General features: G+C 69.5%; 56 protein-coding genes, 1 tRNA gene and 2 pseudogenes (1 of these 59 only partly in view). 25 read left to right on the forward strand and 34 right to left on the reverse strand.

The annotated features are described in order from the left end of the window. The 12 genes from trpD to CEK66_RS08565 all read right to left on the reverse strand — a co-directional run. On the reverse strand, nt 1–1,104 hold a 1,104-nt coding region (gene trpD / locus CEK66_RS08510; RefSeq protein ID WP_226978542.1), incomplete at its 3' end, for an anthranilate phosphoribosyltransferase. Then, nucleotides 1,101–1,619: a DUF3304 domain-containing protein gene (locus CEK66_RS08515; RefSeq protein ID WP_152236617.1), complete on the reverse strand. Its 519-nt coding sequence runs from the start codon at nt 1,617–1,619 to the stop codon at nt 1,101–1,103. The genes trpD and CEK66_RS08515, both read right to left, overlap by 4 nt. A 9-nt stretch (nt 1,620–1,628) precedes the next feature. Then, a complete protein-coding gene (locus CEK66_RS08520) occupies nt 1,629–2,267 on the reverse strand; it encodes a flavin reductase family protein (protein WP_152236619.1) in 639 nt (212 codons plus the stop codon). 49 nt (nt 2,268–2,316) lie between these two features. Next, complete coding sequence (locus CEK66_RS08525) at nt 2,317–2,895, reverse strand: aminodeoxychorismate/anthranilate synthase component II (RefSeq protein WP_152236621.1); 579 nt, start codon at nt 2,893–2,895, stop codon at nt 2,317–2,319. A 10-nt stretch (nt 2,896–2,905) separates the two neighbouring features. Continuing rightward, nucleotides 2,906–3,679 carry an SIMPL domain-containing protein gene (locus tag CEK66_RS08530; RefSeq protein WP_152236622.1) on the reverse strand — a complete coding sequence of 258 codons (774 nt, stop codon included), beginning with the start codon at nt 3,677–3,679 and terminating at the stop codon, nt 2,906–2,908. A gap of 21 nt (nt 3,680–3,700) precedes the next feature. Continuing rightward, nucleotides 3,701–4,753: an aminotransferase class I/II-fold pyridoxal phosphate-dependent enzyme gene (locus CEK66_RS08535; protein ID WP_152236623.1), complete on the reverse strand. Its 1,053-nt coding sequence runs from the start codon at nt 4,751–4,753 to the stop codon at nt 3,701–3,703. Next, nucleotides 4,750–5,169 (reverse strand): hypothetical protein, encoded by a 420-nt coding sequence (locus CEK66_RS08540; RefSeq protein ID WP_152236624.1) that lies wholly within the window; start codon nt 5,167–5,169, stop codon nt 4,750–4,752. Before CEK66_RS08540 ends, CEK66_RS08535 begins: the two co-directional genes overlap by 4 nt. Before the next feature lie 35 nt (nt 5,170–5,204). Next, complete coding sequence (trpE, locus tag CEK66_RS08545; RefSeq protein ID WP_026144605.1) at nt 5,205–6,680, reverse strand: anthranilate synthase component I; 1,476 nt, start codon at nt 6,678–6,680, stop codon at nt 5,205–5,207. Between the two features lie 406 nt (nt 6,681–7,086). Then, a complete protein-coding gene (yegS, locus tag CEK66_RS08550) occupies nt 7,087–8,025 on the reverse strand; it encodes a lipid kinase YegS (RefSeq protein WP_152236625.1) in 939 nt (312 codons plus the stop codon). A 217-nt stretch (nt 8,026–8,242) separates the two neighbouring features. Next, the gene (locus CEK66_RS08555) at nt 8,243–8,725 is read right to left on the reverse strand and encodes a GNAT family N-acetyltransferase (protein WP_017910180.1); all 483 of its coding nucleotides are present in this window, start codon (nt 8,723–8,725) and stop codon (nt 8,243–8,245) included. Nucleotide 8,726: 1 nt separating this feature from the next. Beyond that, nucleotides 8,727–9,395 (reverse strand): ribulose-phosphate 3-epimerase, encoded by a 669-nt coding sequence (gene rpe, locus CEK66_RS08560; RefSeq protein WP_152236626.1) that lies wholly within the window; start codon nt 9,393–9,395, stop codon nt 8,727–8,729. 9 nt (nt 9,396–9,404) lie between these two features. Next, nucleotides 9,405–9,737: a DnaJ domain-containing protein gene (locus CEK66_RS08565; RefSeq protein ID WP_010341396.1), complete on the reverse strand. Its 333-nt coding sequence runs from the start codon at nt 9,735–9,737 to the stop codon at nt 9,405–9,407. Nucleotides 9,738–9,879: 142 nt separating this feature from the next. On the opposite strand from CEK66_RS08565, the gene CEK66_RS08570 reads away from it, so the two are divergent. The 5 genes from CEK66_RS08570 to CEK66_RS08595 all read left to right on the forward strand — a co-directional run bounded on the left by CEK66_RS08570 (nt 9,880) and on the right by CEK66_RS08595 (nt 15,059). Continuing rightward, nucleotides 9,880–10,806, forward strand: coding sequence for a phosphoribosylaminoimidazolesuccinocarboxamide synthase (locus CEK66_RS08570; RefSeq protein ID WP_191091472.1), 927 nt, complete (start codon nt 9,880–9,882; stop codon nt 10,804–10,806). 329 nt (nt 10,807–11,135) lie between these two features. Continuing rightward, nucleotides 11,136–11,603 carry a hypothetical protein gene (locus CEK66_RS08575; RefSeq protein ID WP_150410974.1) on the forward strand — a complete coding sequence of 156 codons (468 nt, stop codon included), beginning with the start codon at nt 11,136–11,138 and terminating at the stop codon, nt 11,601–11,603. Between the two features lie 229 nt (nt 11,604–11,832). Beyond that, entirely contained in the window at nt 11,833–12,399 is a 567-nt protein-coding gene (locus CEK66_RS08580; protein WP_319019675.1) for a hypothetical protein, read from the forward strand. Nucleotides 12,400–12,450: 51 nt separating this feature from the next. Beyond that, nucleotides 12,451–14,316, forward strand: coding sequence for a peptidoglycan-binding protein (locus CEK66_RS20340; RefSeq protein WP_193312604.1), 1,866 nt, complete (start codon nt 12,451–12,453; stop codon nt 14,314–14,316). Nucleotides 14,317–14,576: 260 nt separating this feature from the next. Further along, nucleotides 14,577–15,059: an Mpo1-like protein gene (locus CEK66_RS08595; protein ID WP_152236627.1), complete on the forward strand. Its 483-nt coding sequence runs from the start codon at nt 14,577–14,579 to the stop codon at nt 15,057–15,059. 93 nt (nt 15,060–15,152) lie between these two features. On the opposite strand, the gene CEK66_RS08600 is transcribed toward CEK66_RS08595, so the two are convergent. Then, nucleotides 15,153–16,088, reverse strand: a complete 936-nt coding sequence (locus tag CEK66_RS08600; protein ID WP_152236628.1) for an NAD-dependent epimerase/dehydratase family protein — start codon at nt 16,086–16,088, stop codon at nt 15,153–15,155. 447 nt (nt 16,089–16,535) lie between these two features. Here CEK66_RS08600 and CEK66_RS08605 point away from each other — a divergent pair, with 447 nt between their 5' ends. From CEK66_RS08605 to CEK66_RS08630, 6 genes are read left to right on the forward strand one after another with little or no spacing between them, the layout of a single operon-like run. Further along, the gene (locus CEK66_RS08605) at nt 16,536–19,367 is read left to right on the forward strand and encodes a monovalent cation/H+ antiporter subunit A (RefSeq protein ID WP_152236629.1); all 2,832 of its coding nucleotides are present in this window, start codon (nt 16,536–16,538) and stop codon (nt 19,365–19,367) included. Next, complete coding sequence (locus tag CEK66_RS08610; RefSeq protein WP_152236631.1) at nt 19,367–19,732, forward strand: Na+/H+ antiporter subunit C; 366 nt, start codon at nt 19,367–19,369, stop codon at nt 19,730–19,732. Before CEK66_RS08605 ends, CEK66_RS08610 begins: the two co-directional genes overlap by 1 nt. Next, a complete protein-coding gene (locus CEK66_RS08615; protein WP_152236632.1) occupies nt 19,729–21,291 on the forward strand; it encodes a monovalent cation/H+ antiporter subunit D in 1,563 nt (520 codons plus the stop codon). The genes CEK66_RS08610 and CEK66_RS08615 overlap by 4 nt, the downstream gene beginning before the upstream one ends. A 1-nt stretch (nt 21,292) precedes the next feature. Next, the gene (locus CEK66_RS08620) at nt 21,293–21,796 is read left to right on the forward strand and encodes a Na+/H+ antiporter subunit E (RefSeq protein ID WP_010341382.1); all 504 of its coding nucleotides are present in this window, start codon (nt 21,293–21,295) and stop codon (nt 21,794–21,796) included. Further along, nucleotides 21,793–22,077, forward strand: a complete 285-nt coding sequence (locus CEK66_RS08625; RefSeq protein ID WP_017908201.1) for a K+/H+ antiporter subunit F — start codon at nt 21,793–21,795, stop codon at nt 22,075–22,077. Before CEK66_RS08620 ends, CEK66_RS08625 begins: the two co-directional genes overlap by 4 nt. Next, nucleotides 22,074–22,445: a Na+/H+ antiporter subunit G gene (locus CEK66_RS08630; RefSeq protein WP_017908202.1), complete on the forward strand. Its 372-nt coding sequence runs from the start codon at nt 22,074–22,076 to the stop codon at nt 22,443–22,445. The genes CEK66_RS08625 and CEK66_RS08630 overlap by 4 nt, the downstream gene beginning before the upstream one ends. 57 nt (nt 22,446–22,502) lie before the next feature. On the opposite strand, the gene CEK66_RS08635 is transcribed toward CEK66_RS08630, so the two are convergent. Beyond that, the gene (locus tag CEK66_RS08635; protein WP_152236633.1) at nt 22,503–23,453 is read right to left on the reverse strand and encodes a calcium/sodium antiporter; all 951 of its coding nucleotides are present in this window, start codon (nt 23,451–23,453) and stop codon (nt 22,503–22,505) included. A gap of 212 nt (nt 23,454–23,665) precedes the next feature. Between CEK66_RS08635 and CEK66_RS08640 the strand changes: the two genes are divergently transcribed. The 3 genes and pseudogenes from CEK66_RS08640 to CEK66_RS08650 all read left to right on the forward strand — a co-directional run. Continuing rightward, nucleotides 23,666–24,763: a catalase family peroxidase gene (locus CEK66_RS08640; RefSeq protein ID WP_152236634.1), complete on the forward strand. Its 1,098-nt coding sequence runs from the start codon at nt 23,666–23,668 to the stop codon at nt 24,761–24,763. Continuing rightward, nucleotides 24,760–25,329: a cytochrome b gene (locus CEK66_RS08645; RefSeq protein ID WP_152236635.1), complete on the forward strand. Its 570-nt coding sequence runs from the start codon at nt 24,760–24,762 to the stop codon at nt 25,327–25,329. Before CEK66_RS08640 ends, CEK66_RS08645 begins: the two co-directional genes overlap by 4 nt. Nucleotides 25,330–25,512: 183 nt before the next feature. Then, nucleotides 25,513–25,674, forward strand: a pseudogene (locus CEK66_RS08650) (TonB-dependent receptor); the annotation flags it as partial. Nucleotides 25,675–25,763: 89 nt separating this feature from the next. Here CEK66_RS08650 and CEK66_RS08655 read toward each other — a convergent pair. From CEK66_RS08655 to CEK66_RS08675, 5 genes are all read right to left on the reverse strand, one after another. Next, entirely contained in the window at nt 25,764–27,455 is a 1,692-nt protein-coding gene (locus CEK66_RS08655) for a diguanylate cyclase (RefSeq protein WP_152236636.1), read from the reverse strand. 103 nt (nt 27,456–27,558) lie between these two features. Next, on the reverse strand, nt 27,559–28,161 hold the full coding sequence (locus CEK66_RS08660; protein WP_152236637.1) for a response regulator transcription factor: 603 nt from the start codon (nt 28,159–28,161) through the stop codon (nt 27,559–27,561). Between the two features lie 52 nt (nt 28,162–28,213). Beyond that, complete coding sequence (locus tag CEK66_RS08665; protein WP_152236638.1) at nt 28,214–29,413, reverse strand: sensor histidine kinase; 1,200 nt, start codon at nt 29,411–29,413, stop codon at nt 28,214–28,216. A gap of 100 nt (nt 29,414–29,513) precedes the next feature. Continuing rightward, the gene (locus CEK66_RS08670) at nt 29,514–30,299 is read right to left on the reverse strand and encodes an ABC transporter permease (RefSeq protein ID WP_152236639.1); all 786 of its coding nucleotides are present in this window, start codon (nt 30,297–30,299) and stop codon (nt 29,514–29,516) included. Next, nucleotides 30,296–31,198 carry an ABC transporter ATP-binding protein gene (locus tag CEK66_RS08675; protein ID WP_152236640.1) on the reverse strand — a complete coding sequence of 301 codons (903 nt, stop codon included), beginning with the start codon at nt 31,196–31,198 and terminating at the stop codon, nt 30,296–30,298. The genes CEK66_RS08670 and CEK66_RS08675 overlap by 4 nt, the downstream gene beginning before the upstream one ends. 250 nt (nt 31,199–31,448) lie before the next feature. On the opposite strand from CEK66_RS08675, the gene CEK66_RS08680 reads away from it, so the two are divergent. From CEK66_RS08680 to CEK66_RS08710, 5 genes are all read left to right on the forward strand, one after another. Then, complete coding sequence (locus tag CEK66_RS08680; RefSeq protein ID WP_152236641.1) at nt 31,449–32,696, forward strand: efflux RND transporter periplasmic adaptor subunit; 1,248 nt, start codon at nt 31,449–31,451, stop codon at nt 32,694–32,696. Between the two features lie 903 nt (nt 32,697–33,599). After that, nucleotides 33,600–34,289 carry an ABC transporter ATP-binding protein gene (locus CEK66_RS08695; protein ID WP_017908954.1) on the forward strand — a complete coding sequence of 230 codons (690 nt, stop codon included), beginning with the start codon at nt 33,600–33,602 and terminating at the stop codon, nt 34,287–34,289. A 13-nt stretch (nt 34,290–34,302) separates the two neighbouring features. Beyond that, nucleotides 34,303–35,460 carry an FtsX-like permease family protein gene (locus tag CEK66_RS08700; protein ID WP_152236643.1) on the forward strand — a complete coding sequence of 386 codons (1,158 nt, stop codon included), beginning with the start codon at nt 34,303–34,305 and terminating at the stop codon, nt 35,458–35,460. A gap of 64 nt (nt 35,461–35,524) precedes the next feature. Beyond that, the gene (locus tag CEK66_RS08705) at nt 35,525–36,835 is read left to right on the forward strand and encodes an ABC transporter permease (RefSeq protein ID WP_152236644.1); all 1,311 of its coding nucleotides are present in this window, start codon (nt 35,525–35,527) and stop codon (nt 36,833–36,835) included. 150 nt (nt 36,836–36,985) lie between these two features. Further along, nucleotides 36,986–38,128 carry an alpha/beta fold hydrolase gene (locus tag CEK66_RS08710; protein ID WP_152236645.1) on the forward strand — a complete coding sequence of 381 codons (1,143 nt, stop codon included), beginning with the start codon at nt 36,986–36,988 and terminating at the stop codon, nt 38,126–38,128. A gap of 99 nt (nt 38,129–38,227) precedes the next feature. Here CEK66_RS08710 and rarD read toward each other — a convergent pair whose 3' ends face one another. Both rarD and yedA read right to left on the reverse strand, forming a co-directional pair. After that, on the reverse strand, nt 38,228–39,145 hold the full coding sequence (gene rarD, locus CEK66_RS08715) for an EamA family transporter RarD (protein WP_152236646.1): 918 nt from the start codon (nt 39,143–39,145) through the stop codon (nt 38,228–38,230). Beyond that, entirely contained in the window at nt 39,142–40,038 is an 897-nt protein-coding gene (gene yedA, locus CEK66_RS08720; protein WP_148829938.1) for a drug/metabolite exporter YedA, read from the reverse strand. The genes rarD and yedA overlap by 4 nt, the downstream gene beginning before the upstream one ends. Nucleotides 40,039–40,160: 122 nt before the next feature. On the opposite strand from yedA, the gene CEK66_RS08725 reads away from it, so the two are divergent. Both CEK66_RS08725 and CEK66_RS08730 read left to right on the forward strand, forming a co-directional pair. Continuing rightward, entirely contained in the window at nt 40,161–40,574 is a 414-nt protein-coding gene (locus tag CEK66_RS08725; protein ID WP_152236647.1) for a Rap1a/Tai family immunity protein, read from the forward strand. Between the two features lie 473 nt (nt 40,575–41,047). Beyond that, on the forward strand, nt 41,048–41,635 hold the full coding sequence (locus tag CEK66_RS08730) for a hypothetical protein (RefSeq protein WP_152236648.1): 588 nt from the start codon (nt 41,048–41,050) through the stop codon (nt 41,633–41,635). 377 nt (nt 41,636–42,012) lie between these two features. Here the strand turns inward: CEK66_RS08730 and CEK66_RS08735 are convergent. From CEK66_RS08735 to CEK66_RS08745, 3 genes and pseudogenes are all read right to left on the reverse strand, one after another. Further along, nucleotides 42,013–42,123 (reverse strand): annotated as a pseudogene (locus CEK66_RS08735) (peptidase); the annotation flags it as partial. Between the two features lie 107 nt (nt 42,124–42,230). Continuing rightward, on the reverse strand, nt 42,231–43,163 hold the full coding sequence (locus tag CEK66_RS08740) for an MBL fold metallo-hydrolase (RefSeq protein ID WP_152236649.1): 933 nt from the start codon (nt 43,161–43,163) through the stop codon (nt 42,231–42,233). 360 nt (nt 43,164–43,523) lie between these two features. After that, a complete protein-coding gene (locus tag CEK66_RS08745; protein WP_152236650.1) occupies nt 43,524–44,816 on the reverse strand; it encodes a tryptophan--tRNA ligase in 1,293 nt (430 codons plus the stop codon). Between the two features lie 156 nt (nt 44,817–44,972). Here CEK66_RS08745 and CEK66_RS08750 point away from each other — a divergent pair, with 156 nt between their 5' ends. Then, nucleotides 44,973–45,875 (forward strand): hypothetical protein, encoded by a 903-nt coding sequence (locus tag CEK66_RS08750; RefSeq protein ID WP_152236651.1) that lies wholly within the window; start codon nt 44,973–44,975, stop codon nt 45,873–45,875. A gap of 70 nt (nt 45,876–45,945) precedes the next feature. Here CEK66_RS08750 and CEK66_RS08755 read toward each other — a convergent pair whose 3' ends face one another. The 4 genes from CEK66_RS08755 to rocF form a co-directional block, all read right to left on the reverse strand. Then, nucleotides 45,946–46,161: a CsbD family protein gene (locus tag CEK66_RS08755; protein WP_043093613.1), complete on the reverse strand. Its 216-nt coding sequence runs from the start codon at nt 46,159–46,161 to the stop codon at nt 45,946–45,948. 186 nt (nt 46,162–46,347) lie between these two features. After that, nucleotides 46,348–46,482 (reverse strand): entericidin A/B family lipoprotein, encoded by a 135-nt coding sequence (locus CEK66_RS08760; protein ID WP_026143575.1) that lies wholly within the window; start codon nt 46,480–46,482, stop codon nt 46,348–46,350. A gap of 55 nt (nt 46,483–46,537) precedes the next feature. Further along, nucleotides 46,538–46,690, reverse strand: coding sequence for an entericidin A/B family lipoprotein (locus CEK66_RS08765; protein ID WP_017908941.1), 153 nt, complete (start codon nt 46,688–46,690; stop codon nt 46,538–46,540). Nucleotides 46,691–46,832: 142 nt separating this feature from the next. After that, the gene (rocF, locus tag CEK66_RS08770; protein WP_026144365.1) at nt 46,833–47,756 is read right to left on the reverse strand and encodes an arginase; all 924 of its coding nucleotides are present in this window, start codon (nt 47,754–47,756) and stop codon (nt 46,833–46,835) included. Between the two features lie 258 nt (nt 47,757–48,014). On the opposite strand from rocF, the gene CEK66_RS08775 reads away from it, so the two are divergent. Continuing rightward, nucleotides 48,015–48,896, forward strand: a complete 882-nt coding sequence (locus tag CEK66_RS08775; RefSeq protein ID WP_193312605.1) for a hypothetical protein — start codon at nt 48,015–48,017, stop codon at nt 48,894–48,896. A 23-nt stretch (nt 48,897–48,919) separates the two neighbouring features. Here the strand turns inward: CEK66_RS08775 and CEK66_RS08780 are convergent. The 4 genes from CEK66_RS08780 to birA form a co-directional block, all read right to left on the reverse strand. Beyond that, nucleotides 48,920–48,995, reverse strand: a tRNA-Thr gene (locus tag CEK66_RS08780). 102 nt (nt 48,996–49,097) lie between these two features. Then, nucleotides 49,098–49,946 carry an SPOR domain-containing protein gene (locus tag CEK66_RS20345; RefSeq protein ID WP_193312606.1) on the reverse strand — a complete coding sequence of 283 codons (849 nt, stop codon included), beginning with the start codon at nt 49,944–49,946 and terminating at the stop codon, nt 49,098–49,100. A 136-nt stretch (nt 49,947–50,082) separates the two neighbouring features. Then, the gene (locus CEK66_RS08790) at nt 50,083–50,826 is read right to left on the reverse strand and encodes a type III pantothenate kinase (RefSeq protein WP_152236652.1); all 744 of its coding nucleotides are present in this window, start codon (nt 50,824–50,826) and stop codon (nt 50,083–50,085) included. After that, on the reverse strand, nt 50,823–51,800 hold the full coding sequence (gene birA, locus CEK66_RS08795; RefSeq protein WP_152236653.1) for a bifunctional biotin--[acetyl-CoA-carboxylase] ligase/biotin operon repressor BirA: 978 nt from the start codon (nt 51,798–51,800) through the stop codon (nt 50,823–50,825). The genes CEK66_RS08790 and birA overlap by 4 nt, the downstream gene beginning before the upstream one ends. A 143-nt stretch (nt 51,801–51,943) precedes the next feature. Here birA and CEK66_RS08800 point away from each other — a divergent pair, with 143 nt between their 5' ends. After that, nucleotides 51,944–52,228, forward strand: a complete 285-nt coding sequence (locus CEK66_RS08800) for a hypothetical protein (protein WP_017917075.1) — start codon at nt 51,944–51,946, stop codon at nt 52,226–52,228. After that, nucleotides 52,195–52,983, forward strand: a complete 789-nt coding sequence (locus CEK66_RS08805; RefSeq protein ID WP_152236654.1) for a M90 family metallopeptidase — start codon at nt 52,195–52,197, stop codon at nt 52,981–52,983. The genes CEK66_RS08800 and CEK66_RS08805 overlap by 34 nt, the downstream gene beginning before the upstream one ends. A 240-nt stretch (nt 52,984–53,223) precedes the next feature. Here CEK66_RS08805 and CEK66_RS08810 read toward each other — a convergent pair whose 3' ends face one another. Both CEK66_RS08810 and CEK66_RS08815 read right to left on the reverse strand, forming a co-directional pair. Beyond that, entirely contained in the window at nt 53,224–54,414 is a 1,191-nt protein-coding gene (locus CEK66_RS08810; protein WP_152236655.1) for a DUF1501 domain-containing protein, read from the reverse strand. A 29-nt stretch (nt 54,415–54,443) separates the two neighbouring features. Next, on the reverse strand, nt 54,444–54,522 hold the 3' portion of the coding sequence (locus CEK66_RS08815) for a DUF1800 domain-containing protein (protein WP_152236656.1). Its footprint extends 1,505 nt past the window's final position; only the last 79 of its 1,584 coding nucleotides appear in the window; its start codon lies off the right edge, out of view; the stop codon is at nt 54,444–54,446.

Genomic DNA, 54,522 nt, shown 5'->3' on the forward strand with positions numbered 1-54,522 from the left:
GCTCATGCGGTGGGAATCCTGGGGGATGGCCGGATTATCGGCGATGTGGGGTAAAGAAGGGATCGGGCCCCGGGCCCCGACCAGACCCTGCGTACACGCCACATACGCCTCCAGCTTCGCCCGCGCACGCCCATCGGCGATGGCCGCACGGGCCAGGGCGATGCCGGCACCGATGTCAGCGGCCAGGCCGGCCACGTACAGCGCCGCGCCGGCGTTGAAGGCGACGATGTCCAGCGCCGGGCCGGGCACGTTGTCGAGCACCGCGCGCAGCATCGCCATCGATTCGGCGGCGTCGGCGACCTTGAGGTTGCGGCTGGCCGACATGGCGATGCCGAAATCCTCCGGGTGCACCTCGTACTCGCGGACCTGGCCGTCGCGCAGCTCGCCGACCAGGGTGCCGGCGCCGAGCGAGAGTTCGTCCATGTCGTCGCGGCCCCACACCACCAGCGCGCGTTCGGCGCCCAGTTCCTGCAGCACGCGCGCCTGGATGCCGACCAGGTCGGGGTGGAACACGCCCATCAGGATGTTCGGCGCGCCGGCCGGGTTGGTCAGCGGGCCGAGGATGTTGAAGATGGTGCGCACGCCCATCTCGCGCCGCACCGGCGCCACCACCTTCATCGCCGGATGGTGCACGGGCGCGAACATGAAGCCGATGCCGGTGGCCGCCAATGCCTGCGCCACCTGTTCGGGCTGCAGTTCGATCGCCGCGCCCAGCGCCTCCAGCGCATCGGCGCTGCCGGACTTGGAGGAGACGCTGCGGTTGCCGTGCTTGGCGACCTTGGCGCCGGCCGCCGCGGCCACGAACATCGCGCAGGTGGAGATGTTGAAGGTGTGCGAGCCGTCGCCGCCGGTGCCGACGATGTCGACCATGTGGGTGCGGTCGGCAACCGGCACGGTGCGCGAGAACTCGCGCATCACCACCGCCGCGCCGGCGATCTCGCCCACCGTCTCCTTCTTGACCCGCAAGCCGGTGAGGATGGCCGCGGTCATCATCGGCGACACCTCCCCGCGCATGATCTGCCGCATCAGCCCGACCATCTCGTCGTGGAAGATCTCGCGGTGCTCGATGGTGCGTTGCAGGGCTTGTTGGGGGGTGATGGTCATGGGAGAGGAGCTGCTCGTAGCTGGGGAAGAAGTAGATCTTTTCGGGTTTCCCAGGGGCGCTTATCTTCTTCGCTCATGGGGTAAAGAGGGTGTCCAATGCCATATTCCGAAATTACTACCTTGACTTTATGATCTGGATAAAAATGCACTTGAATATCCCCGCCTTGGCTTGGATATTGGGGTAGATCAACAATTGCTTCTTGCGGCGATGGGGGCTGCGAGCCATTTTGCGTGGTGTCATAGGTCCATTGGATCTTGACCTTCATTCCCGGATGCCAACGCCTTGGAATGGACGCACAGCATGAAAATTTCCCGCCCCCTTCCTCGGGCGAAAGGTTGGGTCCACTTGCGCCGTCGACTGTAAATCTCTCGATGCTCCAATCGCTCATGTGATTGTAACCAGTCACAGATGCGGGCAAGCGATCATTGCCGCAACCACTTAATGAGATGCAGGCGACAAGCATGGACAATGAACTCCAGTACTGGATGCGCTTTTTTGTTTTTCTGTTTTGCATGTGATGCGCTCAGCGCGCCTGCGTCGGCCGCGACATGCGCAGGCGCCCTTGCGCCAGCACCTCGAAGTAGTCGGCCGGGCCGCCGGCGCGCAGCAGGGTGGCGACCGCGGCCGGGTCGTAGATGCCGTCGTGCAGGGCGTGCTCGGCGATGTGCACGCCGACCACCTCGCCCAGCACCAGCCAGGTCTGGATCGGCTCGCCGCGTGCGCTCTGCAGCGGCAGCAACTGGCTGAGCCGGCATTCGAAGCTGACCGGGCTGGCGGCCACCCGCGGCGCACCGATCAGGCGCGAGGGCGCGGCGGTCAGGCCGGCCAGCGCGAACTCGTCGACCTCCGGTGCCACCGCGGCGGAACTGGCGTTCATCGCCTCGGCCAGCGGCCGCGTGGCCAGGTTCCAGGTGAACTCGCCCGTGGCCTCGATGTTACGCACGCTGTCCTTCCAGCCGATGCTGGCGAAGCCGACGATCGGCGGGACGTAGTTGAAGGCGTTGAAGAAGCTGTAGGGCGCCAGGTTGGCGATGCCGTCGGCGCCGCGCGAACCGATCCATCCGATCGGCCGCGGCCCCACAATCGCGTTGAACGGGTCGTGCGGCAAGCCGTGGCCGTTGGCCGGTTCGTAGAAATGGAAGGCGTCGGTGCGCTCGTGCATCGGCAGGGTCCGGCAGTGACGGGAAGCGGGCGACACCCGCGCGGCGCGCTCAGCGCTCCAGGAAGTTCTTCAGCAAGGCGTGGCCATGCTCGGTGAGGATGGACTCGGGATGGAACTGCACGCCCTCGACCGGGAACTGGCGATGGCGCAGGCCCATGATCTCCTCCACCGTGCCGTCGTCGTGTTCGGTCCAGGCCGTCACTTCCAGGCAGTCGGGCAGCGTGGCCTTCTCCACCACCAGCGAGTGGTAGCGGGTGGCCTCGTAGCGGTCCGGCAGGCCGGCGAACACGCCGCGGCCTTCGTGACGGATGCGCGAAGTCTTGCCGTGCATGATGGTGCCGGCACGCACCACCTGCCCGCCATAGACCTGGCCGATGCTCTGGTGACCCAGGCACACGCCCAGGATCGGCGTGCGCTGGCCCAGCCGCTCGATCAGTTGCAGCGACACGCCCGCCTCGTTCGGCGTGCACGGCCCCGGCGAGATGACGATGCGCTCGGGCGCCAGGCGCTCGATCTCGTCCACGCTGAGCGCATCGTTGCGCACCACCTTGACCTCGGCGCCGAGCGCCTGCAGGTACTGCACGAGGTTGTAGGTAAAGCTGTCGTAGTTATCCAGCATCAGCAGCATGGCGAAGGACTCATTGCGCGATCAGGAAGACCGCATAGACGTTTTCGGAAAGGGTGAGGGTGCCGGCTTCCAGGGAGTCGACGATCGCGCCAACGTCGCTGGCTGGCGCCGGCGGCTCTGGAGAGGACACAAAGCCGGCGCGGACGTTGCGCACGGCTGGCCAGGTGCCGGCCTGGATGCCATAGGAAAAGCTAGGCGCGACATCGGAGATGGTGTAAAGCCCCTGGATACGAACGCCATAGGCCTTGGCAAGCCCCTCTGCCGAAACACGGGTCTGCTCGGCGGCTTCCCGCTTGAGCTGCATACGTATCTCGTCCTCCTTGCTGTACGAAGTCTGGATTCCAGACAATTCGACCTCACGGCTGGTCTTGAATCCGCTTAGGAACTGGCGCGCATCGTCGAGCGACCGGAACGTGGCACCAATGCTACGCTTGACCTCGGTACCCTCGAACTCCTGAGTTCCCCCTTGCGGCGAGAAGCGATACGAGGGTTGGATCTGCAAAGAGGAGGCTATGATGCTGTCCTGCAAGGCACGATTCCTTTTGAGTGCTGAAAGAATCTGCTCCGCCGATGCCTGGATTCGCTTGCGAGCAAGGTCGGGCTGCATATCCACAGCGCGCAGGTTGATGCGTAGCGAGAACCTGTCCGGCACCACCTCGCGCTGCGCCTCCCCCTTCACCAACAAATGCGGCTGCGACGGCAGGCTGTTGACCTGCGCGCTGGCGACGGCCGGCAAGACCAGCACCGCGGCAAAGGCCCAGGCAACGAGCGTACGGACTTTCATCTTCCTCTCCTTGGCGGAATGTCAGCCGGCCGCACGCGGCGTGCCGGAGTGGATCAGCGCGGCGAAATCCGCGATCAACGTGTCGACCGCATCGGCCTGCGTCGCCCACGAGGTGACGAAGCGGATCACCCAGCGGCCGTCGCCCAGCACCTGCCAGCGCTCGAAGTCGTAGCGCTGTGCCAGTGTCTCGACCGCGGCGGCGGGCAGGATCACGAACAGCTGGTTGGTCGGCGAATCCGAGGCGAACTGCGCACCGGCCGCGGCCAGTCCCTCGCGCAGCCGCGCGGCCATGCGGTTGGCGTGCGCGGCAAGTTCGTAGAACAGTCCGTCCTCGAACAGCGCGGCGAACTGGGTGCCCAGTACCATGCCCTTGGCCAGCAGCGCGCCGCGCTGCTTGAGCAGATAGCGGAAATCCGCTTTCAACACCGGATTGAGGATCACCAGCGCCTCGCCGAGCAAGGCACCATTCTTGGTGCCGCCGATGTAGAACGCGTCGGTCAGCGCGGCGACGTCGGCCATGCGCAGATCGTTGCCCTCGGCGGTGAGCGCGCTGCCGATGCGCGCGCCGTCCAGGAACAGCAGCAGGCCATGCGCGTCGCAGAACGTGCGCAAGGCCTGCAGTTCGTGCTTGCGGTAGATCGTGCCGACCTCGGTGGTGTTGGACACATAGACCAGCCGTGGCTGCACCATGTGCTCGTTGCCGTGCTCGGCCAGCAGCGGCGCGATCCGCTCCGGCGTGAGCCGGCCGTCGGCCGCCTCAACGGTGAGCACCTTGTGCCCGGTGACCTCGATCGCGCCGGTCTCGTGGGTGGCGATGTGGCCGCAGGCCGCGGCGATCACCGCCTGGTGCGGGCGCAGGAACGCGGCGATGGCGGTGAGGTTGGTCTGGGTGCCGCCCACCAGCAGGTGCACGTCGGCGTCGGCGCAGCCGATCTCGGCACGGATCAGCTGCGCGGCGCGCGCGCTGTGCCGGTCCAGGCCATAGCCGGCGTTCTGCTCGACACTGGCGGCGGCCAGCGCGGCCAGCACGCGCGGATGCGCCCCTTCGCTGTAGTCGTTGCGGAAGCTAATCATTTTTCGTAACACTCGCAGCGGCCGCTTATCGCATCAAAGAGCCAGATTCGGTCAAAGTCAGTGCGCCCCATCACTTCGGAGATGAGTCGCCCAAGAGAGTCCATTTCCCACAACCGATGAAAATCCACCACTTGGCCGCTATGTATGACCAAGTCAAGGGAAGTCGACGTGTATTCTTTCCTTGATTTATCGTCAATAACTTTACGGAGCTTTTCAAAGCCAACATGGAGGTTTGTGTATTTGAAGGTCCCTTTCCCGACCTGATGCTCAAGCTCACTATCGGACAGCATCGTCAACTCAAAAAAAGCCTTGCGCCCCGCAATTTCGCATTGAACATCAGGCGCAGGCGGCTCAAATTGCTGGATAGTGCCGGGATCAACAGGCAATCCGGAAGCTCGCACAAACTCTTCAAACACGTCTCGCTCAAATTTGGCCTTCCGCGCCGCGCTCACTAGAGCCCCTTCGCCGCTTCGGCGACCGCGCGGAACAGTGCGCGGCCCTTGTTCATCGTCTCGTCCCACTCGGTCTGCGGATCGGAGTCGTAGACGATGCCGGCGCCGGCCTGCACGTGCAGGCGGCCGTGCTTGATCACCGCGGTGCGGATGGCGATGGCGGTATCGGCGTCGCCGTGCCAGCCGAGGTAGCCGATGCTGCCGGCGTAGACGTTGCGCTTGATCGGCTCCAGCTCGCGGATGACTTCCAGCGCGCGGATCTTCGGCGCGCCGCTGACCGTACCGGCAGGGAAGGTGGCGCGCAGCACGTCGGCGTAGCTGAGGCCGGGCAGCAGGGTGCCGGTGACTTCGCTGACGATATGCATGACGTGGCTGTAGCGCTCGATCACGAAGCGCTCGCCGACCGCGACGCTGCCGGCCTGCGAGACCCGGCCGGCATCGTTGCGGCCCAGGTCGATCAGCATCAGGTGTTCGGCGCGCTCCTTCGGATCGGCCAGCAGTTCCGCCTCCAGCGCCTGGTCCTCTTCGGGGGTCTTGCCGCGCGGGCGGGTGCCGGCGATCGGGCGTACGGTGACCTGGCCGTTCTCCAGCCGCACCAGGATCTCCGGCGAGGAGCCGACCACCTGGGTGTCGCCGACATCGAGGAAATACATGTAGGGCGACGGGTTCAGCGCACGCAGCGCGCGGTACACGTCCACCGGGCGCGCGGTGAACGGCACGCTCAGGCGCTGGCTCAGCACCACCTGGAAGATGTCGCCGGCGCGGATGTAGTCCTTGGACTTCTCCACCGCGGCGATGAAGCCCTCGCGGGTGAACCCGGAGACGAAGTCGCTCTCGTCCAGCACGTCGCGCGCCAGCGGCGCGGGGTAGCCGGCGCCGGGCTGGCGCAACGTCGTGGTGAGCGCATCCAGGCGTGCCTGCGCGCGCTCCCAGGCGTCGGCTTCGGCCGGGTCGGCATGCACGATCAGGTACAGGCGGCCCTTGAGGTTGTCGAAGACCGCCACTTCCTCGGACAGCATCAGCAGGATGTCAGGCGTGTCCAGTTCGTCGCGTGCCACGGCGCCGGCCAGGCGCGGCTCGATATAACCGATGCATTCGAAGCCGAACCAGCCGACCAGGCCGCCGGTGAAGCCGGGCACGCCCGCCAGCTTGGGCACCACATGCTGGGCGCGCAGCGCCTCGACCTCGGCGAAGGGATCGGCGACCTCGCGGCGCTCGATCAGCTCGCCATGGTCGCGCACCTCCAGGGTGTGCCCGCGGAAGGTGTACACGCGGCGCACCGGCAGGCCGATGATCGAGTAGCGCCCGAAGCGTTCGCCGCCTTCGACCGATTCGAACAGATAGGTATGCGGAGCGTCGGCGAGCTTGAGATAGACCGACAGCGGCGTGTCCAGGTCGGACAGCACTTCGCGGACGACGGGGATGCGGGTGTGACCTTCAGCGGCGTAGCGCTGGAACTGCTCGCGGGTAATCAAGACGGCTTTCCTTCCGGGAATCGGTGACAGGGCGGACGACGGCTGCAGGCCACCATCGCCACGCACGGCGAGCGGAAGTGAAGGAAAGCGGGGTCGTCAGACTGGACACGGCGGCTACTTTACCGCAACTGCGGCGACTGGCAACGGTTGCAGGCGCGACCGATCGAGTGCGGTGCGGAAGCGGTCGGCGAGGGCGTCGTGTCGGGACTGAAGTCCCTCCCACAGGAGGCGGCGCATGACTTCGGGCGCGCTGTTCGGCGCGCATCGCACCCATCCGTGATCCGTCGTGTTCGTCCTGCCACGGCGCGACCGAGCGCGGTGTTGCGGAGATCGGTAAGGACAGCGCGTCGGGACTGAAGTCCCTCCCACATGGGCGCCGGCCTTCGGGCTGGCCCTCGACCTGCGGTTAGCGCTCTGGCGCCTGCAGCAGCGGCGAGTCCGGCGGCAGATGCATGCGCAGGCGCCCGGGCACGCAGTCGATGCGGAAGTGGCGCGAGGTTTCCGGCTCGCCGTCCAGGTTCAGGGTCAGCGGCTGCGCCGCTTCGATCCGCAGCCACGGCAGGCGCGCGCGCACCGCCACCCGCTCCAGCGCGGCCTGCTTGCCGGACGTGACCAGGGTGCCCAGGGTCGCGGCGACCTCGCCGGTCAGCTCCGGCACCAGGGTCAGGTCGAGCAGGCCGTCGTCGAGCAGCGCGTCCGGGCACAGCACCTGGCCGCCACCGGCCTGGCGGCCGTTGCCCAGGCCGAGCGCGATGAAATCGCCTTCCCAGGCAAAGTCCGGCCCTTCGAAGCGGGCCCGGATCGGATCGATCCGGCCCAGCCGGCTCATGCCGGTGACCAGGTAGGCCAGCCCGCCGAGCATCTTCTTCAGGCCTTCGTCGGTCTCCACCGTGACCTGGGTGCCGAAGCCGCCGCTGGCGACGTTGGCGCACCAGTGCGGGCCGTGCTCGGCCTCGATGCGCAGCAGGTCGATCGGCAGCGCCGGCGTGCGGGCGATCAGTTCCAGTGCCTCCAGCGGCGGCAGCGGGAGACCGGTCGCGGTGGCGAAATCGTTGGCCGTGCCCAGCGCCACCAGCCCCAGGGCCGGCAGCGCGTCGCCCGGTTCCTGGCGATGCGCCAGCGCCGTGGCGACCTCGCTGAGGGTGCCGTCGCCGCCGGCGGCGACGATGCACGCAGCACCATCGGCCACCGCTTCGGCCACGTAGCGCTCGGCATCGCCCTGCTCCCAGGTCACCCGCACCTGCAGCGCCACGCCGCGCGTACGCATGGCCATGACCGCCTCGCGCAACGCCTCGTCGCCAGCCGACTTGCCGTTGAGGATCAGACGCCAATGCGCTGCAGCCATGCGAACCATCCCGGGGTGAGGCGCCCAGGCTAACGGGCGCGGCATGCGCGATGCGTGAATCCAGGCGGGTGCGCTGTCATACGCACGTCACCGTGCGTCCGGAACATGGAAGGCCATAGCAAGGAAGACGGATGGAGGCAGGATCAGCCTCCGATTTCTCTCCCAGGGGCCGCACCGGCGACGGTGCGGTTCTTTTCTTTTGGCCGTCCGGCGCCGCTCAGCCGGCCGCGAACCTGGCCAGCGCTTCGCCCTGCAGGCGATAGACGGTCCACTCGTCCTGCGCGCGGGCGCCGACCGCTTCGTAGAAGTCGATCGCCGGCTGGTTCCAGTCCAGCACCGACCATTCGAAGCGGCCGCAGCCCTCGGCCACCGCCTGCCGCGCCAGGTGCTGCAGCAGCGCCTTGCCGGCGCCCACGCCGCGGTGCGCCGGGTCCACGTACAGGTCTTCCAGGTACAGGCCGTTGCGGCCGAGCCAGGTGGAGTAGTTGTAGAAGTACACCGCGTAGCCGATCGGCTGGCCGTCGGCCTCGCAGATCAGCGCCTGCGCGCGGGCATCGGCGCCGAACAGGCTGGCGCGCAGGCCGGCCTCGTCGGTCTGCACCGCGTCCTCGGCGCGCTCGTAGCGGGCCAGGTCGCGGATCAGGCGCAGGATCAGCGCCGCATCGTCGGCCACCGCCGGGCGGATGTGCAGCGCCGCCATCTCAGCGCCCCGCCACCGCGGCGCGCATCTGCGTGATCACCTCGGCGTAGTCCGGCGCATTGAAGATGGCCGAGCCGGCGACGAAGGTGTCGGCGCCGGCGGCGGCGATCGCGGCGATGTTGTCCGGCTTGACCCCGCCGTCGATCTCCAGCCGGATCGGCTTGCCGCTGGCGTCGATGCGGGCGCGGATCGCGCGCAGCTTGTCCAGCGCCGAGGGAATGAAGGCCTGGCCGCCGAAGCCCGGGTTGACCGACATCACCAGCACCAGGTCCAGCTCGTCCAGCACCCAGTCGAGGATGTCCACCGGAGTGGCCGGGTTGAGCACCAGGCCGGCCTTGCAGCCGTGCGACTTGATCAGCTGGATGCTGCGGTGCACGTGGCGGCTGGCCTCGGGATGGAAGCTGATGATGCTGGCGCCGGCCTCGGCGAAATCCGGGATCAGCCGGTCCACCGGTTCCACCATCAGGTGCACGTCGATCGGCGCGGTGACGCCGTGCTTGCGCAGCGCCTGGCAGACCATCGGGCCGATGGTGAGGTTCGGCACGTAATGATTGTCCATCACGTCGAAGTGGATCCAGTCGGCGCCGGCGCGCAGCACGGCATCCACTTCCTCGCCGAGGCGGGCGAAATCGGCGGACAGGATGGACGGGGAGATGATGCAGTCGGACATGGCGGGATCTCAGCGCTTGCGCAGGGTGCGGATACGGTCGTAGGCGGTGTTGAGCTGGCTGGCCTTCTTCTCGGCGCGGGCGCGCAGCTCGGGGCTGGCGCTGGCGACCTTGTCGGGGTGGTACTGGGACATCAGCCGGCGATAGGCCAGTTCGATCTCGGCGTCGGTGGCGTCGCGGGTCAGGCCGAGTTCCCGGTAGGGATCCTCGCGCTGGGACAGCTTGAACCAGTCGGCGTCGAAGGCATGCCCGATCAGCAGCCCGATCAACGCGCCCAGCACCGGCGTGGGCCGCAGCAGCAGGGCCCCGGCGATGGCGCCGAGCAGTTTTCCGTACCAGGGCATGGGGCAAGGGCGGGCGCGGCGTCAGGGCCGGCCATTTTACGGCACAGCGAGGCATTCCGGCCGTACACTACGCGGCCCGCCGTCCGCCGCGGGCCCGCCGGGTCCCGGGACGGTCGCCATTGCGAAGTCCGTAGGAGTGCCTGTGTCCACCACGCTGTTGCAATCCGATCTGCCCGGCCTGCCCTTGCGCCACCGCGGCAAAGTCCGCGACGTGTTCGATATTCCCCGCGAGCGCCTGCCGGCCGACGCGCCGCCTGGCGACTACCTGCTGATGGTCGCCACCGACCGCCTCTCCGCCTTCGACGTGGTGCTGCCCGACCCGATCCCGGGCAAGGGCGAGATGCTGTGCCAGGTCTCCAACTTCTGGTTCAAGAAGACCGAGCACCTGATGCCCAACCACCTCACCGGCATCGACGTGGCCGCGGTGCTGCCCGAGGGCGTGGACAAGGCCCTGTACGCCAAGCGCGCGGTGGTGACCCGCAAGCTCAAGCCGGTGCCGGTGGAAGCCATCGCCCGTGGCTACCTGATCGGCAGCGGCTGGAAGGACTACCAGCGCACCGGCAAGGTCAGCGGCATCGAACTGCCCGACGGCCTGCGCCAGGCCGAGAAGCTGGCCGAACCGATCTTCACCCCGTCGACCAAGGCCGCGGTGGGCGATCACGACGAGAACATCGACTTCGACGCCATGGTCAAGACCGTGGGCGCCGAACTGGCCGAGCGCGTGCGCGACGCCACCCTGCGCATCTACCGCTTCGCCGCCGACTTCGCCGCCGAGCGCGGCATCCTGCTGGCCGACACCAAGTTCGAGTTCGGCACCGACGCCGACGGCCGCCTGTACATCATGGACGAGATGCTGACCCCGGACTCCTCGCGCTACTGGCCGGCCGACCAGTACGAGGTCGGGACCAGCCCGCCGAGCTACGACAAGCAGTTCGTGCGCGACTACCTGGAGACGCTGGACTGGGGCAAGACCGCGCCCGGCCCGCGCCTGCCGCAGGAGGTGATCGACCGCACCCGCGCCAAGTACGCCGAGGCGCTGCAGCGGCTGGCGGGGATTTCGGTCGACTGAGTGGATCGTGCGCCGGGCGCCGGCGCGTGAGGGTGGTCGCGGAAGGCGGCCGCCTTGCGGCCCGTGAGGTAATCGCTCCCGCTTCACGAGCAGATGGTCATGGATGTTCCTCGCGAACCAGCTGTGATCCGTCGCGATGTGCTGGTGTTTGATAGCGGGTTGCTCGGGCTACTTTCCGCCCTTGCATTGTCAGTTGTAGCGATGGCGGCAATGCCCCGCCCCGACTTCACGACATGATGATCCTGGTGAACTAAACTCATCCGCCCGCGGGGCGATTGCCCGCCCGACCCGATCAGGAAGATCCGTTGGCTACCGCACGCCCCATTCTGATGTCCCTGGCATTGGCCGCGGCCCTGGTTGCGTGCAAGGCGCAACCGGCTGGCTCCACGGTCACTGCGGCGGCTGGCGCGCCCGCGCAGACCGCACCCGCCGCAGCCGCCGCAGCCGCCCCGCGTTGCCAGGACGCCGATTTCGATGCCTTCCTCAAGCGCTTCAGCGCCGACATCGCGGTCCAGGAGAAGGCGACCGCCAACCCGTTGACGATGATCCACATCGACCCGGACGCGCAGCCGGAACCGGCGCCGGTGACCCGCAACGTGCCCCTGGCCGAGGTCGAATGGCCGGTGATCCCGAACCTGGAGGCAGCCCGCAAGGGCGGGCGCGAGGTCGTGGTGACGCAGAACGCCGAGGGCCGGCAGGTCCTGGTGCGCACGCCCGATACCAGCGACCAGCAGGTCTACCAGTTCGCGCAGAAGCCGTGCTGGACGCTGGTTCGCGTAGACGATCAGGCCGTGTAACCGACGCGCTCTGGCCGCATGGCGCGGGCACTCCCTCAGCCCTCATTTCCTTCACCAAGCTGTATCCCTCCAGCGTTACATTTCCGCGATCCTGCTCGCACGTGAGGTAAAGATGCGTTCGTCCCGTCCTTCCCGCCGCCTCAGCAATCGCGTTGTGTGGCCTGCCGTTTCGGTGTTGCTACTCGCGCTGAGCGCATGCAGCAACGGCCAATCCGCTGCCCCTGCCGCCGTGGCCGCAACCGACCCCGCGCCCGCCAAAGCTCCTCCCGCCGCAGCCCCAGTTGCGGACGCCACGTCGAACGACGAAGTACAGCAACTGCTGCAGTCGAGCGGCGTGCAATGCGAAGACAGCAAGACGGCACGGAACTGCACGGCAGGCAATCTGGACGCGGGCGACTACTACGACGTCGAACTGACCGCAGACTGTGGCGCGCAGGGATTCTTCGCAGGCGTTGCCAACGCCAAGGGCACGCCTGCGCTGAATGTCGTGCCGACCACGGGGAGCCATGCCGCACCGAGGGCCACTTTCTCGCAAGGGCAACTCGTTTGTGTCCAAGGCATCGCCCGCGCCGGCCAAAATCCTATGTACTACTACGTCGTCGCGATTCCGGCAGACAGCGTGGCGCAATGCAAGGGCAATGCGCTATGCCAGCAGTATGGGGACCGCCCGATCCAGTGGTCCTCCCGTGCAAGCGGCGATGCCTGCCATGTCGCCGCGCCGGGTCGCTATGCTGGCAACTGCGCGCAAGGCTGGGTCAGCGCCAGCGCGCTGGACGTGTTTTCAAACGGAATGTAGCAACCGTCCCCACAAGCACGCGTGCTTGTCCATTCGCAAGGAGAGCAAGGTATGTCGGACCCCAAAATCACTCGACTCGTCAGCAGCGTCGGCACCACGCGCACGGTAGAGATGGACGATGGAAGTACCGTCAGCCGATCAGGTGGATCGGTGTCGTGGCGTAACAACAACCCCGGCAACCTCAAGTTCGAGTTCGCTGGCAGCGCAGACAAAACAGCCAACAGCCAGCGTACACGCGAGGAGGCATTGCAGTCAGCGCAGAGCACCTATCGCGGCGTCGTGGGTCTCGACCAATGGGGCAATGCTGTTTTTGAAAGCTACGAGGCGGGCCGTGCTGCCAAGATACAACTGCTGGAGCGACGCTTCGGCAACGACACGGTCGAACAGATGCTGCCGCGCTACTCGAAGGCCGATTACAGCGGCACCACGCATCATCGCGAACAGGCCGCCACCATTTTCACGGAGGGCGACCGCCAAGGCGTGGACCTGCGTAATAAAACGGTTGCGCAGATGAGCGAGCGCGAGCGCGAAGCGCTGGCCGACGGCATCAGGCGCTTTGAGGGTTGGCGAGCGGGCGAGGTCACAGTCCAAACACCCGCTCAGACCACGGCACAGACCGTGGCGCAACCGACGTCCCCAGCTACGCCCGCTGCATCGAGTCCTGCCCCCGCGACATCCGATAGACCCAGCGCGGCGGTCTACAACGAGGCGTACCAGCACTTCTTCAACGAAGGCCGGCACTACGAATACGGTCGTCCGGACCATCCCAGGCCCGGGCGCGACAGCAGCCGCCTGGAGCGCGATGGCGATGGCGACGGTCGCCTTGGCGTGGATTGTTCGGCCTTCGTGTGGCGCGGACTCAAGAACGCCGGCTACGACGTACCGGGCGAGAATGCCGCAGGATTCACCACCGCCAAGCTCTTCAATGGCTCGCAGGTCACACCGTATGCGCGCGAGCATTTCGATGTCACCTCCGCGGCGGAAGCACGCAAACCCAATGGCTCATTGCACCAGGGCGATCTGCTGCTGTTTTCTTCGCCGAAGGGGCAACACATCGGCATCTTCAAGGGGTACGACGAGGCGGGAAACATCCAGTTCATCGGCTCGCAAGGCAGGACCGGACCGGCGGAGGTCACGATTAGCCCAGGCGGCTACTGGGATGGAGGCGGCACCCGCATCGTGGGCGCGTTGACCCCCAAGCCGGAGTTCCAGGTTCGTGCACCATTGCATGGCAATGGCGAAGTTCCTGCACGGCAAGCATGCGCCGCACCTGCAGAAACCCACGGCGCCAAGAGTGTCGCCATGGCCGATGGTCTGCTCAAGCAGGGCGAGCGCGGCAATGAAGTGGAAGCGTTGCAGCGTCAGCTCAACCGCATGGGCGTGCGAGACGCGCAAGGCAAGGCGTTGGCCGAGGATGGACGCTTTGGCGAGCACACCCGCGAGGCGGTCATCGCCTTCCAGAAACAGCGCGGCCTCACCCAGGACGGCATCGTCGGCCGCGACACCCGGGCCGGGCTGGCGGCCGCCGAGCAGGCCCAGAAAGGCCCGCAGCTCGGCGAGCCGGGACATCCGGATACGCCGCTGTACGACAAGATGCGCACGGAGGCCGATCGCGCCGCCAAGCAGGCCGATCCGCAACACGCCAAGCTGTCGAACGAAGCCGTGGCCAACCTCACCCTGCAGGCCAAGCAGGCCGGGATCGACCACCCGGACAAGCTGAAGGAAGTCGGCATGCGTGGTGAAACGGCCTTCGTCGCCGGGACCACGCCGGGCTTCCGTGCGGTGGTGGATCTGCAGCAGCAAGCACCGCCGCTGGAGCAGACCAGCGCGCAGCTGGCCCGCCAGTCCGCGCAGCAGCAGGAGTCGGTGCAGCGGGAGCAGCAGCAGGAGACGAACAAGAGCATGGCGCGCGCCTGAGTACAGGCGTGATGGAGTGATCGCGCCTGTGTGGCGCGATCGCTCTTTTTCCCGGCACTGCGTTCCCCAGCATTACGGCATCTCGCCGCCCTCTGCGCAGCGAGGACGCCAGCCGCAGGCACCGCCAAACGCCATCGCAGGTCGCCGCCGGAGCGCGTGGCCGGCAACCGCACCGCACGACGTCCCTCGCCCCACGCACACCGGTGTCTCCGCATCGCGCCGGCGATGGCGCTATGCTGGAGCGGTTCCTGGGAGGGAAGATGGATACCACCGCCTACGCGCGCCCGATCGACCGCTATTTCGCCAGCTATTCCGACGATCACCGCAATGCCGCCAACCAGCGCATCCACGTGGTCGCGGTGCCGGCGATCCTGTGGTCGGTGGTGGCCCTGCTGTGGTGCATCCCGGTCGGCGGCACCTGGTTCCAGAGCGGGCTGTGGGCGGCGCTGGGCATGTTCGCGGCATGGATGTATTACAACCGCCTGTCGCGCCCGCTGGGCTACGGCATGCTGGCGGCGTTCTTCTTCTGCGGCTGCCTGTGCCGGCTGCTGGAAGCGCACCTGGGCCTGCAGGGGCTGCTGTGGCTGGCGATCGGCGTGTTCGTGGTGGCCTGGATCGCGCAGTTCATCGGACATGCGCTGGAAGGCCACCGCCCCAGCTTCCTCACCGACCTGACCTATCTGCTGATCGGCCCGGCCTGGGTGCTGGCCAAGCTGTACCGGCGCATGCACTGGCGCTACTGAGCGCGGCTGAGACCCCTACCGTGCTTTTTTCCGCACCCATCGCGGTCGCTGCGCGCCGCACGCAGCAGGCTTGACCGTGCGCGCAACACGACATCAGCCCTGCTTCGCCGTCTCCCCGGCCTCCAGGCCCAACATCGCCGCATCCGGGGCGAAGGCGCGCGGCGCGTAGCCGAAATCCTGCTGCGCCGGTTGCAGATCGAATGCCAGGTCCTCGCGCATGCGCTGCAGCGCGGCGCGGTTCATGCCCTGCAGGCGCCCGCAGGCGTGGGCCAGCGTCAGCGCCAACGCGAACGCCGCATGTGGCAGCGATAGCAGCCGCGCCGGCGGCCGCAGCGCGGCCAGCACCCGCCGCACCATCTCACGGTAGCTGAGCGTCTCGCCGCCACCGAGGGCATAGCTGCGCCCGTGCGTGGCCGGGTGCGCCAGCACCGCCAGCGCCGCGTCGGCCAGGTCCTGCACGTGCACCGGCTGGCGCAGGCCGCTGGCGCTGCGCGGCAGCACGAACCAGCCGGTGCGCCGCGCCAGTGCCGCGATCGCGCTGAGGGTGCGGTCGCGGCCGGCGCCGTAAACCAGGGTCGGCCGCAAGACCGTCGCCGCCGCGCCGCGTTCGGCGGCCACCGCGAACACGATGGCTTCGGCCTCGCGCAGGCGCCGGGCGACGTCGCGTTCGGCGGCGTCCAGCGAGTCGCGCTTGACCTCCAGGCTGGTGGAGCCGAAGGCGACCACGCGCGAAGCGGCGACGGGCGCACGCCGATACCAGTCGGCGAAAGCGTCCAGCGGCCCGCAACTGAACACCACCTCCGCCACCACCGGCGGCGCCTGCAGCGCGCTGAGTTCGCCGGCATGCCAGTGCAGGCCGGGGTGCGCCGCGCGCGCCTGCCGGGAGTAGGCGTGCACCTCCCACCCGTCGGCCAGCAGGCGGTGCAGCAGGCGCTCGCCGATCTGGCCGCTGCCGCCGAACACCAGTGCGATGCGCGGTGGCGCGACGGTCGTCGGAGAAGCGGAGGCAGCGGCAAGCGAATCGGTCATCGGCACAGGATAGTGCGTACGCCGCCGTTTGCGTCTGGAATCACGCGGCATCCGCACGCTGCACGGCACGCAACGGCCGGTGGCGGCGGACAAGGCGACGCGTGGCGCGGACACACGTAGCCGCCAACGATCGCCAAGCGCACCGGCGACCTGGCACGGGCCGCACGCACCAGCACCCGGATGGAGAGCGACGCGCTGCAGAACCCGCTCACCCACGGCGATGCTTGCGCCGCACGCAAAGCGCACGCCGCATGGCGCGCATGGCGTGTGGCGTATCGCGCAGCACCAGCGTTCGATCGCTCCCCTCCCACCCGCACTCGCAAGCGCATCACCTGCCCGCCGCTACGCTGTCGGCATGACCGTGCACGCCTTCCGTTCCCGCGCCGGCCACCGCCGTGATGCGCCTGTTACACTCGGGCTCCTGCTCGCGAATCTCGTATTCCCTGCATGATCCCCGCCCTCGACATCCTGCTGGCCCTGCCGTTTCTGATGGCGGCGGCCGTGGTGGCCCTGCGCCACCGCTCGCGCACCACCCTGGCCTGGGCCGCGGCGCTGGCGCCGTTGGCGGGCCTGGCGGTCCTCGGTGCGCTGACGCCTACCGTGCTGGAGGGCGGCATCGTCCGCGCCGACCACGCCTGGCTGCCGCAGATCGGCCTGCAGTTCTCGCTGCGCCTGGACGGGCTGGCCTGGATGTTCGCCGGCCTGGTGCTGGCGATCGGTGCGCTGGTGGTGATGTACGCGCACTACTACCTCAGCGCGCGCGAGAACGCGGCGCGCTTCTACGCCTACCTGCTGCTGTTCATGGGCGCGATGCTGGGCATGGTCATCGCCGGCAACCTGTTGCTGCTGATGGTGTTCTGGGAACTGACCAGCATCAGCTCGTTCCTGCTGATCGGCTTCTGGTCGCACCGGCAGGACGCGCGCGACGGCGCGCGCATGGCGCTGGTGATCACCGGCGGCGGCGGCCTGGCATTGCTGGGCGGCGTGCTGCTGCTCGGGCGCATCGTCGGCAGCTACCAGCTCGACGCGGTGCTCGCCGCTGGCGATTTCATCCGCGCCAGCGCGCTGTATCCGTGGGCGCTGGGGCTGATCCTGCTCGGCATCTTCACCAAGAGCGCGCAGTTTCCGTTCCACTTCTGGCTGCCGCACGCGATGGCCGCGCCCACCCCGGTGTCGGCGTACCTGCACTCGGCGACGATGGTGAAGGCCGGCGTATTCCTGCTGGCGCGGCTGCATCCGGCGCTGGCCGGCAGCGACCTGTTCTTCTACACGGTCAGCGGCATCGGTGCGGTCACGCTGGTCACCGGTGCCTGGTTCGCGATCTTCCAGCACGACCTGAAGGGCCTGCTGGCGTATTCGACGATCTCGCACCTGGGCCTGATCACCATGCTGTTCGGGCTGTCCACGCCGATGGCGGTGGTGGCCGGCGTGTTCCACATCCTCAACCACGCGGTGTTCAAGGCCTCGCTGTTCATGGCCGCCGGCATCATCGACCACGAGACCCACACCCGCGACATGCGCCGGCTCGGCAACCTGCGCCGCTGGATGCCGATCACCAGCGCGCTGGCGATCACCGCCTCGCTGTCGATGGCCGGCATCCCGCTGCTCAACGGTTTTCTGTCCAAGGAGATGTTCTTCGCCGAAGCGCTGGGCGCCGACGGCCCGGCCGCGATGCGGGTGTTCACCGCGACTTCGGCGTTGCTGGCCGGCGTGTTCGGCGTGGCCTACAGCCTGCGCTTCGTCTATGAGACCTTCTTCGGCCGCGGCCCGCGCGACCTGGACACGATGCCGCACGAGCCGCCGCGCTGGATGAAGATTCCGGTGGAGATCCTGGTGCTGGTGTGCGTGGCGGTCGGCATCGTGCCGGCGCTGACCGTGGCGCCGGTGCTGCGCGCCGCCGCCGGCGCGATCCTCGGCGACGCCCTGCCCGACTACAGCCTGGCGGTGTGGCATGGCTGGAACGCGCCGCTGGCGATGAGCATCGCCGGCGTGGTCGGCGGCGTGGCGCTGTATTTCGGGCTGCGCCGGCTGACCGCGCTGTACACCGAGGTGCGCCGCTCGCTGGGCAAGCGCGTGTTCCACTGGCACGTGCAGACCCTGTTCGGCGTGGCCGCACGCTTCACCCGCCTGCTCGCCAACGGCCGCCTGCAGCGCAGCCTGCGCTGGCTGGTGCTGGCCGCGGTGGTCGTCGTGGCCGCGCCGCTGCTGCACGCGCCGCCGCTGTGGCAGCAGTGGCCGGCGCCGCAGGGCATGCCGTTGCTGGGCTGGGGCCTGTGGCTGCTGATCCTCAGTTGCGCGCTGTCCACGCTGTTCCTGTACCGGCAGCGGCTGCTGGCGGTGCTGGTGCTGGGCGGCAGCGGGCTGGGCGTGAGCCTGGTGTTCGTGTTCCTGTCGGCGCCGGACCTGGCCCTGACCCAGCTGCTGGTGGAGATGGTGACCCTGGTGCTGATGCTGCTGGGCATGAACTACCTGCCCAAGGCCTCGCCGCCGGAACCGCGGCGCTGGCGGCGCTGGCGCGATGCGGCCCTGGCCATCGTCGCCGGCGGCGGCATGGCGCTGCTGGCGTATTCGGTGATGACCCGGCCGGCGACGACGATGGCCGGCGAACTGCTGCAGCGCGCGCTGCCCGAAGCCTACGGCCGCAACGTGGTCAACGTGATTCTGGTGGACTTCCGCGGCTTCGATACCTTCGGCGAGATCACCGTGTTCGGCATCGCCGCGCTGGTGGTGCATGCGCTGCTGCGGCGCGCGCGGATGGCGCCGGAGAAGGTGATGCCGGGGCCGCCGATCAAGCTGCCGGTGCCGGCCGACCTGGCGCAGCTGATGTTCCCGCTGACCCTGACCGTGTCGATCTTCCTGTTCCTGCGCGGCCACAACGCGCCCGGCGGCGGCTTCATCGCCGGACTGGTGCTGGCGGTGCCGCTGCTGATGCAGTACGTGATCCAGGGCGCGGCCTCGGTGGAGTCGCGCTTCGGCTTCGACTACATCCGCTGCATCGGCCTGGGCCTGCTGCTGGCCACGTTCGGCGGCATGGCCTCGATGCTGTTCGGGGTGCCGTTCCTGACCAGCGGCCATCTGGATCTGCAGTTGCCGCTGATCGGCAGCGTCCCGCTGGCCAGTGCGCTGGTCTTCGATACCGGCGTGTACCTGGTGGTGTTCGGCGGGACCATGCTGACCCTGTCGATGATGGGCACGATCAAGCCCTCGCGCACCCGCGACTCGCAGCGCGGGCAGATCGATCCGGCGCGCCGCTCGGCCATCACCGGGGAGATGCACTGATGGAATTGGCACTGGCGAGCGCGATCGGGGTGCTGACCGCGGTGGGCGTGTACCTGCTGCTGCGCGCGCGCAGCTTCGACGTGATCCTGGGCATGACCGTGCTGTCCTACGCCACCAACCTGCTGATCTTCGCCGGCGGCCGGCTGGTGCAGGGCAAGGCGCCGGTGCTGCGCGACGGCATCGCCCCGACCCTGGCCGAGCACGCCGATCCGCTGCCGCAGGCGCTGGTGCTGACCGCGATCGTGATCGCCTTCGCGATGACCGCGGTGAGCATCGTGCTGGCGATGCGCAGCCGCGGCGACAACCACAGCGACCACGTCGATGCGCGCCCGGACCCCGACCCCACCGACGGGGAGGCGCCATGACCCATCTGCTGATCCTGCCGATCCTGATCCCCTTGCTCGGCGCGGCGCTGTCGCTGTTCGCCGAGCACCGCCGCTACGGCCGCAAGGTGCGCCGCGCGGTGGCGTGGACCGCGATGACGGCGCTGGCCGCGGCGGTGCTGGCGCTGTGCGTGCAGGTGAGCGACGGCCAGGTCCATGCCTACCTGCTCGGCGACTGGCCCTCGCGGCTGGGCATCGTGCTGATGGCCGACCGCCTGTCAGCATGGATGCTGGCGACCACCACCCTGCTCGCCGGCGCCTGCCTGCTGCACGCCTGCGCCGGCTGGGACCGGCGCGCGCCGCATTTCCATGCGCTGTTCCAGTTCCAGCTGGTCGGTCTCAACGGCGCGTTCCTGACCGGCGACGTGTTCAACCTGTTCGTGTTCTTCGAAGTGATGCTGATCGCCTCCTACGGCCTGCTGCTCAGCGGCGGGCGTGGCCTGCGCCTGCGCGTGGGCTTCCACTATGTGGTGTTCAACGTCACCTCCTCCACCGTGTTCCTGATCGCGCTGGGCCTGCTGTACGCGCTGCTCGGTTCGTTGAACATGGCCGAGCTGTCGCAGCGCGTGGCGCAGGCGCCGCCGCAGAACGTGGCGCTGATCAAGGCCGCGTTCGGCCTGTTGCTGCTGGTGTTCTGCGCCAAGGCCGCGCTGCTGCCGCTGTACCTGTGGCTGCCGGAAACCTATGCGCGCGCGCCGGCGGCGGTGGCGGCGCTGTTCGTGATCATGACCAAGGTCGGCCTGTACGCGGTGCTGCGGGTGAGCACGCTGATCCTCGGCAGCCAGGCACAGGCGCTGGACGGCTATGGCCGCGACTGGCTGCTGTGGCTGGGCCTGGCGACGCTGCTGCTGGCCGCGCTGGGCGTGCTGGCGGCGGTGCGCCTGCGGGTGCTGATCGGCTACCTGGTGATCGTGTCGGCGGCGACGCTGTTCGTGGCCTTCGCGCTGGACTCAACCGGCACGCTCGGCGCCGGGCTGTATTACCTGGCGCACAGCAGCTTCGTCGCCGCGGCGCTGTTCATGATCGCCGACCTGATCCGGCGTCGCCGCGGCGGCGCCAGCGACCGCAAGGAGATCATCGCGCCGCTGCCGGGCAAGACCGTGCCCGGCGTGCTGTTCCTGATCGCGGCGATCTCGGTGGCCGGGCTGCCGCCGCTGTCCGGCTTCCTGGCCAAGGTGGCGATCCTGAGCGCGACGCCGGGCGGGCTGACCGCGCCGGTGTGGGCCGCGGTGCTGCTCAGCAGCCTGATGGTGATCATGGGCCTGACCCGTGGCGGCGTGCGCCTGTTCTGGCGCGTGCCCGGCGACCAGGACACGGCCGAGGACGGCACCGTGGAATTGCCGCGCCCGGCGCCGCGCAAGGCGCCGGCACGGCCGCTGGAAACCGCCGCCACCGTGCTGCTGCTCGGCTACGGCGTGGCGATGACCGTGGCCGCCGGGCCGCTGCTGCGCTACAGCGAGGCCGCCGCCGCACAACTGCTGCGCCCGGCCGACTACACCACCCAGCTGCGCGGCACCGCGCCGATCCTGCGGGAGCCCTGACATGTCCGCCCGTCCCTGGTCGCGCCGTCTGTTCCCGTCCTGGCCGCTGAGCCTGACGGTCACCGCGTTCTGGCTGCTGATGAGCGACAGCTTCAGTCTCGGCCAGGTGCTGCTGGGCGCGGTGCTGGGCGTGGCGGTGCCGCTGTTCGCCGCGCGCCTGGACCGCGAGTTCGCGCGCATCGGCTCGCTGCGCCCGGTGCCGAAGATGCTGTGCGTGGCGGCCTGGGACATCGTGCGCTCCAACGTGGTGGTGGCGCTGCAGGTGCTCGGTCCGGAGAAACGCATCCACCCCGGCTTCATCTGGGTGCCGCTGGACATCGCCAACATCCACGGTATCGCCGCCCTGACCAGCATGATCACCCTGACCCCGGGCACGGTGTCGGCGGCGCTGTCGGACGACCGCAAGTACCTGCTGGTACACGTGCTGCACCTCGACGATGCCGAGACCGTGATCCGGCAGATCAAGACGCGCTACGAAGCGCCGCTGATGGAGATCTTCCCATGACCAGCCACATGTTCATCGAGACCACGATCGTCGTGTGCATGCACGTGGTGGCGCTGGCGATGCTGCTGGCGCTGTGGCGGCTGCTGCGCGGGCCGACCGTGCCCGACCGCATCCTGGCGCTGGACACGCTGTCGGTGACCGCGATCGCCGAATTGATGCTGTTCGGCATGTACCTGGATTCGCCGGTGTATTTCGAGGCGGCGCTGATCATCGCCATGCTCGGCTTCGGCAGCACCGTGGTGCTGAGCAAGTTCGTGCTGCGCCGGGACATCGTCGAATGATCGGCGTGCTGCAGGTCGGGCTGTCGCTGCTGCTGATCGTCGGCTGCTTCTTCATCCTGGTCGGCGCGCTGGGGCTGGTGAAGCTGTCGGACTTCTTCAAGCGCCTGCACGCACCGACCAAGGCCAGCACCCTGGGCGTGGGCTGCGTGCTGCTGGCATCGGTCGGCTACCACCTGTTCCTGGGCCAGGACCCGCAGCCGCGCGAGTTGCTGATCACCGCGTTCCTGTTCATCACCGCGCCGATCAGCGCGCACATGATGGCCAAGGCGGCGCTATCGCTGATGCTGGAACAGCGCCCGCAGGTGCCGGGCAGCGACCACGCCGAGCAGGAAGGGCTGCCGCCGCCGGAGCAGCCGGAGGAGCGCTGAGCGCGCGGGTCTGCGTAGAAGCGGCTTTTCCGATTCCCGATTCCCCACTCTCGGCACTCACGCCACCAACGCCAGCTCCAGTCCCACCCACGCCAGGAACGCCACCAGCAGCACCGCGCCCTCGCCGCGACTCAACCGCATGTCGCCGCGCAGCATCGGGTACAGCACCGCCGCCAGCGCGATCGCTGCCGGCAGTTCCAGACGCACGAACGAGGCCGGCAACGGCAGCGGCCGCAGCGCCGCCATGCCGCCGATCACCACCAGCAGGTTGAACAGGCTCGAGCCCAGCACGTGTCCGACCACCATGTCGCCCTGGCCCCGGCGCGCGGCGGCCACGGCGGCGGCGGCTTCCGGCAGCGCGGTGCCGATCGCCACCGGCAGCAGGCCGACCAGCAGCGGCGACAGGCCCCAGGCCGCACCCAGCCGCGGCGCGTGTTCCACCACCAGGTTGGCGCCGGCGTTCAACAGCACGAGGGCGATCAGCAGGCGCAGCAGATTCAGCACCAGCCCGGTGCGGGTCACCGCGTAGCCGGACACGCCGAGCTGGCGCGCGGCCGGTTCATGCCGCGCGCGCAGCAGCAGGAAGGCGACCACGCCGACGAAGGCCAGCAGCAGCGCCACGCCCTCAGCGCGCGAGATCGCGCCATCCAGGCCGAAGCCGATCAGCGCCAGCGTCGCCAGGGTCAGCAGCACCAGCAGTGGCGGCAGCAGGCGCGTGCGCAGCAGCAGCGGCGCCGCCAGCGCGGCCAGGCCCAGGGTCAGGCCGAGATTGGCCAGGTTGCTGCCGATCGCGTTGCCCAACGCCAGGTCCTGCGCGCCGGCGGCGTAGGCGCGCGCGTTGACCGCCAGTTCCGGCAGCGAGGTGCCGAAGGCCACCAGCAGCAAGCCGGCCACGAACGGCGAGGCGCCGCAACGCTGCGCCAGGCCGGAGGCCGCCTTCACGATCGAGTCCCCGCCCAGCGCCAGGAACGCCAGCCCCAACAGCACCAATCCGATCGCACCGGCCATCGCCGACTCCCTGCCCGCAAGATGCGGCGATTCTATGCGCAGCGCCGATGACGCCGCCGTGGTCGTGCCTGCCCGGCCATGGCACGCTGCGGCGGCCAGTCCCGCGCGCAACCCGCCGCCACTGCACTGCGTTCATGCCCGACCGTGTCTGCTAGCGCCTGCCGCGCGCCCGACCGCGTCCCTCCCCTCGCCTTCGCCACAGGAGCCGCCCCATGTCCCGTCCCGATCCCACGCCGCCGCCGCGGCGGCCCTGGCTGGCGCTGGCCGGCATCGCCGCGATCGCCGCGGCACTCGCCGCCGCCTTCGCCTGGAGCGCCGGCTGGCTCGGCGGCCCGCAGCGGCTGACCGCGCAGCGCATGACCGACGCCATCGAAGCCGGCGGCCCGCCCCATCCGGGCTTCCGCCGTGCGCACAGCAAGGGCGTGTGCGTCAGCGGCCATTTCGAGGGCAACGGCCAGGGCAGCGCGCTATCCTCGGCGCGGGTGTTCGCGCAATCCTCGGTGCCGGTGCTGGGCCGCCTGTCGATCGGCGGCGGCGACCCGCATGGCGCCGACGGCGCCGCCCGCGTGCGCAGCATGGCGCTGCAGTTGCGCAGCGACGACGGCCAGGAATGGCGCACGGCGATGAACAGCTTCCCGTTCTTCGTGGTCGCCAGCACCGAGGGCTTCATGGCGCAGACGCTGGCCGCGCGGCCGGATCCGGCCACCGGCAAGCCGGACCCGGCGAAGATGGCGGCGTTCCTGCAGCGCTATCCGGAAGCGAAGAAGTTCCAGGAGTGGGCCAAGACCGCACCATGGTCCAACAGCTGGGCCAACACCCAGTACAACGGCGTCAACGCGTTCCGCTTCACCGCCGCCGACGGCAGCACGCATGCGGTGCGCTGGTCGATGCGCCCGCAGACCCCGTTCGCGCCGCTGTCGGCCGAGCAACGCGCCAAGGCCGACGCCGACTTCCTCAGCGAAGACCTGCAGGCGCGGCTGGCGCGCGGTCCGCTGCGCTGGGATCTGGTACTGACCGTGGCCGCGCCCGGCGACCCGGTCGACGATCCGTCGCAGCCGTGGCCGCAGGACCGCCAGCAGGTGGTCGCCGGCACCCTGGTGCTGGACCATGCCGAGCCGCAGGCCACCGGGCCGTGCCGCGACCTCAACTACGATCCGCTGATCCTGCCGCACGGCATCGCCGGCTCCGACGATCCGATCCTGGCCGCGCGCTCGGCGGTGTATTCGCAGTCCTTCAACCGCCGCGAGCGCGAGATCGCCCGCGGCCAAGCGCCCGACGCCACCGGGAAGCCGCACGGAGGTGCGCAATGAACCGCGACGACCGCTCCACCCACTTCAACCTGCTCGCGCGCGTGCTGCACTGGCTGATGGCGGCGATGATCCTGACCATGCTGTTCGTCGGCGTGGGCATGGTCGCCTCGGTGTCGCAGCGGCCCTGGCTGCTGAACCTGCATCGCCCGCTGGGCATCGCCATCCTGTTGCTGGTGCTGGTACGCCTGGGCAACCGCCTGCGGCACCGGCCGCCGCCGCTGCCGGCCGACCTGCCGCGCTGGCAGAAGGCCGCCGCCCACGCCTCGCACTGGCTGCTGTACGCGCTGATGCTGGCGATGCCGCTGCTCGGCTGGTCGATGCTCTCGGCCGGCGGCTACCCGATCGTACTGTGGCCGGGCGTGCAACTGCCGCCGATCGCCCCGCACTGCCCGACGCTGTACGCCGGGTTGCGCAGCGCGCACGGCTGGCTGGCCTACCTGCTGTTCGCCACGGTGCTGGCGCACCTGTGCGCGGCGCTGTTCCATGCCTGGGTGCGCCGCGACGGCGTGTTCTCGAGCATGGCGCGCGGCGCGGCGACGCCTGCAGCGCCACGCGACAAGGCGTAGTCCACCCACGACACGACACGCGGGACGCAGCGCGTGCGTCCCGCGCTGCGCACGCTAGCGCCGTCACGCGCACGTCGATTCGGCCAGCGCGGTACGGCCTGTCTCACGGGAGACGCTACGCGTTTGTGTCGCCCCGACATGGTCCCGGCCCCGGGCCGCCGTTACACTTGTCGGCGGACGGGCGCGCTGGTCAGCGCTTTCGCGCGCTACCGCCTGTCGCCGGCCTTCTCGGTGCAGCTCAACCTCAACAACCTGCTGGACAAGCGTTACTACGCGCAGATCTACGGCTACGGTGCCTGGGGCGAACCGCGCAACGGCACGCTGAGCTTCAGCTGGTCGTTCTGAGCCGGCAGGCCGCGCGCGGGTGCTGACGCTGGCACGGCCGCGGCGCAGGCGCGCGACCGCGGCACTGCATGCACGGGATGGAGGCGGCCCTAGGCCTCGGCGATGCGCAGCGGTGCGTCGCCAGCGGCAGCGACCCGGTTGCGGCCGCTGCGCTTGCCGCGGTACAGCGCCGCATCGGCGCAGCGCAGCAGCTCCTCGGTGCTGCGGCCGTGGTCCGGATAGGCGGCCACGCCGATCGACACGGTCACCGGCGGCAGCGCCTGACCCTGGTGCTGCACCTGCAGGTTCGCCACCGCGGCGCGGATCTGCTCGGCGCGGCGCTGCGCCACGTCGGCGGCGGCGCCCGGCAGGATCACCGTGAACTCCTCGCCGCCGTAGCGGCAGGCGATGTCCTCCGGCCGCACCAGCCCGGCCAGCAACTGACCGAACGCCGCCAACAAGGCATCGCCGCCGGCGTGGCCGAGGCGGTCGTTGAGCGCCTTGAAGTGGTCCAGGTCCAGCATCATCAGCGCCAGCGGCTGGTCGCGTCGCTCGCAGCGCGCCAGTTCGCGCACCAGCGACTCTTCCAAGTAGCGGCGGTTGTACAGCCCGGTCAACGGATCGCGGATCGACTGCGTGCGCAGGCGCTGGCGCAACTGCAGGTTGTGCAGCGCCATCGCCAGCTGTTCGGCCACCACCTCGACCAGGGGCAGGCGTTCGAGCAGGGCCGGATCGCGGCTGGACAGATGGATCAGCCCCAGCGGCTCGCCCTGCACCATCATCGGCACGCAGGTGCCATGGCGCGCCACGCCGGCGGCGTGCGCGCAGGCCGGCGCGGCACCGGGCCGCTGGATCTGGGTGGCGCGGCTGCGCAGGCCTTCGCAGCCGCTCAGCGACAGCGACGGCGCGCACACCGCATCCTCGCCCCAGTGCGCGACGCAGACCGCCTGCTCGCCCGCCGCGTCGGTGCAGTACACGCTGCAGCCGGCGTCGCCGAGCAGGCGCTCCAGCGCCTGCCGCGCGACCTCCACCGCCTCGTCCTGCTGCACGCAGCTCTGCAGTCCGCGGCTGCAGCGGTTGAGCGTGCGCAGATCCTGTTCGGTGCGCTGCATCTGCTGCACGGTGCCCACCAGCAGCGCATTGGCATGGTGACCGCGCTGCTCGGCCTGACTGCGGCGGCCGATCTCGCGGCGCAGCAGCAGGTACAGGCCCAGGGTCAGCGCACACACCGTGGGGATGCCGATCACCGCCAGCCGGCGCAGCAGGTCGGCGTTGGCGGCGGTGGAGCGGGCGCTGCTGGCCAGCGCCGCGCGCTCGCTGCGCACCAGGCTGTCGGTGTTGCGCCGGATCGCCTGCGACATCAGACGGCCCTGGCGGGCGCGCTCCGGGTCCGGCTTGCGCATGCCTGCCGCCCTGCCCTGGAAGCGGGCCACGGCGAGCGCGCTGTCGCGTATGCGCGCCTCGATCTGCGCCTGGACCTCCTGCAGCCGCTGCTGCTGCGCGGGGTTGCCCTGCAGCAGCGTGGCCAGTTGCTGCAGCCGCGGCGGCAGCGCGCGCTGGCACGCCCGGAAATCGGCCAGGTGTTCGCGGCTGTCCAGCAGCAGGAAGCCGCGTAACGAAGCATCGCAGTCGGCGAGGTTCAGCTGCAGGCCGTTGATCTCGGCAATGACCCGGTGGCTGCGCTGCACCGCGGCCGCATCGGCGAGAAAGCGCTCGCTGCCCACCAGCACGCCGCCACTGATGCCCAACAGCAGCAGCAGGGCCAGCGGCACGCCGTAGCGGTTGATCGTGGTGGAGGGCATGGCGTTGGCCAATGGGAGGAAGGAAGGCCGCGCGCGCCCTGCACTGCGCTGCGCAGTCAAGCGCAGGGAGCCATGCAAGTTTCAGGCCGAACCGCGCGCCGCATCACAGCCAGCCCTTCTGCCGGGCCAGCCGCGCCGCCTCGATGCGGTTGGCGACCCCGAGCTTGCCGATCGCCTCGGACAGGTAGTTGCGCACCGTGCCCGACGACAGCCCCAACTGCGTGGCGATGTCGCCGGCCGAGGCGCCCTCGCCGGCCAGGCGCAGCACCTGGCGCTCGCGGTCGTTGAGCGGGTCGGCCTCGGACCAGGCTTCCAGCGCCAGTTCCGGGTCGATCGCGCGGCCGCCGCGGTGCACCTGGCGGATCGCCTCGATCAGCCGCTGCGGCGGCGCATCCTTGAGCAGGTAGCCGCCGACCCCGGCGTCCAGGGCGCGGCGCAGGAAGCCGGGGCGGGCGAAGGTGGTGACGATGATGACGCGCACCGGCAGTTGCTGGCGCTGGATGCGCTGGGCCAGCTCCAGGCCGCTGAGGCCGGGCATCTCGATGTCGGTGACCAGCAGGTCCGGCGCATGCGCCTGCAGCGCGCGCCAGGCGGCTTCGCCGTCGGCCGCGCTGGCGACCAGGTCGAGATCCGCTTCCAGGCCCAGCAGTGCGCCCAGCGCACCGCGCACCATTGCCTGGTCCTCCGCCAGCACTAAACGAATCACGGCACCCCCCGGTCCTTGTCGGCCCATTGTAGTGCCCGGGCCGGGCCGGCGCTCAGCCGAGCGCGGCGTCCTGGTCCACCGGGGACTGCATCCGCGCCGCCGGCGCGGCGTCCGGCATCACCGCCTCGACCCGCGGCAACGGCGCGGCGGCGACCAGGCAAGTGCCCAAGCCGCGCTCGGAGGCGATGCGCAGGCTGCCGCCCACCGCCTCCAGCCGCTCGCGCATGCTGCTCAGCCCGGTGCCCGGCTGCAGCGCGCCACCACGGCCGTCGTCGCGCAGTTCCAGCAGGGCCTGGCCGCGCTCGCACCACAGCCGCAACTGCGCGTGGCTGGCACGCGCGTGGCGCTGGATGTTGGTGGCGGCCTCGCGCAGCACCAGCGCGAACACCGTCTCCAGCTGTGGGCACGGCGGCAAGGCCTCGACCTGGTAGCGGAAGCTCACCCCCGACGACTCCAGCAGCAGCTTGGCCGAGGCGATCTCCGCCGCCAGCTGCGCCGCGCGAATGCCGCTGACCGCACGCCGCACCTGGCTCAGCGCCTCGCGTGCCACCTGGCCCACTTCCTCCATCTCGCGCTGCGCCGCGGCGGCGTCATGCGCGAGCAGGCGCGTGGCCAGGTCCGACTTCAATGCCACCAGCGACAGGGTGTGGCCGAGCAGGTCGTGCAGGTCGCGGCCGATGCGCTCGCGCTCGGCCACCGCCGCCAGGCGCCGCACTTCCTCGTGGCTCAGGCGCAGCTGCGCCTCGCCGCGCGCACGGCGCTCGAAACTGATGTTCATCAGCCCCACCGACAGGCCGACCACCACCGCGCTGACCATGTACAGCGGCGACCAACCGCGCAGCGTCCAGGCCAGCGCGAACAGGGCCAGCACCAGCAGCATCGCCGCCACCGCCCGCACCGGCGGCAGGCAGAACGCCAGGAAGGCGCAGGCATAGATGATGTAGCACTGCGCGCCGGGGTTGTACGGCAACAGCACGAACGCCAGCGCCGCCATGCCCGCCACGCACCAGGGCAGGTAGCGCCGGTGGAGGTAGTAGGCCACGTAGTACAGGGCCAGAAACACCAGATAGCTGGCCAGCGTCGGCGGGAACCAGTTGCGGAAGTAGTACGGCTCGTACAGCGGAGTGACGAACAGCCAGATCGACCACACCAGCGACAGCCACACGAACCAGTGGGTGCTGGACTTGGCCGAGCTCCAGCCGATGCGGCGGGCGATCAGCGAGTCGGGCGAGGCGTGCAGCAAGGCGATCACGTCGGGCTCCCAGGGCGGCACGGCCGCCGCAGCGCATAGCTTAGCGAAGGCGCCGGCGCGCGAAACCGCGCGGCGACGCCGGGATCGGCACGGCGCACCATCAGCCGCGACGCAGGCGCCGCTGCGCCAGTGCGTAGAACACCACCGTCACCGCCAGCAGCGCGATGACATGGCCGGCACTGCCGTGGCCGTCGCCCTGCCCGACCACGCGCAGCGCCAGCTGGCCCAGGTGATAGGACGGCCACAGCGGCGCCAGCGTGGTCAGCCACGCCGGCAGCAGCTGCAGCGGGATCCACAGCCCCGACAGGAACGCCATCGGCAGGTAGATCAGGTTGACCAGCGCCGGTGCGCCGCTGCCGCCGGCGTAAGCGCCAAGCGCCAGCCCGATCGCGCAGAACGGCAGCGTGCCGAGCACGTCCACCAGCAGCAGCCCGATCCGCTGCACCGGCGTCAGCATGACCCCGCCGAGCAGCGCGGCCAGCACCTGCAGCAAGACGCCGATCGCCAGCGCAAAGGCCATCGCCAGCGCGGTGCGCGCCAGCAGCAGGGCCAGCGGCGGCACCGGCATCGCCCGCTTCAGCGCGAGCAGGCCGCGCTCGCGGTCCAGGGCCAGGCCGACGCCGAACCCGAACAGGGCCGGCGCCATCACCCCGAACACGCTGTAGCTGGCCATCAGGTACACCGCCGCGTCGTGGCGCCCATGGTTGAGCAGCACCCCGAACAGCAGGTAGAACAGCGGCGGGAACAGCAGCGTCGGCAAGGCGAACGACGGCGTGCGCAGCCAACGCAGCACCTCGTAGCGGATCTCGCGCAGCAACAGCGCGCTCTGGTCGCGCAACGACCAGGCGGCCGCCGGGGAAGCAACGGACAGATCGATCGGATTCATGCGGCCTCCGCACGGGTGATGGCGAGAAAGGCGTCGGCGAGGCCGGCACGGCGCACTTCCAGCGCCGTCAGCGCCGGATCGCTGGCGAGCAGCCGCGCCACCACCGGCTCGGCCGGTTCGGCGAGCACCTCCAGCACCCCGTCGCGGCTCTCGGCGCGGCACACCTGTGGCCACTGCGCCACCTGCGCCGCCGGCAGCGCGCTGCGGCAGCGGATGGTGCATTGTTCGAAGCGCGCACGCAGCTCGGCGACGCTGCCCTCGGCGATCAGCGTGCCGCGCTGCAGCACCGCCACCCGGTCGGCCAGCGCCTCGGCCTCTTCCAGATAGTGCGTGGTCAGCAGCACCGCGCAGCCGTCGGCGACCAGCTCGCGGATCGCCCGCCACAGGCCCTGCCGCGCCTCGATGTCCAGGCCGGTGCTGGGCTCGTCCAGGAACAGCACCCGCGGCCGCCCGCAGATCGCCATCGCGAATTGCACGCGGCGCTGCTGGCCGCCGGACAACTGGCCGTAGCGGCGTGCCATCACGCCATCCAGCCCGGCCAGCGCCACGCAGTCGGCGACGCTGCGCGGCTGCGGGTAATAACCGCGCGCCTGCAGCAGCAGTTCGCCCACGCGCAGGGTGTCCGGCAGCCCGGCGGTCTGCAGCATCGCCCCGGCTTGGCGGCGCGCGGCCAGCGCCCGCGGGTCCTGCCCGCACAGGCGCACGCTACCGGCGTCGGGCGTCTGTAGCCCGAGCAGCAGGCCCACCGCGGTGCTCTTGCCGGCGCCGTTGGCGCCCAGCAGCGCCAGCAACTGGTCGGGCCGCAGTTGCAGGTCGACGCCGTCGAGCGCGACCAGCGTCCCGTAGCGCTTGTGGACGCCGCTGAGCTGCGCCAGCGGCAACGCATCGTGATCGGGCATGGGACACTCCGGTGGTGGCAGGGAGTGCCTAGGCTGCGCCGCGGCGGCGTCGCCGCCCAGTGCGGCGCGTCAACTGCAGCGGATGACATCTGTCACTGGCAGCCCCCGCACGATTGCCGCATGCTGCGATCCACGCCGAGGGGCGGCGTTCTCCCGCTACAGCGCATCGCAGAAAGTGACTTCCGGCCATGCCCACGGCGGCCGGTGGCTCGCACACTGCAGCGCGCCGACCGTTTCGTTCAAGGACACGATGAGTACTTCCTCCGACCTGCTCAAGGAACTCCGTATCGACCGCAAGGCGCCGCCGAGCGAGCCGCCGTCGCGGCGCGGGCTGTGGATTGCCGTGGTGCTGCTGGTGGTGCTGCTCGCCCTGGGCGCCGGCGGCTGGTGGCTGTTCGGCCGCAGCAAGCCGCTGGAGGTGCGCACCGCCGCGGTGGTGGCGATCGCCCCCGGCAGCAGCAGCGCCTCGGTGCTGGACGCCAGCGGCTATGTGGTGGCGCGGCGCATGGCCACGGTCTCGGCCAAGATCACCGGCAAGGTCCGCGAGGTGCGCATCGAGGAAGGCATGCGCGTGGAAGAAGGCCAGGTGATGGCGACGCTGGATCCGATCGACGCCAACGCGCAACGGGTGCTGTCGGCCTCGCAGCTGGACGCGGCGCGCAGCCTGGTCGCCAACATGCAGGCGCAGGTGCGCCAGGCCGATGCCGACGCGCAGCGGCTGCAGACCCTGGCCGGCCAGCAACTGGTCTCGCGCTCGCAGTACGAACAGGCGGTGGCGCAGCGCGATGCCCTGCGTGCGCAGTTGCAGAACGCGCAACGCAACGTGGCGGTGGCCGACAACCAGTTGTCGATCTCCGATCTCAACGTGGACAACACCATCGTGCGTGCGCCGTTCTCCGGCGTGGTCACCGCCAAGGCGGCGCAGCCGGGCGAGATCGTCTCGCCGCTGTCGGCCGGCGGCGGCTTCACCCGCACCGGCATCGGCACCATCGTCGACATGGATTCGCTGGAGATCGAGGTCGAGGTGGGCGAGTCCTACATCGGCCGGGTCAAGCCGGGCATGCCAGTGGAAGCCGTGCTCAACGCGTATCCGGACTGGAAGATCCCGGCCGAGGTGATCGCGATCATTCCCTCCGCCGACCGCGGCAAGGCGACGGTGAAGGTGCGGGTGGCGCTGAAGCAGAAGGACGCGCGGATCGTGCCGGAGATGGGGGTGCGGGTCAGTTTCCTGGAGGCGCCGCAGCCGCAGGCGCAGAACACGCCGCAGGGCGTGCGGGTGCCGGGCGCGGCGATCGTCAAGCGCGCCGGCCAGGATGTGGCGTTCGCGGTCAAGGAGGACAACACGGTCGAGCAGCGCGCGCTGAAGACCGGCATCGCCCTGGGCGACGACCGCCAAGTGCTGTCCGGCCTGGCCGCCGGCGACACGGTGGTGCTGGATCCGCCAGAGGCCTTGCGTGCCGGCATGCAGGTGAAGACGGCGGAGGCCGCTGCGCAGTAGCCCACACCGGTGTGCCACACATTGCGCAAGCGCCCGATGTCGCACTTGATGTAGTCGCTTTTCAACTGCACCCAGCGCCGTCACACCGCTCTTGCTCTGCTGTTGCTGTTGCTGTTGCTGTTGCTTGGCTTCGGCTCTTGATTTACCGGGTTCCCTTCCGCAGCGGCGGATGGACCGGGGAAAAACCCGAAGGGCGGCGCACATGGATGTGCGCCGTTCGCGGCAGGGGCAGGATGCCCCTTCCGCGAATCCCCGGTGCATCCGCGGACCCGGAGCGCGCAGCGCGGAGGGCGCAAGGCAGGGCGCGCTTTCTTTTGGTTACCTTTTCTTTGCGCGAGCAAAGAAAAGTAACTCGCCCGAAAGGGCGAAAGCCTTTGCTCCATGCTTTGTTGTCAGATGAGAAAAACTGTAGGAGCGGCTTTAGCCGCGACAAACGTAATTGGTCATGTCTGTCGCGGCTAAAGCCGCTCCTACGATCCAGCGGTCACCGCCTTAGCAGCAAGTGCAAGAGCAAAGCTTTCGCCTTGCGGCGAGTTACTTTTCTTTGCTTGTGCAAAGAAAAGTAACCAAAAGAAAGCACACCCTGCCTACGCGCCCTCCGCGCTAACGCGCTCCGGGTCCGCGTCCAGCCCGGGGATCCGCGGAAGGGGCATCCTGCCCCTGCCGCGGACGGCGTACATCCATGTACGCCGCCCCTTCGGGGTTTTTCCCCGCGCTGGCCGCCGCTTCGGAAGGGAACCCGGCAAGTCAAAAGCAAGAACAACAGCAACAGCAGAAGCAACAGCAACAACTGCACTTGCACTTGCAACCGCAACCGCAACCGCAACCGCAACCGCAACGGTAAACCCCTCGCCCACCGGCGATCGCATCGCCTCCACCTCGTCCACCGCCAGGAACACCACCATGTCCACCCTCGTCACCCTGCGCAACGTCACCAAGACCTACCAGCGCGGCCCCGAGAAAGTCCAGGTCCTGCACGGCATCGACCTGGATATCGCCCGTGGCGACTTCGTCGCCCTGATGGGTCCGTCCGGCTCCGGCAAGACCACCCTGCTCAACCTGATCGGCGGGCTGGATTCGCCCAGCGGCGGCGAGATCGAGATCGAAGGCCAGCGCATCGACCGCATGAGCGGCGGGCAGCTCGCCACCTGGCGCAGCCACCACGTCGGCTTCGTGTTCCAGTTCTACAACCTGATGCCGATGCTCACCGCGCAGAAGAACGTCGAACTGCCGCTGCTGCTGACCTCGCTCAGCGCCGCCCAGCGCAAGCGCAATGCCGAGATCGCGCTGACCCTGGTCGGCCTGGCCGAGCGCCGCAACCACAAGCCCAGCGAACTGTCCGGCGGCCAGCAGCAGCGCGTGGCCATCGCCCGCGCCATCGTCTCCGACCCCACCTTCCTGATCTGCGACGAACCCACCGGCGACCTCGACCGGCGCTCGGCCGAGGACGTGCTGGGCCTGCTGCAGGAACTCAACCGCAGCCACGGCAAGACCATCGTCATGGTCACCCACGATCCCAAGGCCGCCGAGTACGCCACCCACACCGTGCACCTGGACAAGGGCGAGCTGGCCGACGCGCCGGCCGCGCACTGAGCGAGGCGATGCCATGAAGTATTTTTCGTTGATCTGGGCGCAACTGTTCCGCAGCAAGACGCGAACAGTGCTGACCCTGTTCTCGGTGATCGTCGCGTTCCTGCTGTTCGGCCTGCTCGACTCGGTGCGCGTCGCGTTCACCGCCGGCGGCTCGGTGGAAGGGGTCAACCGCCTGGTCGTGGCCTCGCGCCTGTCGATCACCCAGTCGCTGCCGGTGCGCCTGGAAGCGCAGATCCGCAGCGTGCCGGGCGTGCGCGACGTGACCTATGCGATGTGGTTCGGCGGCATCTACAAGGATCCCAAGGACTTCTTCCCCAACTTCTCGGTGGCGCCGAACTTCTTCGACGTGTACAGCGAGTACGTGGTGCCGCCGGAGCAGCTCAAGGCGTTCCGCGACACCCGCACCGGTGCGGCGGTGGGCGAGGCGCTGGCGAAGAAGAACGGCTGGAAGGTCGGCGACGTGATCCCGCTGCAGGCCACCATCTTCCCGCGCGGCGGCAGCAACGACTGGCCGCTGGAACTGAAGGCGATCTTCCGTGCCAAGGACCGCGCCAACGTGCAGGCGGAGAACCAGTTGATGATGAACTGGAAATACTTCGACGAGAGCAACGACTACATCAAGGGCCGGGTCAGCTGGTACACGGTACGGCTGGACAACCCCGAGCACGCCTCGCGCGTGGCGCAGGCGATCGATGCGCTGTCGGCCAACTCCGACCACGAGACCAAGTCGCAGACCGAGTCGGCGTTCCAGCAGGCCTTCGTCAAGCAGTTCGCCGACATCGGCCTGATCGTCACCTCGATCATGGGCGCGGTGTTCTTCACCCTGGTGCTGCTGACCGGCAACACCATGGCGCAGGCGGTGCGCGAACGCATCCCGGAACTGGCCACGCTCAAGACCCTGGGCTTCCAGGACCGCACGGTGCTGGCCCTGGTGATCGTCGAGTCGGTGCTGCTGATCGTGCTCGGCGGCCTGCTCGGCATGGCGCTGGCGGCGGCGGCGATCCCGGTGCTGGCCAGCGCCAGCCGCGGCGCACTGCCGGTGCACGCGGTACCGCTGCAGACCTGGCTGATCGGCGCGGCGCTGATGCTGGTCATCGGCGTGGTGGTCGGCCTGCTGCCGGCGCTGCGCGCGCAGCGGCTGAAGATCGTCGACGCCCTGGCCGGGCGCTGAGCCCGCCCCCTATCTCCAGCACAGCGATGCCACGGACGGCGACGCAGACCCGAGGAACAACGCAATGAAGATGCAATGGTTATGGAATGTCCTGGCGATCGCGGCGCTGGCGCTGTGCCTGGGAATCTGGATCGCCCTGCCCTGGTTCCTGGTGCTGGCGCTGGTGGCGGTGCTCGCCGTGCTGCTGCTGGTCACCCGCAGCGGGCGGCTGTCGCTGGCCGCCGCGCGCATCGGCATCGCCAGCCTGCCGCAGCGCTGGGGCGCCAGTTCGGTGATCGTGGTCGGCATCGCCGGCGTGGTCGGCGTGCTGGTGGCGATGCTGGCGATGGGCCAGGGCTTCCAGGCCACCCTGGACAGCACCGGCGACGACACCACCGCCATCGTCCTGCGCGGCGGCTCGCAGGCCGAGACCAACTCGGTCATCACCCGCGACCAGGTGCCCTTGATCGCCAGCCTGGCCGGCGTGGCGCGCGGCGCCGACAACCGCCCGTTGGTCTCGCCGGAGTTGTCGCAGGTGGTGAACCTGCAGTCGAAGTCCGACGGCACCGACGTCAACGCGCAGTTCCGCGGCGTCGGCGAGCAGGGCTGGGCGGTGCACGACAAGGTCAAGCTCCTGCAGGGCCGTCGCTTCCAACCCGGCCTGCGCGAGATCGTGGTCGGCAAGGGCGCGCAATCGCAGTTCCGCGGCCTGCAGCTCGGCCAGACCCTGACCCTGGGCAACCAGGCCTGGACCGTGGTCGGCGTGTTCGCCAGCGGCGACGCGCACGACTCGGAGCTGTGGACCGACACCCAGACCCTGGCCACCACCTACAACCGCAGCGCCTACCAGTCGATCAGCGTGCGCACCCAGGGCCAGGACGGCTTCCGCCAGTTCAAGGCGGCGATGGACGCCGACCCGCGGCTGAAGCTGGACGTGTTCACCACCCGCGAGTACTACCGCAAGCAGGGCGGCAACCTCAGCAAGGTGCTGGAGGTCCTGGGCACCTTCATCGGCACCATCATGGCGATCGGCGCGGTGTTCGGCGCGCTCAACACCATGTACGCGGCGGTCGCCACCCGCGCCCGCGAGATCGCCACCATGCGCGCGCTGGGCTTCCGCGGGCTGCCGGTGGTGGTGGCGGTGATGCTGGAGACCATGCTGCTGGCGCTGCTCGGCGGCGTGCTGGGCGGGCTGATCGCCTGGGCGATCTTCAACGGCTACAGCGTCTCCACCCTGGGCAGCAACTTCAGCCAGGTGGTATTCCAGTTCAAGGTGTCCCCGCCGCTGCTGTGGACCGGGCTGAAGTGGGCGCTGGGCATCGGCCTGGTCGGCGGCCTGTTCCCGGCGCTGCGCGCGGCGCGGCTGCCGATCACCACCGCCCTGCGCGCGCTGTAGCGCCAGGGCTGAACGCGCCGGGCCGGGACCGCTGTCCCGGCCCGGCCCAATGGCGGCTGACGCGTCATCGTTCCGTCATCGAAACGCGGTAGAACGGCCGCCGCCGAGGCGCTAGCCTGCGCGGCCATTTGGTTCCACGCCGCCACGCCCATGTCCTCGCGCCTGCGCCTGCTGCTCGTCCTCTGCGCCAGCCTGTGGCTGAGCGCCTGCTCCTCCACCTCGCTCAGCGACCGCCTGGTCGCGCCGGGCGGCGTGTCGCCGTTGATGGACGAGGAGCGCATCCAGAGCCTGCTGGGGACCCTGCCCAACCGCAGCGGCCACGTGGTGGTGCCGGGCGGCATCCCGATCTTCTGGCGCGCCATCGACCCGGGCGACTACCACATGCGCTACCGCTACGAGCATGCCGGCCGCGACGCCAGCGGCCACGAGCATGCCGACTTCGCCATGGACGTGGGCACCCCGGCGCCCGCCTCGCACATGGCCCCGCGCGGCACCGTGGTGCTGCTGCACGGCTGGATGATGGACGGCGACTCGCTGCTGCCGTGGTCGCTGGACCTGGCCCAGGCCGGCTACCGCAGCATCAGCATCGACCTGCGCAACCACGGCCGCTCCGGCGGCGGCCCGGCCGGCTACGGCACCCGCGAGTCCGACGACGTGGTCGCGGTGATCCGCGCCCTGCGCGCCAGCGGCGAGGTGCAGGGTCCGGTGTACCTGTTCGGCGTGTCCTACGGCGCGGCCACCGCGCTGTTCGCCGCGCAGAAGCTCGGCGATCAGGTCGACGGCGTGGTCGCGATGGAATCCTTCGCCAACGCCGGCCGCGGCATCCGCGACATGATCCCGCACATGCTCGCCAGCCGCCCGCGCGGCTGGATGGCCAGCGCGGCGATGGACCTGGCGCGCTGGCGCTACGGCGGGCAGAACCTGGATGCGGTGATCGCCAACGCCAATCAGCGCCTGGCGCTCAACCTGGACCAGGTCGACGTCACCGCCGCCGCGCGCGCCGCGCCGGCCTGCGTGCTGCTGCTGCACGGCAGCGCCGACCAGCACATCCCGGTGGCGCACGGCCGCCTGCTGGCGCTGGACGCCCCGCGCGCGCACTACCTGGAGATGCCCGGCGAGAACCACCTGAGCCTGCCGATGCGGCTGGATCTGCTGGCGCCGACCGTGGAGGACTGGTTCGCCGACTTGCAGTCGCCGAGCCACGGCGGCCGCTGCCCGCAGCCGCTGCCGCCGCGTGCGGACCCCGAGCTGCAGCTGACCGGTGGGCCGGCCGCGAGCGGTAGCCGCGGCTGAGCGGCGGGATGACCAGCCATTCGGCTGTGGAAAGCAGGGATTCGGGATTGGGGATTCGTAACAGCGGGCTGTGTTGCTGCTTTTGCCAATCCCGAATCCCTAATCCCGACTCCCCGCTCGCCGCCACACGCCCGACCGCCACAGACTCTCGCCGGCGAACAGCAGCAAGCCGATCCAAATGGCGGCAAAGCCGATCGCCTTGCCCGCGTCGAACGGCTCGCGAAAGAACCACACGCCCAGCAGCAGTTGCAGGCTCGGTGCGATGTACTGCAGCAGCCCCACCAGCGACAGCGGGATACGTCGCACGCCGTAGGCGAAACCGATCAGCGGCACCGCGGTCACCACGCCGCCGAATGCCAGCAGCAGGTCGTTGCGCCAGCCCCAGCCGCCGACGAAGCCGCCGCCGTGGCCGGCCTCGCCCCACAGCACGAAGCCCAGCGCCGGCAGGAACAGGTACAGGCTCTCCACCCCCAGCCCGGCCACCGCATCCACCTGCACAAGCTTGCGCAGCAGGCCGTACAGCCCGAACGAGCCGGCCAGGCCCAGCGCGATCCACGGCAGCGTGCCGGCGTCGACGGTCAGCCAGGCCACGCCCAGCGCGGCGCAGGCAACTGCCAGCCATTGCAGCGGACGCAGCCGCTCGCGCAGCACAAGCACCCCGAGCAGCACGTTGACCAGCGGATTGATGAAGTAGCCCAGGCTGGTCTCGATCACATGGCCGGCATTGACCGCCCAGATGTACAGGCCCCAGTTGAAGGCGATCGCCAGGCTGCTCAGCGCCAGCGTGGCCAGCGCGCGCGGCTGCGCGGCGATGCGCCGCCACCACTGCAGGCGTGCGCTGTACACCAGCCAGGCCACCACCAGCAGCGTGCTCCAGACGATGCGGTGGGCGATGATGTGCGGCGACGGCACCGCCTGCAGCAGGTGCCAGTACACCGGCACCACGCCCCACAGCGCGAAGGTCGCCGCGGTGATCCACAGGCCGCGCCGGGCCTCCTGCGCGGCGACCGCGGTCATCGGCGGGTCCTCGCCACGGTGATCACCACCACGCCGGCCAGGATCACCGCCATCGCACCGAAATCGCTGGCGCTGAAGCGTTCGCTGCCGAGCCAACTGCCCAGCGCCACCGCGATCACCGGATTGACGTAGGCATAGCTGCCGGCCAGCGCCGGGCGTACGTTCTGCAGCAGCCACACGTAGGCGGTGAAGGCGACGATCGAGCCGAACACGCACAGGTAGGCCACCGCCAGCATCCCCTGCGTACTCGGCAGCGTGTGCAGGCGTTCGCCGCTGAGCAGGCCGATCGCCACCAGCATCACCCCGCCGCACAGCATCTGCCCGGCGGCGGCCATGAACGGCATCGGCAGATCGCGCCCGCGCGACCACACCGAGCCGAACGCCCAGCCGACCGGCGCGATCAACAGCAGCACCAGGCCCAGCGGGCTGGCATTGAGACTACTGCCGGCGTTGAGCCACACCACGCCGGCGAAGCCGACCACGATCCCGAGCCATTCGCCGCGGCTGGCGTGATGGCCGCGCAACGTGCCGAACAGCGCCATCCACAGCGGCACCGAGGCCACCGCCACCGCCGCCAGCCCCGAGGACACCTGACGCTCGGCCAGCACCACCAGACCATTGCCGCAGACCAGCATCAGCGCACCGAGCATGGCCAGCGGCCGCCACTGCGCGCGCGTGGGCGCGGGCACCCCGCGCCAGCGCAGCACCGCGTACAGCACGCTGCCGGCGATCACGAAGCGCGTGCCGGAGACCACGCTCAACGGCGGCGCGCCGCCTTCCAGGGCGAAGCGGATCGCCAGATAGGTCGAGCCCCAGACGACATAGACCAGGAACAGGGCGAGAACGACGAAGCCGCCGCGCGCAGGCGCAGCGGCGACAGGAGCAGAAGGCATCGGACGGCGCCAGAGACAGCGGGGGCGCTATTCTAGAGCACCTGGTCTGCGCGCAAGCCGTCTCGCCCGCGCGCGGCGCGCTGCCGCGGCGTACAGATCGTTCGTCGAGAAAGGAGTCGTGGATGACATCACACCGCACCTGGCTCGCGCTGCCCCTGCTGGCGGCGCTGGGCAGCAACAGCGCGGTACGCCCGCCTGCCGGACCCTGGGACTTGAACGGACATCAGTTGCTGGAAGCCCCGCTGGACGGCTCGCTGGCAGACGACCTGGGTCCGCAGCAACCGCAGGAACTGCGGGTCATGGTGTCCTCGCGCACGGCGGCCGCCTACATGCTCGGCATCGCGGCCGGCAGCGAGGGCGCGCGATGGTGCCGACCGGCCGGCCAGTCCGGTCCACCGGATGTCCAGGCCCTGGTCGCCGATCTCGTCGCGCTGCCCGATACGCGCCTGGACGAACGCGCCAGCGACCTGGTCGTGCAGGCCCTGGCCAAACGGTACCCCTGCAAACCTGCCAAGCCACGCCGCCCATCGCACTGAGGGCGCCGCCTGCCTCAAGGTCGCGTCGGCGCGACGAGGCAGTGATGAGCCGCTGGCGCGACGATGCGTCGGGTGCCGCACGGGCATCCACACTGGCACCGCAGCCACCGCCAGCGGCGCCCGGCGCTCCACCGTGATCACCAGGCCGCGGCGCTGCAGGTCCGCGTGGGCGCGCCAACAGCCAGACCAGCAGCGCGCAGCAGATGAAGGATCTCAATCAGGTCGCGTCAGCTGCCGCCACTGCGCATGGCCGACCCGCGCCGCGCTCTGGCCGAAGAAACGAGACCGGCCTCGCGCAAGGAGCGTGCTGCTCAATGCAGTTCTGACCCCTGAAGTTTCCACCGATCAGCCGACGTCCAAGACAGCGCAACTGCAGCCCGTTCCGGCGCTCCACAGCCCCCGAAAAACCTAAGAGACGGTTCAGCCGCACGGGCGTATCTGTACGCACACACACCCGCTCGCTGCGCACCGCCATGGCCATCGATACCGCACTGTCGCCGCTCGGCACCGTCACGCCTTATGGCACGTCGCCCTATGGCTTTTCCGCAGCGAGCGCCTCCAGCGGTTCGGCTCAAGCCGGCAACCCGATCGTGCCCAGCACTGATCAGGCCGCGGTGCAGCAGGCGGTGGAATTGTCCGGCGAGGCCTCGGTGATCTTCAGCCTCGGCGGCCTCGCGGGAACCACCCCGGCCGACACGGGCCTGACCTACAACGCGGCCGGGCTGTTCAACAGCATCGTCAGCGCCGGCCCGAGCGATGCGGCCTCGGCCTCCTCTGCCGGCACTTCCACTTCGACCGCCGGCTCGTCGACCTCGACCGGCACCGGGCCGTATCCCACCCTCGACCAGGCCACGCAGACGTACGACCAGGGCCTGCTCGGCACCATCACCGCGCCGCCGTCGACCCCGGGCCTATACAACGCCTCCGGCGTCTTCAGCAGCCAGGGCCTGACCCCGCAGCTGTCTTCGCTGCTGCAGTCCGATCCCAGCCTCAGCGGCACGGTCAGCGGCGACCTGCTCAATCAGGGCATCGTCGGCGGGTTGATCGACACCACTGCCTGAGCAGTGCGGCATGGTCGCCTGCGGCACCCGCACGCACCTGGCACGGTAGAAACGGCTTCAGGCCGCTTCTAGCGCGCGCTTTTCGCAGCCTTGCCGAACACCGCGTTGTTCTCTCGCAGGAGCGGCTTCAACCGCGACAGGCATTGCCGGTCACGCCCCGTCGCGGCTGAAGCTGCTCCTACGCGTGGCCTTGCGCCACCCGCGAAGATCCCCTTCTCCCGGAACCCCCAGCGCAACCGCGCATGTCGCTGGCCAACGGTCCTGGCACCGCGCAGCCAACGTGCTGTGACGGCACTCGTAAGTCGCTCGACCGGCGTCGCTCAGCCCGGCATCGCCGGACCACAGGCCTCGGCCGGATCGCTGTTCGCCGGCAAGGCATGCCGCTCCAAGGCATCGGCGTCGCCGCCCGCATCGCCGGCCAGCGCATCGTTGGCTGCCTGTGCCGCACCTCCCATGAACAGGGAAGCGGACAGCAGCAACATGCGCATCGGGTTCACGGTCACGACCTGGCAACAAGCGGGCCGCACAGTGTAGAGAATGGCGTCGTGCGGAGACAGCGCGGCGACGCATTCGCGTGCGCGAAACCGGCCGCCGTTCAGCGCGCGGGACGATCCAGCCAGCAGGCCAGGCCCTGCGCATTGAGTTCGATGTCCATGTGCAGCACGCGCTCCACGCCGGCATCGTCCAGCGGACAGCCATGCAGCCGCGCCCGCTCCAGATATAGCGCGGTCAGCGCCGCGACCAGGCAGCGATGGCGGTCGGAACGGCCGTCGCAGCCACGCGCGATCGCCACCATCGCCTCCAGTTGCTCCAGCAGTTCCGCCGCCAGCGTCTCGGCGCCCTCCACCGGACCGTAGTGGGTGAGATACAGCGTCTGCGGCGCATAGCCGAGCATGCGCTGGATCGAGGCCTGCATCGCTTCCGGCTCGAACTGCACCGGCGACGAGGTCGGGATCGCGAACGCACCGCGCGTGCTGTCCAGTTCGCGGTAGGACAGGCCGAAGGTGTCGCCACTGAACCAGCTGCAGCTGCGTGCATCCCACACGCACAGGTGATGGCGGGCGTGCCCGGGGGTGTCGATGCACAACAGCTCGCGCCCGGCCAGCGACAGGCGATGGCCGTCCTCGGCCACCACCACGCGCTCCGCCGGTACCGGCACGATGCTGCCGTAGCTGCGCGCCATCTCCGCCTCGCCGTACACCGCGGTGGCACCGGCGATCAGCCGCGCCGGATCGATCATGTGCGGCGCACCGCGCGGATGCACCAGCAGACGCGCGTTCGGCAGGTGCTGCAGCAGCGCACCCGCACCGCCGGCATGGTCCAGGTGCACGTGGGTGAGGATCAGCCAGTCCACGTCGGCCGGCGCCAGACCGGCCTGCGCCAGGGCGTCCAGCAGCAGCGGCACGGCATGGCTGGTGCCGCAGTCGACGAAGGCGCCGCGCCCGTTCTCCACGATCAGGTAGGCGGCATCGAACTGCGCGCGCTGGAAGCCGGTATCGACGAGATGGATGCTGGGATCGCGTGGCATGGCGCAGAAGCGTGGCTGGGCGAAGCTCCATTCTAGGCGGTATGGAGGATGCTGCCAGTGCCGGGCGGCAAGGGCCGGATGAGGACGAATATCGGAAACGCCGCAGACCCGACAGCCCATTGTGGGAGGGACTTCAGTCCCGACTGCATGCGGCCGGCAAACACACGCGCTTCGGATGTCGCGATGGAACGCGTCATTTGTCTGTAGGAGTCGACCGTCATGCAGCCGCGACAAGCGAAGCCGAACGCCACCTGACACCTTCCGTCGTCGGGACTGAAGTCCCTCCCACAATGCAATCCTCCGACAAGGCTAGTGCCGCCCTGTCGGAGCCGCTTCTACGACGGACCGCCGCGCTTGCGCTCAGCCCGCCTCGCGCAAGCGCGCCAGCGCCGCCAGCACCGTCTCGGCCGGCGCCTCCAGAATCACCGGCGCCGCCTGCAGCGCCTCGGCCTGTGCAGCCTGCTTGAGCGCAGCGATGGTCTGCCCGGCATCGCGCGGCGAGGCGAAGCCGCCGCTCTGCAACAGCAGCACGCCCTCGCCATCAAGCAGCTTGAAGTAGAACTGGCCGTCGGCCTCGCGGTACTGCTTGAAGCTCGGCAGCGCCTGCTTGGCCGTGGCCGCTTCGGTAGCGCCATCGGCCTGCGCCGACAGGTCGCGCAGGCCCACCGCGTGCCGCAACTCGGCCAGGAACGGGATCGCATAGCGTTCGCGCAGGCGCTGCGCGTTGTCGCGCAGGATCGCCTCGATGTCCTGCGGACGCGCCATCAGCGCTTCGTAGCGCACGCGCATCGGCGCGATCTCGGCATCGATGCGCTCGAACAGCTGCTGCTTGGCCTCGCCCCAGCCGATGCCGGCGGCGAACGCCTGCGCGAACGCGGCCGTCTCCTCGGCGCTGGCGAAGGCCTGGTACAGCTGGAACAGCGCGGAGCCCTCGGTCTCCTTCGGCTCGCCGGGCGCGCGCGAATCGGTGACGATGGCGAACACCCGCTTCTTCAGCTCCTCGCGCGGGGCGAACAGCGGAATGGTGTTGTCGTAGCTCTTGCTCATCTTGCGCCCGTCCAGCCCGGGCAGCGTCGCCACCTGCTCGTCGATCAGCGCATCGGGCAGCACGAAGTGCTCGCGGCCGTAGACGTGGTTGAAGCGCTGCGCGAAATCGCGCGCCATCTCGATGTGCTGGATCTGGTCGCGGCCCACCGGCACCTGCTGCGCCTTGAACAGCAGGATGTCGGCGGCCATCAGCACCGGATACATGAACAGGCCGGCGGTGACCCCGGCATCGTCGTCCTCGCCGTCGGCGCGATTCTTGTCCACCGCCGCCTTGTAGGCATGCGCGCGGTTGAGGATGCCCTTGCCGGCGACGCAGGTCAGGAACCAGGTCAGCTCGTTGGTCTCCGGCACATCCGACTGGCGGTAGAACCACACCTGCGCCGGATCCAGGCCCGCCGCCAGCCAGGTCGCCGCGATCTCCAGGGTCGAGCGCTGGGTCCGCGCCGGGTCCTGCGCCTTGATCAGGCTGTGCAGATCGGCCAGGAAGAAGAAGCTCTCGATGCCGGGACGCCGGCTGGCCTGCAGCGCGGGGCGGATGGCGCCGACGTAGTTGCCGAGGTGCGGCGTGCCGGAGGTGGTGATGCCGGTGAGAACGCGGGTGGTCATGCGGAATGGACGGTCAGGGGGAAACCCGGCGAGTTTACCCGCTGCGCGACAACCCCGTTCCGGCGCGTGGTGCGTTCAATCCGGCGTCCCCGTCCTGGAGTCGCCGCGATGCACGTTCCTGCTCCTTCCCTGCCCCGCCGTTCCCGTTCCCTCGCCGTGCTCGCTTTCGCGCTGCTGTGCATCGGCGGGCTGTGCGGCTTTCGTCCATGGCCGTCGCCACCGAGCTCGGCGCCGGCAGTGCAGCTGCAGGTGATCGATCGCGATGCCGGCGACGATCCGCTGCCCGCGCATGCCTGGCGCGGCGAGCGCTGGATCGCCGCCACGCCCGGCCACCGCTACGCGCTGCGCCTGACCAACCTGACCGGGGCGCGGGTGCTGGTGGTGCTGTCGGTGGACGGCGTCAACGCGGTCAGTGGCCAGACCGCGGCCAGCGACCAGCGCGGCTATGTGCTGGCGCCGTGGCAACAAACCGAGATCGCCGGGTGGCGCAAATCGTCCGAGGACGTGGCGCAGTTCGTGTTCACCGACCTGGAGGACAGCTATGCGGCACGCACCGGACGTCCGCGCAACGTCGGCGTGATCGGCATGGCGGTGTTCGACGAAGCGCGGGCATGGCCCGATACCGTCCCGGGGAACGCAGGCGTCGACGCCGAGAGAGCTGCCAACGCAGCCGCGCGCGCGGCAACGCCCGGCGTCCCGACGCCGGAAGCAATGCCTGCACCGGCAGCGGCCGCCGACGCCCCGCAACGCAGTGCGGCCGCACCCCTCGCGGCGGCACCGTCCGCGGACGCACGCACGTATGCACGCGAAGGCACCTCCGCTGCCCGCGTGCAGCAGCGCCTGGGCACCGGCCACGGCGCGCGCGAATGGTCGCCTTCGCGCGTCACAGAATTCGAGCGCGCCAGCGACGTGCCGATGCAACGGACCGAGCTGCGCTACGACAGCCGCGCACGGCTGATCGCACGCGGCGTGCTGCCGCGGAACCTGCCGCCGCGGCGCGTGGCGGTTGCGCCAAGCGCGTTTCCCGGCGACTACGTGCCCGATCCGCCGGAGCGCTGAGCGTCCCGCGCACCAAAAAAGCACGGGCCGCAATGCGGCCCGTGTCGACGACGCTGGGGCGGTGTGCGCCTCAGTCGTGGTATTCCTTGCCCAGGCCGTCGCGGAACGCGTGCACTTCCTTCTCGGCGCGATCGCGCGCCCAGCCGTAGCGCTCCTGCAGCTTGCCGGCCAGGTACTGGGTGTTGCCTTCGGCGACGTCGAAGTCGTCGTCGGTGAGGTCGCCCCACTGCGCCTTGATCTTGCCCTTGAGCTGGGTCCACTTGCCGGCAATGATGTCTTTGTTCATGGCATCTCTCGTGATGTGTAAGCGGCGCCTTACGCCGCCCGCGCAGCATTGCGCGGCCTGCGTCGCGAACCGATCAACGCAGCGTCAGCGATGCATGAGCATCGTGAACCGTTACGCGGTGGTCGGCAGCCGCGCAAAAAAAAACGGGCCGGCAAGCCGACCCGTTTCTGGTCACCGAGACGAGGCTCAGTTCTTGGCGGCGTCTTGGACCTTCTCGCCCGCCTTCTGCACGTCCTTGCCGGCACCGGCAACGGTGTTGCAACCGGCCAGCAGGCCCACAGAGAACATCGCCAGCAGCATCCACGCAAACGTACGCTTCATAGGTTCACTCCTTGCTTACTTGGTCATGGGACGCGGCACGCAGGCCGCGCGAAACTCAGCACTTGCCCGCGCTGCAATCCTTGGCGGTGTCTTCCACCTTCTCGCCCGCCTTCTGCATGTCCTTGCCGGCGCCGGCAACGGTGTTGCAGCCGGTCAGCACACCAGCGCAAAACAGGGTCAGCATCAACAGGGTGGTCAGTCGCTTCATCGGGTCGTCCTCGGCAATCGCAGGTGGTCGGGGTGGGCGGCGATAGGCGTCGCCGCGCTACCGTCTGGGGGTGAATCTGCCGTCACGACTGTGGATTTCACGTGAATGAACCGGCGACCCATTCAGGGTAAGCCCGCGTCGCTCAGTCCCGCATCAGGGTCGATTTGCCGAACAGGCTCTCCACCAGGTCCACGGCCAGCTCCGCGGTCAGGTTGCGGTGGTCCAGCACCGGATTCAGCTCCACGATGTCCAGCGAGGCCATGCGCCCGCTGTCGGCGATCATCTCCATCACCAGCTGCGCCTCGCGGTAGTTGGGGCCGCCAGGCACGGTGGTGCCGACACCCGGGGCGATGCTGGGGTCGAGGAAGTCCACGTCGAAGCTGACGTGCAGATGGGTGTCGGCGTCGAGCCCGTCCAGCGCCGCCTCCATGGTCCGCTTCATGCCCATCTCGTCGATGTAGCGCATGTCGTACACGTCCACACGATGCTGCTTGATCAGCCGCTTCTCGTCCGGGTCGACCGAGCGGATGCCGATCTGCCGCACCTGCTCCGGGCGCAGCGCCGGCGCGCTGCCGCCGAGCTCGGTCAGCGCCTGCGGGCCCAGCCCGCACAGGCAGGCCACCGGCATGCCATGCACGTTGCCCGACGGCGTGACCTCGCTGGTGTTGAAGTCCGAGTGCGCGTCCAGCCACAGCACGCGCAGCTTGCGGCCCTGCTCGCGGCAGTAACGCGCCACCGCGGTGATCGAACCGATGCCCAGGCAATGGTCGCCGCCGAGCACGATCGGCATGCGCCCGGCGCGCAGCTCGGCGTAGCTGGCCTCCATCAGCGCGCGGTTCCAGGCCACCACCTCGTCCAGGTGGCGGTAGCCGTCGACCGGCGCCTGCCAGGGATTGCGCGGGCCATCGATGTTGCCGATGTCGCGCACCTCCACGCCACGATTGGCCAGCGCCTCGTGCAGGCCGGCGATGCGCAGTGCCTCCGGCCCCATGCGCGCACCGCGATGGCCGGCCCCGATGTCGGTAGGCACGCCGATGAGGGACACCGGCAGAAAAGACGACTTCATGCGCATACGCTCCAGCCAAAAAAGTGACCCAGTCTAGCGGGACAGGCATGTCACGACTCGCCGCGTCGCAGCAGTCGCGTATTGGAAGGACTCAGCGTAATGGTGTTCGGCGAGACGAACGCCTATCAAATGATTAAAATATTCCAAACGGATGACATCGGGTTCTATCGGGCCAGATAACAGAACGAGCGAGGGCCCAACAAAGTGAAGACTCAAAATATTACCGCGAATGCTAGTCATTAAAATACTGGAGGAAGGATGCCTGCCCTTGTACCCGAGCTGGTGAATGCGGCGATTGATGCATCGACTTTGCCTGATGATTTGTTGCGGCGAGCGTTAGTGGTTGCTCGACGCCTAGCCTTGCCTGAGCTTGTCGACTGGATCAGCAGCGAGTTAAATGGCTACCACTCAGAAGACCTGCCTGACTACCGCCGAGTAAGAGGGCAATTGATGGCAGAAAATCCAATTCATGGCCCCGTCCCTTTCTTTGCACCTCCTGACATGACTAACATGTTGTCGGATTTCAAGCTCCGGCAGTCAGTGCCAGAACTTATACAGCTTACGCAAAGCGAGAACCCCATATGTAGCCACTTTCCTCCCAACGTTGAGCACACAATCATGGAAATGATGTATGAGGCAAACGGCGTGGCGATGCGGCCTATGCTCCGGTTCTCCAAGGTGCAAATACAAGGCGTAATAGGAAAAGTTAGAAGTCGGGTGCTTGAATGGGCCCTTGACCTTGAGGCAAAAGGCGTACTTGGAGAGGGCATGACATTCACTCAACAGGAAAAGCAGACCGTGCAACAGCAGCACTACCACTTTGGCGACGTAAACGGCTCCCAAATCCAAATCGACTCGAATGGATCGAATCAAAGTCAGACTCATGCTAATGGTGATATGGCTGCACTTTCGGCTCTTATTGAGCTATTAAGCAAAGCCATTCAACAAGGGGGAGTTGAGTCGGAGATACGCGAAGAACTGCAAGCAGAGCTAGCAACTCTGCAAGCGCAAGCGTCGTCTCCAAAGCCCAAATGGCCAATCATCAAGGCAACTGCGAGAAGCATCAAAGCTGTGCTAGAAAACGCAGCCGGCAGCGTGCTTGCAGCAAAGGCTTTACCGTACTTAACAGCGCTGCTGTGATCCTGCTGCCTGACACGGTGAGATGGTGCCGCTTATCCGAATCGAACGGATGACCTACTGTTTACAAGACAGTTGCTCTACCGACTGAGCTAAAGCGGCAAGACGAAAGACGCCCATGAGTGGGGCCGGGGCAGTCTACCTGCTGGCGCGGGCCTCGGCACGCGCGACGGCGCGGCGCCGAACACCGGCAGGCGCGGCATTCTAGCGCAGCGTGCCGCAGTCCACGGTGCGCTGGCGCGCGGCGCCGAGCTGGCGGCGTAGGGTCGCGGCCTGCGCCGCGGAGTCGGCGCGCAGGTCCAGCCACCAGCGCGACTGGCCGCTGCCGCCGCTGGGGATCAGGTCGGCGTTTAAGCCGGCACGGGCCAGTTCCTGGCGGCGGCGCTCTGCCCCCTCGCGGCTGCGGTACTGGCCCAGGGCGATGGCATTGCCGGCATCGCCCTGGCGCAACGGGTAATAGTCACGGATGCCGGCGGCGACGATGCGCTCGGTGGCCTGCCTGAGGCCGTCTTCGCCGCCGATGGTCGGCAGGATCACGCGGAAGCTGGTGGCGTCGCTGTCGGCGGCCTCGCGCAGGCGCGGACGCGGCGTTCCCGGGGCCAGCGCGGCGACGGCCGCCTGCGCCGCGTCGCGGTCCGGGTACGGTCCTACGCTCAGGCACACCGCCGCGTCGGCGGCGGGCTTCGCCGCGGGCTCGACCTGGGCCTGGGTTGGAGCGGGCGCAGGCACGGCAGCGGGCGGCGTGGGCGCAGTGGACGGTGCGGCGGTCGTGGGAGCCGCCGGTGCGTCAGCCTGCGCCGGAACCGCTTCGACAGGATCGGCGGCGACGGCGGTGTCGGCTTGCGCAGCGGCTGGCGCGGCGACAGGCGCGACGGCCGGCGGAGTGGGCGCAGCGGCCGGTGCAGGCGTCTCGTTGACCAGTTGCAGCGTCGCCACCCCGGCCGGCACGGCCGGCATCGGCACGGCTGGCGGGGTCGGCGGCTGCATCGCCCACCACACCGCGACGCCGAGGTTGAGGATGGTCAGGACGACGAGCAGGGCGCGAACAAGCATGGCCGGATTCTAGAGCGTGCGATGCACGTTGGGAGAGACAGTGACGTCTGCGTGGGACGTTGCGACTTCGGCGCAACGTCCGCTTCGCCACGCCACGCCACGCCACGCCGCATCGCGGCCGCCTGCGCCGGCCCGCTCAGGCGGCACCGGCACCGGCCACGGCGTGCGCCTGCGCCCACAGCGCCAGTCCGTCCAGGACCAAGGCGGGGCGCTGCTCGGCCGGCGGCAGCGCGTGCAACAGCGGCGGCACCCCACCGCCGTGCAGCAGCAGCCGCGGTCGACGTCCGAGCAAGGCCTCGCCCTGCTGCAGGCTGCGCTCGATCAGCGCCACTGCCGCGCCGTCGCAGCCGGAGGCCAGGGCGTCGGCGGTGTCGGCGGCGAACTCGTGGTAATCGCCGCCCTCGGCCGGCAACTGCGCCGCCTTCTGCTGCAGGGCCTGGCGCATCACCGTGGGCGACGGCGCGATGCGGCCGCCGCGATGCAGGCCATCGCGGTCGAGCAGGTCCACGGTCAGCGCCGTTCCCACGCCCACCACCAGCACGTCGCCGCCGCCATGCGCGGCGAGCAGGGCCAGGAACCGGTCCACGCCGAAGGCCTGCGGTCGCGCGTACGCGATCCGCACCCCGGCACAGGCAGCCTCGGTGCGCGCCACCTGCACCTGCGCGAAACGGCTGCGCAGCGCCTCCAGCACGGTGGCGGTCAGGGCCGGCGCGGCGACGCTGGCAACGTAGGCAGTGCCACCCTGCGGCAGCGCCGCGACCGCCGCCGCGTCCATCGCCTCGGCACCATGCGGCCAGGCCTGCACCGCGCCCACCTGCCCGTGTTCCAGCGCGGCGAACTTGAAGCGCGAGTTGCCCAGGTCGAACAGCCAGTCGCTCATGCCGGCCTCACGCTGACGTCGCCCGCGTGCACCGGCTGCTCGCCGTCGGCGAAGGCCACCCGCAGCGCGCCGTCCTCGGCCAGCCCCAGGGCCGTGCCTTCGCGCACCTGGCCGCCATCGTCGATGCGCACGGCGCGTCCGGCCAGCAAATCCAGCGCGGCGTAGCGCGGCAGGAACGGCGCCAGCCCCTCCGCGTCGAACAGCGCCAGCGCCGGCAGCAGCTGCGACAGCACCGCCGCGGCGATCGCGTTGCGCGACACCGCGCCGCCGGCCAGCCGCGTCAGGTCGGTCCACGGCTGGTCGATGTCCGCGGCAGTGGCCGCCGGCATCGCCACGTTCAGGCCCAGGCCGATCACGGCCCGCGCCGGCCCGGCGAACTCGCCGCCGCCTTCCACCAGCAGGCCGCCCAGCTTGCGCCCGTCGGCCAGCAGGTCGTTCGGCCACTTCAGCCCGACCGTGGCGAATCCGGCCGCACGCAGGGCTTCGGCCACGGCCACGCCGGCCGCCAGGCTCAAGCCGCCCAGCCGGCCCAGCCCGCCCTGGAAGCTACGCGCCACCGACAGATACAGATGCGCCGCCAGCGGCGACGCCCAGACCCGGCCACGGCGGCCACGGCCGCCGGTCTGGCGCTCGGCCAGCAGGACTTCGCTGCCCTGCGCCGGCGCCGGCCGCTGCAGCAGGGTGGTATTGCTGGAGACCAGGCTCCAGGCGATCTCCAGCCCGGCCAGCTCGGCGCCCGCCGGCCCGCTCAGTCCGGCCCGAATCGCCGCGGCGTCGAGCAGTTCCAGCGGCCGTGCCAGGCCATAGCCCTCGCCGGCCCGGCCCTCGATCTCCACCCCGGCCGCGCGCAGCGCCTGAATGCGCTTCCACACCGCCGCCCGGGTCAGCCCGCAGGCGCGCGCCAGGGCATCGCCGGACAGGGGGCCCTTGCTGAGCCTGGCCAACAGTTCGCGCTCGTCCAACGCCGGTTCCATCGCCTCGTTTCGCCCCCGGGCGCGCCGTTGCGCGACCTCGTAAACCGAAAAGTATGCGGCAACGCCCTCCGGGCGCCCAGGGCCGGGGCCCTGCAGCGGGTGAAAACCGCGTTAGAATCGGGATTCACCGCCGCTCGCCCTGGATGCCGACGATGCGCCGTTCCCTGCCCTGCCTGCTCCTGTTGCTGCTGCCACTCGCCGCCGCCCACGCGTCCAACGTGCTGGCGGAGAAGCCGCACACCGACTGCACCTACGGCGACGCGGCCGATGCCGACAGCACGCCGACGCGCCCGCCCGCGGCGCTGCATGCGCCCGCCTCCACCGGCAAGCCGGCTTCGACCACCACGGGCGGCGGCAGCGACAGCGACCTGGTGCCGCGCATGCGCATGCCGAAGTGGCACAGCTTCCTGCCGGGGATGTTCCGCTGATTCCACGCTGGCTGCGCGGGCTGTGGTCGAAACCCGCCGCCATCGATGACCCTACCTGGCAGGCCGTGCGCCGCGACTGCGCCTGGGTCGCCGCCCTGGATGCGCCGCGCGAACAGCGCCTGCGTACGCTGGCCAGCGAATTCCTGCATCGCAAGACCATCTCGCCGCTGGGCGGCCTGCAGTTGGATGCCCGGCAGTGCGGCCTGCTCGCCGCACTGTGCTGTCTGCCGCTGCTGGAGTACGGCAGCGAGGGCATGCGCGGCTGGTCGCAATTGCTGGTCTACCCGGACGCGTTCCGCGTGCAGCGCAGCCATGTCGACGCGGCCGGCGTGCTGCACGAGTGGGAAGACGAACTGATCGGCGAATCCTGGGACAGCGGCCCGTTGATCCTGTCCTGGGCCGACGTGCAGGCCGACCTGGACGATCCACGTGCCGGCTACTGCGTGGCGGTGCACGAAATGGCGCACAAGCTCGACGTGCTCGACGGCGCCCTGGACGGCACGCCGCTGCTGCCGCGCGCCTGGCAGCGGCAATGGGCCGACGATTTCCAGCGCAGCTACGACACCTTCTGCGCGCGCGTGGACCGCGGCCGCGCCAGCGAGATCGACGCCTACGCCGCCGAAGCGCCGGAAGAGTTCTTCGCGGTGGTCAGCGAATATCACTTTTCCGCGCCGCAGCGCCTGCAACGCGAGATGCCCGAGGTCGCCGCGCACCTGGCGCGGTTCTACGGGCCGTCGCCGTTTGCGGCGCCATAGACGCCAACAACCCGGGCGACAGCGGGGCCGCGGCCCTCTACACCAGCGCCAGACATCGCCGCGGCGCGGCGCAGGCAGGCGCCGCGATCGCGACGGCAGCCGCTGCCACGAGGGGAACGACGTGGTACGCCGAACCGTGGCAATACCGAGTGATCAGAGGCTCGCGAAAGACGTCATCGCGCGAACGGCAGCCGGCCGATGGCGCCACGCCGTCAGCGCGACGCCGGCCGCCGACGCACCTCACACCAGTTGCAGATCCCGCGCATGCGCCTGCGGGAACACCTTCTGCAGTTGCGTCGGCGACAGCCCCCACATGCGGCCGAGCAGGCCGGCGAACATGTCGCGGTAGTTGGTCAGCACCGGGTAGTCGCGGTCCTGGAACAGCTTGTCCTTGCTCACCGCCACCTGTTCGCCGGCGATGCGGCCGCCGTTGACCCCGCCGCCCAGCACCCAGTAGGTGGTGCCGTGGCCGTGGTCGGTGCCCTTGTCGCCGTTCTCGCGGAAGGTGCGGCCGAACTCGGACAGCACCACCACCACGGTGTTGCGCCACTCCGGCCCCAGCGCCTCGGCATAGGCCGACAGGCCCTCGGACAGGTTGGCCAGGTTGTTGGCCAGCGCACCGTCGGTGCTGCCCTGGTTGACGTGCGTGTCCCAGCCGCCGACATCGACGAAACCGAGCCGGTAGCGCTCGCGCATCAGCGTGGCGATGCGGCGGGTCTCGTCGGCGAAGGTGCGCGCGCTGGCGGCGCCGCGGTTGGCCTGCTGCATCTCGTCGCGCAAGGCCTGCGAGACCTGCTGGCGCAGCGCCAGACCGTCGTGCGCAGCGCTGGCCAACTGCGTGCCGTGGTACATGCCGGCGAGGATGTCGGCCTGGCGCTGGTCGAAGGCCGGGGTCGGATTGCGCTTGAGCGAGAGATTGGGAATGTCGCCGCCGCCCTGGAAACTCAGCGGCAGCGAATCGGTGAAGGCGATCGACGGCGTGCCGGTGGCCACCTGCGACAGCCGCGCCAGGAAGCCGGTGCGGTAGTCGCTGCGCTGCCCGGCCGGCTGCCCGGCCTCGATGCTGTCCTGGGTCTCGAAGTGGCTGCGCGACAGATCGTCGGTGCCGGCGAAGGGCACGAACGCCAGCTGCTTGTCGTTCCACAGCGGCATCAGCGTCTCGCGCAGCCGCGGGTTCAGGCCCCACTGCGTGTCCAGCGCGATGGCGCTGTTGGGATTGGCCGGATCCGGTTTGGCGATCGCCAGGCTCGGCCGCGCGGCGTAGTAGAAATCGCTCGCGTACGGGACCAGCAGGTTGTTGCAGTCGTAGCCGCCGCGCAGGAACACCACCAACAGGCGCGGCGACGGCGCAGGCGCGGCGAACAGGCGCCCGGCGAACGGCAGGCTGGCCGCAGCGGCGGCGGAGGCGAGCAGGAAGCGGCGACGGTGCATGACGGATCTCCGTGCGGCCAAGGCCGCGGTCAGCGGTAATTGAAGTCGGGGGACGCCAGCAGGTAGCCGTTCCACTCCTGCTGCGAGCGCGCCTGCGCCAGCGCCTGG

It is taken from the genome of Xanthomonas sp. LMG 12460 (genome assembly GCF_009192895.1).
Lineage (GTDB): Bacteria > Pseudomonadota > Gammaproteobacteria > Xanthomonadales > Xanthomonadaceae > Xanthomonas_A > Xanthomonas_A sontii.

Excerpts from the sequence above, each read along its gene's own strand:
- CEK66_RS08595 (WP_152236627.1), top strand. The coding sequence starts at position 14,577 with ATGGATACCACCGCCTACGCGCGCCCGATCGACCGCTATTTCGCCAGC.
- yedA (WP_148829938.1), bottom strand. The coding sequence starts at position 40,038 with ATGCCTTCTGCTCCTGTCGCCGCTGCGCCTGCGCGCGGCGGCTTCGTC.
- CEK66_RS08760 (WP_026143575.1), bottom strand. The coding sequence starts at position 46,482 with ATGAAGCGTACGTTTGCGTGGATGCTGCTGGCGATGTTCTCTGTGGGC.
- CEK66_RS08610 (WP_152236631.1), top strand. The coding sequence starts at position 19,367 with ATGGAATTGGCACTGGCGAGCGCGATCGGGGTGCTGACCGCGGTGGGC.
- CEK66_RS08710 (WP_152236645.1), top strand. The coding sequence starts at position 36,986 with ATGTCCTCGCGCCTGCGCCTGCTGCTCGTCCTCTGCGCCAGCCTGTGG.
- CEK66_RS08625 (WP_017908201.1), top strand. The coding sequence starts at position 21,793 with ATGACCAGCCACATGTTCATCGAGACCACGATCGTCGTGTGCATGCAC.
- CEK66_RS08670 (WP_152236639.1), bottom strand. The coding sequence starts at position 30,299 with ATGAATCCGATCGATCTGTCCGTTGCTTCCCCGGCGGCCGCCTGGTCG.
- CEK66_RS08530 (WP_152236622.1), bottom strand. The coding sequence starts at position 3,679 with ATGAAAGTCCGTACGCTCGTTGCCTGGGCCTTTGCCGCGGTGCTGGTC.
- rpe (WP_152236626.1), bottom strand. The coding sequence starts at position 9,395 with ATGTCCGACTGCATCATCTCCCCGTCCATCCTGTCCGCCGATTTCGCC.
- CEK66_RS08520 (WP_152236619.1), bottom strand. The coding sequence starts at position 2,267 with ATGCACGAGCGCACCGACGCCTTCCATTTCTACGAACCGGCCAACGGC.
- CEK66_RS08790 (WP_152236652.1), bottom strand. The coding sequence starts at position 50,826 with ATGAGCGACTGGCTGTTCGACCTGGGCAACTCGCGCTTCAAGTTCGCC.
- CEK66_RS08615 (WP_152236632.1), top strand. The coding sequence starts at position 19,729 with ATGACCCATCTGCTGATCCTGCCGATCCTGATCCCCTTGCTCGGCGCG.
- CEK66_RS08700 (WP_152236643.1), top strand. The coding sequence starts at position 34,303 with ATGAAGTATTTTTCGTTGATCTGGGCGCAACTGTTCCGCAGCAAGACG.
- CEK66_RS20345 (WP_193312606.1), bottom strand. The coding sequence starts at position 49,946 with ATGCTTGTTCGCGCCCTGCTCGTCGTCCTGACCATCCTCAACCTCGGC.
- CEK66_RS08675 (WP_152236640.1), bottom strand. The coding sequence starts at position 31,198 with ATGCCCGATCACGATGCGTTGCCGCTGGCGCAGCTCAGCGGCGTCCAC.
- CEK66_RS08775 (WP_193312605.1), top strand. The coding sequence starts at position 48,015 with ATGCCTGCCCTTGTACCCGAGCTGGTGAATGCGGCGATTGATGCATCG.
- CEK66_RS08745 (WP_152236650.1), bottom strand. The coding sequence starts at position 44,816 with ATGACCACCCGCGTTCTCACCGGCATCACCACCTCCGGCACGCCGCAC.
- CEK66_RS08655 (WP_152236636.1), bottom strand. The coding sequence starts at position 27,455 with ATGCCCTCCACCACGATCAACCGCTACGGCGTGCCGCTGGCCCTGCTG.
- CEK66_RS08645 (WP_152236635.1), top strand. The coding sequence starts at position 24,760 with ATGAACCGCGACGACCGCTCCACCCACTTCAACCTGCTCGCGCGCGTG.
- rarD (WP_152236646.1), bottom strand. The coding sequence starts at position 39,145 with ATGACCGCGGTCGCCGCGCAGGAGGCCCGGCGCGGCCTGTGGATCACC.
- CEK66_RS20340 (WP_193312604.1), top strand. The coding sequence starts at position 12,451 with ATGTCGGACCCCAAAATCACTCGACTCGTCAGCAGCGTCGGCACCACG.
- CEK66_RS08725 (WP_152236647.1), top strand. The coding sequence starts at position 40,161 with ATGACATCACACCGCACCTGGCTCGCGCTGCCCCTGCTGGCGGCGCTG.
- CEK66_RS08515 (WP_152236617.1), bottom strand. The coding sequence starts at position 1,619 with ATGCAAAACAGAAAAACAAAAAAGCGCATCCAGTACTGGAGTTCATTG.
- birA (WP_152236653.1), bottom strand. The coding sequence starts at position 51,800 with ATGGAACCGGCGTTGGACGAGCGCGAACTGTTGGCCAGGCTCAGCAAG.
- CEK66_RS08575 (WP_150410974.1), top strand. The coding sequence starts at position 11,136 with ATGTCCCTGGCATTGGCCGCGGCCCTGGTTGCGTGCAAGGCGCAACCG.
- CEK66_RS08810 (WP_152236655.1), bottom strand. The coding sequence starts at position 54,414 with ATGCACCGTCGCCGCTTCCTGCTCGCCTCCGCCGCCGCTGCGGCCAGC.
- CEK66_RS08565 (WP_010341396.1), bottom strand. The coding sequence starts at position 9,737 with ATGCCCTGGTACGGAAAACTGCTCGGCGCCATCGCCGGGGCCCTGCTG.
- CEK66_RS08630 (WP_017908202.1), top strand. The coding sequence starts at position 22,074 with ATGATCGGCGTGCTGCAGGTCGGGCTGTCGCTGCTGCTGATCGTCGGC.
- CEK66_RS08535 (WP_152236623.1), bottom strand. The coding sequence starts at position 4,753 with ATGATTAGCTTCCGCAACGACTACAGCGAAGGGGCGCATCCGCGCGTG.
- CEK66_RS08800 (WP_017917075.1), top strand. The coding sequence starts at position 51,944 with ATGCCGACGATGCGCCGTTCCCTGCCCTGCCTGCTCCTGTTGCTGCTG.
- rocF (WP_026144365.1), bottom strand. The coding sequence starts at position 47,756 with ATGAAGTCGTCTTTTCTGCCGGTGTCCCTCATCGGCGTGCCTACCGAC.
- CEK66_RS08600 (WP_152236628.1), bottom strand. The coding sequence starts at position 16,088 with ATGACCGATTCGCTTGCCGCTGCCTCCGCTTCTCCGACGACCGTCGCG.
- CEK66_RS08620 (WP_010341382.1), top strand. The coding sequence starts at position 21,293 with ATGTCCGCCCGTCCCTGGTCGCGCCGTCTGTTCCCGTCCTGGCCGCTG.
- CEK66_RS08765 (WP_017908941.1), bottom strand. The coding sequence starts at position 46,690 with ATGAAGCGACTGACCACCCTGTTGATGCTGACCCTGTTTTGCGCTGGT.
- CEK66_RS08755 (WP_043093613.1), bottom strand. The coding sequence starts at position 46,161 with ATGAACAAAGACATCATTGCCGGCAAGTGGACCCAGCTCAAGGGCAAG.
- CEK66_RS08525 (WP_152236621.1), bottom strand. The coding sequence starts at position 2,895 with ATGCTGCTGATGCTGGATAACTACGACAGCTTTACCTACAACCTCGTG.
- CEK66_RS08680 (WP_152236641.1), top strand. The coding sequence starts at position 31,449 with ATGAGTACTTCCTCCGACCTGCTCAAGGAACTCCGTATCGACCGCAAG.
- CEK66_RS08740 (WP_152236649.1), bottom strand. The coding sequence starts at position 43,163 with ATGCCACGCGATCCCAGCATCCATCTCGTCGATACCGGCTTCCAGCGC.
- yegS (WP_152236625.1), bottom strand. The coding sequence starts at position 8,025 with ATGGCTGCAGCGCATTGGCGTCTGATCCTCAACGGCAAGTCGGCTGGC.
- CEK66_RS08555 (WP_017910180.1), bottom strand. The coding sequence starts at position 8,725 with ATGGCGGCGCTGCACATCCGCCCGGCGGTGGCCGACGATGCGGCGCTG.
- CEK66_RS08705 (WP_152236644.1), top strand. The coding sequence starts at position 35,525 with ATGAAGATGCAATGGTTATGGAATGTCCTGGCGATCGCGGCGCTGGCG.
- CEK66_RS08730 (WP_152236648.1), top strand. The coding sequence starts at position 41,048 with ATGGCCATCGATACCGCACTGTCGCCGCTCGGCACCGTCACGCCTTAT.
- CEK66_RS08605 (WP_152236629.1), top strand. The coding sequence starts at position 16,536 with ATGATCCCCGCCCTCGACATCCTGCTGGCCCTGCCGTTTCTGATGGCG.
- CEK66_RS08695 (WP_017908954.1), top strand. The coding sequence starts at position 33,600 with ATGTCCACCCTCGTCACCCTGCGCAACGTCACCAAGACCTACCAGCGC.
- CEK66_RS08635 (WP_152236633.1), bottom strand. The coding sequence starts at position 23,453 with ATGGCCGGTGCGATCGGATTGGTGCTGTTGGGGCTGGCGTTCCTGGCG.
- CEK66_RS08640 (WP_152236634.1), top strand. The coding sequence starts at position 23,666 with ATGTCCCGTCCCGATCCCACGCCGCCGCCGCGGCGGCCCTGGCTGGCG.